General features: G+C 64.2%; 53 protein-coding genes and 1 other RNA gene (1 of these 54 only partly in view). 31 read left to right on the plus strand and 23 right to left on the minus strand.

Going from position 1 to position 55353, the window contains the following annotated elements; translation table 11 throughout:
• From ACWGS9_RS13825 to ACWGS9_RS13870, 10 genes are all read left to right on the plus strand, one after another.
• Positions 1 to 266: hypothetical protein (locus ACWGS9_RS13825; RefSeq protein ID WP_454505780.1), on the plus strand; the 266-nt coding region annotated here is incomplete at its 5' end.
• A 301-nt stretch (positions 267 to 567) separates the two neighbouring features.
• A complete protein-coding gene (locus ACWGS9_RS13830; RefSeq protein ID WP_454505781.1) occupies positions 568 to 1494 on the plus strand; it encodes a D-alanine--D-alanine ligase in 927 nt (308 codons plus the stop codon).
• Positions 1482 to 2426 carry a cell division protein FtsQ/DivIB gene (locus tag ACWGS9_RS13835; protein WP_454505782.1) on the plus strand — a complete coding sequence of 315 codons (945 nt, stop codon included), beginning with the start codon at positions 1482 to 1484 and terminating at the stop codon, positions 2424 to 2426. The genes ACWGS9_RS13830 and ACWGS9_RS13835 overlap by 13 nt, the downstream gene beginning before the upstream one ends.
• On the plus strand, positions 2423 to 3730 hold the full coding sequence (gene ftsA, locus ACWGS9_RS13840; protein ID WP_454505783.1) for a cell division protein FtsA: 1308 nt from the start codon (positions 2423 to 2425) through the stop codon (positions 3728 to 3730). Before ACWGS9_RS13835 ends, ftsA begins: the two co-directional genes overlap by 4 nt.
• Before the next feature lie 67 nt (positions 3731 to 3797).
• Positions 3798 to 5456: a cell division protein FtsZ gene (gene ftsZ / locus ACWGS9_RS13845; protein WP_454505784.1), complete on the plus strand. Its 1659-nt coding sequence runs from the start codon at positions 3798 to 3800 to the stop codon at positions 5454 to 5456.
• 355 nt (positions 5457 to 5811) lie between these two features.
• Positions 5812 to 6759, plus strand: a complete 948-nt coding sequence (gene lpxC / locus ACWGS9_RS13850) for a UDP-3-O-acyl-N-acetylglucosamine deacetylase (protein WP_454505785.1) — start codon at positions 5812 to 5814, stop codon at positions 6757 to 6759.
• Positions 6760 to 6961: 202 nt separating this feature from the next.
• Positions 6962 to 7831 carry an outer membrane protein assembly factor BamD gene (locus ACWGS9_RS13855; RefSeq protein WP_454505786.1) on the plus strand — a complete coding sequence of 290 codons (870 nt, stop codon included), beginning with the start codon at positions 6962 to 6964 and terminating at the stop codon, positions 7829 to 7831.
• 8 nt (positions 7832 to 7839) lie between these two features.
• The gene (recN, locus tag ACWGS9_RS13860) at positions 7840 to 9513 is read left to right on the plus strand and encodes a DNA repair protein RecN (protein ID WP_454505787.1); all 1674 of its coding nucleotides are present in this window, start codon (positions 7840 to 7842) and stop codon (positions 9511 to 9513) included.
• A gap of 239 nt (positions 9514 to 9752) precedes the next feature.
• Positions 9753 to 11960 carry an NAD-dependent DNA ligase LigA gene (ligA, locus tag ACWGS9_RS13865; RefSeq protein WP_454505788.1) on the plus strand — a complete coding sequence of 736 codons (2208 nt, stop codon included), beginning with the start codon at positions 9753 to 9755 and terminating at the stop codon, positions 11958 to 11960.
• Complete coding sequence (locus ACWGS9_RS13870; protein ID WP_454505789.1) at positions 11960 to 12652, plus strand: DUF2461 domain-containing protein; 693 nt, start codon at positions 11960 to 11962, stop codon at positions 12650 to 12652. The genes ligA and ACWGS9_RS13870 overlap by 1 nt, the downstream gene beginning before the upstream one ends.
• Before the next feature lie 29 nt (positions 12653 to 12681).
• On the opposite strand, the gene ACWGS9_RS13875 is transcribed toward ACWGS9_RS13870, so the two are convergent.
• Complete coding sequence (locus ACWGS9_RS13875) at positions 12682 to 13440, minus strand: SDR family NAD(P)-dependent oxidoreductase (RefSeq protein ID WP_454505790.1); 759 nt, start codon at positions 13438 to 13440, stop codon at positions 12682 to 12684.
• Positions 13441 to 13636: 196 nt separating this feature from the next.
• Between ACWGS9_RS13875 and ACWGS9_RS13880 the strand changes: the two genes are divergently transcribed.
• Positions 13637 to 14365, plus strand: coding sequence for an AzlC family ABC transporter permease (locus ACWGS9_RS13880; RefSeq protein WP_454505791.1), 729 nt, complete (start codon positions 13637 to 13639; stop codon positions 14363 to 14365).
• The gene (locus ACWGS9_RS13885) at positions 14362 to 14658 is read left to right on the plus strand and encodes an AzlD family protein (protein WP_454505792.1); all 297 of its coding nucleotides are present in this window, start codon (positions 14362 to 14364) and stop codon (positions 14656 to 14658) included. The genes ACWGS9_RS13880 and ACWGS9_RS13885 overlap by 4 nt, the downstream gene beginning before the upstream one ends.
• Before the next feature lie 138 nt (positions 14659 to 14796).
• Here ACWGS9_RS13885 and ACWGS9_RS13890 read toward each other — a convergent pair whose 3' ends face one another.
• From ACWGS9_RS13890 to ACWGS9_RS13900, 3 genes are all read right to left on the minus strand, one after another.
• The gene (locus ACWGS9_RS13890; protein ID WP_454505793.1) at positions 14797 to 16641 is read right to left on the minus strand and encodes an aminopeptidase P family protein; all 1845 of its coding nucleotides are present in this window, start codon (positions 16639 to 16641) and stop codon (positions 14797 to 14799) included.
• Between the two features lie 100 nt (positions 16642 to 16741).
• Positions 16742 to 17614, minus strand: coding sequence for a 50S ribosomal protein L11 methyltransferase (locus ACWGS9_RS13895; protein WP_454505794.1), 873 nt, complete (start codon positions 17612 to 17614; stop codon positions 16742 to 16744).
• Positions 17614 to 18198, minus strand: coding sequence for an SCO family protein (locus ACWGS9_RS13900; RefSeq protein ID WP_454505795.1), 585 nt, complete (start codon positions 18196 to 18198; stop codon positions 17614 to 17616). Before ACWGS9_RS13900 ends, ACWGS9_RS13895 begins: the two co-directional genes overlap by 1 nt.
• 237 nt (positions 18199 to 18435) lie before the next feature.
• Between ACWGS9_RS13900 and ACWGS9_RS13905 the strand changes: the two genes are divergently transcribed.
• The 3 genes from ACWGS9_RS13905 to ACWGS9_RS13915 all read left to right on the plus strand — a co-directional run bounded on the left by ACWGS9_RS13905 (position 18436) and on the right by ACWGS9_RS13915 (position 20372).
• Positions 18436 to 18864, plus strand: a complete 429-nt coding sequence (locus ACWGS9_RS13905) for a CreA family protein (RefSeq protein WP_454505951.1) — start codon at positions 18436 to 18438, stop codon at positions 18862 to 18864.
• Between the two features lie 163 nt (positions 18865 to 19027).
• Positions 19028 to 19669 carry a DapH/DapD/GlmU-related protein gene (locus tag ACWGS9_RS13910; RefSeq protein ID WP_454505796.1) on the plus strand — a complete coding sequence of 214 codons (642 nt, stop codon included), beginning with the start codon at positions 19028 to 19030 and terminating at the stop codon, positions 19667 to 19669.
• 271 nt (positions 19670 to 19940) lie between these two features.
• A complete protein-coding gene (locus ACWGS9_RS13915) occupies positions 19941 to 20372 on the plus strand; it encodes a low affinity iron permease family protein (protein WP_454505797.1) in 432 nt (143 codons plus the stop codon).
• A gap of 80 nt (positions 20373 to 20452) precedes the next feature.
• Here the strand turns inward: ACWGS9_RS13915 and ACWGS9_RS13920 are convergent, their stop codons facing one another.
• A complete protein-coding gene (locus ACWGS9_RS13920; protein WP_454505798.1) occupies positions 20453 to 21319 on the minus strand; it encodes an SDR family NAD(P)-dependent oxidoreductase in 867 nt (288 codons plus the stop codon).
• 176 nt (positions 21320 to 21495) lie between these two features.
• Here ACWGS9_RS13920 and ACWGS9_RS13925 point away from each other — a divergent pair, with 176 nt between their 5' ends.
• On the plus strand, positions 21496 to 21777 hold the full coding sequence (locus ACWGS9_RS13925) for a hypothetical protein (protein WP_320309463.1): 282 nt from the start codon (positions 21496 to 21498) through the stop codon (positions 21775 to 21777).
• Between the two features lie 90 nt (positions 21778 to 21867).
• Here the strand turns inward: ACWGS9_RS13925 and ACWGS9_RS13930 are convergent, their stop codons facing one another.
• Complete coding sequence (locus ACWGS9_RS13930; protein WP_454505799.1) at positions 21868 to 22443, minus strand: TMEM175 family protein; 576 nt, start codon at positions 22441 to 22443, stop codon at positions 21868 to 21870.
• A gap of 84 nt (positions 22444 to 22527) precedes the next feature.
• Between ACWGS9_RS13930 and ACWGS9_RS13935 the strand changes: the two genes are divergently transcribed.
• Positions 22528 to 22869, plus strand: a complete 342-nt coding sequence (locus ACWGS9_RS13935; RefSeq protein ID WP_454505800.1) for a hypothetical protein — start codon at positions 22528 to 22530, stop codon at positions 22867 to 22869.
• A 19-nt stretch (positions 22870 to 22888) separates the two neighbouring features.
• Here ACWGS9_RS13935 and ACWGS9_RS13940 read toward each other — a convergent pair whose 3' ends face one another.
• The 3 genes from ACWGS9_RS13940 to ACWGS9_RS13950 all read right to left on the minus strand — a co-directional run bounded on the left by ACWGS9_RS13940 (position 22889) and on the right by ACWGS9_RS13950 (position 27278).
• Positions 22889 to 24361, minus strand: coding sequence for an MATE family efflux transporter (locus ACWGS9_RS13940; protein WP_454505801.1), 1473 nt, complete (start codon positions 24359 to 24361; stop codon positions 22889 to 22891).
• Between the two features lie 120 nt (positions 24362 to 24481).
• A complete protein-coding gene (locus ACWGS9_RS13945; RefSeq protein ID WP_454505952.1) occupies positions 24482 to 25900 on the minus strand; it encodes an esterase-like activity of phytase family protein in 1419 nt (472 codons plus the stop codon).
• A 352-nt stretch (positions 25901 to 26252) separates the two neighbouring features.
• Complete coding sequence (locus tag ACWGS9_RS13950; RefSeq protein ID WP_454505802.1) at positions 26253 to 27278, minus strand: LacI family DNA-binding transcriptional regulator; 1026 nt, start codon at positions 27276 to 27278, stop codon at positions 26253 to 26255.
• A 195-nt stretch (positions 27279 to 27473) separates the two neighbouring features.
• Between ACWGS9_RS13950 and ACWGS9_RS13955 the strand changes: the two genes are divergently transcribed.
• From ACWGS9_RS13955 to ACWGS9_RS13975, 5 genes are all read left to right on the plus strand, one after another.
• A complete protein-coding gene (locus tag ACWGS9_RS13955; RefSeq protein ID WP_454505803.1) occupies positions 27474 to 28505 on the plus strand; it encodes a Gfo/Idh/MocA family protein in 1032 nt (343 codons plus the stop codon).
• On the plus strand, positions 28502 to 29410 hold the full coding sequence (locus tag ACWGS9_RS13960; RefSeq protein ID WP_454505804.1) for a sugar phosphate isomerase/epimerase family protein: 909 nt from the start codon (positions 28502 to 28504) through the stop codon (positions 29408 to 29410). Before ACWGS9_RS13955 ends, ACWGS9_RS13960 begins: the two co-directional genes overlap by 4 nt.
• Positions 29411 to 29508: 98 nt before the next feature.
• The gene (locus ACWGS9_RS13965; RefSeq protein WP_454505805.1) at positions 29509 to 30522 is read left to right on the plus strand and encodes a substrate-binding domain-containing protein; all 1014 of its coding nucleotides are present in this window, start codon (positions 29509 to 29511) and stop codon (positions 30520 to 30522) included.
• 76 nt (positions 30523 to 30598) lie between these two features.
• Positions 30599 to 31387, plus strand: coding sequence for an ATP-binding cassette domain-containing protein (locus ACWGS9_RS13970; protein WP_454505806.1), 789 nt, complete (start codon positions 30599 to 30601; stop codon positions 31385 to 31387).
• On the plus strand, positions 31387 to 32433 hold the full coding sequence (locus tag ACWGS9_RS13975) for an ABC transporter permease (protein ID WP_454505807.1): 1047 nt from the start codon (positions 31387 to 31389) through the stop codon (positions 32431 to 32433). Before ACWGS9_RS13970 ends, ACWGS9_RS13975 begins: the two co-directional genes overlap by 1 nt.
• A gap of 28 nt (positions 32434 to 32461) precedes the next feature.
• On the opposite strand, the gene ACWGS9_RS13980 is transcribed toward ACWGS9_RS13975, so the two are convergent.
• Positions 32462 to 35128, minus strand: a complete 2667-nt coding sequence (locus tag ACWGS9_RS13980; RefSeq protein ID WP_454505808.1) for an ATP-dependent helicase — start codon at positions 35126 to 35128, stop codon at positions 32462 to 32464.
• A 240-nt stretch (positions 35129 to 35368) separates the two neighbouring features.
• On the opposite strand from ACWGS9_RS13980, the gene ACWGS9_RS13985 reads away from it, so the two are divergent.
• Positions 35369 to 37684: a glucose/quinate/shikimate family membrane-bound PQQ-dependent dehydrogenase gene (locus ACWGS9_RS13985; RefSeq protein WP_454505809.1), complete on the plus strand. Its 2316-nt coding sequence runs from the start codon at positions 35369 to 35371 to the stop codon at positions 37682 to 37684.
• Positions 37685 to 37697: 13 nt separating this feature from the next.
• On the opposite strand, the gene ACWGS9_RS13990 is transcribed toward ACWGS9_RS13985, so the two are convergent.
• A complete protein-coding gene (locus ACWGS9_RS13990; protein ID WP_454505810.1) occupies positions 37698 to 38135 on the minus strand; it encodes a hypothetical protein in 438 nt (145 codons plus the stop codon).
• 198 nt (positions 38136 to 38333) lie between these two features.
• On the opposite strand from ACWGS9_RS13990, the gene ACWGS9_RS13995 reads away from it, so the two are divergent.
• Positions 38334 to 39251, plus strand: a complete 918-nt coding sequence (locus ACWGS9_RS13995; RefSeq protein ID WP_454505811.1) for a dienelactone hydrolase family protein — start codon at positions 38334 to 38336, stop codon at positions 39249 to 39251.
• A gap of 59 nt (positions 39252 to 39310) precedes the next feature.
• On the opposite strand, the gene ACWGS9_RS14000 is transcribed toward ACWGS9_RS13995, so the two are convergent.
• The gene (locus ACWGS9_RS14000; protein ID WP_454505812.1) at positions 39311 to 40231 is read right to left on the minus strand and encodes an EamA family transporter; all 921 of its coding nucleotides are present in this window, start codon (positions 40229 to 40231) and stop codon (positions 39311 to 39313) included.
• Between the two features lie 89 nt (positions 40232 to 40320).
• On the opposite strand from ACWGS9_RS14000, the gene ACWGS9_RS14005 reads away from it, so the two are divergent.
• Positions 40321 to 40797, plus strand: a complete 477-nt coding sequence (locus ACWGS9_RS14005) for an Lrp/AsnC family transcriptional regulator (protein WP_454505813.1) — start codon at positions 40321 to 40323, stop codon at positions 40795 to 40797.
• A 97-nt stretch (positions 40798 to 40894) separates the two neighbouring features.
• Here the strand turns inward: ACWGS9_RS14005 and ACWGS9_RS14010 are convergent, their stop codons facing one another.
• From ACWGS9_RS14010 to ACWGS9_RS14020, 3 genes are all read right to left on the minus strand, one after another.
• Positions 40895 to 41092, minus strand: a complete 198-nt coding sequence (locus ACWGS9_RS14010) for a hypothetical protein (RefSeq protein WP_027168755.1) — start codon at positions 41090 to 41092, stop codon at positions 40895 to 40897.
• A 145-nt stretch (positions 41093 to 41237) separates the two neighbouring features.
• Positions 41238 to 41723 (minus strand): thioesterase family protein, encoded by a 486-nt coding sequence (locus tag ACWGS9_RS14015; protein ID WP_454505814.1) that lies wholly within the window; start codon positions 41721 to 41723, stop codon positions 41238 to 41240.
• A gap of 24 nt (positions 41724 to 41747) precedes the next feature.
• Positions 41748 to 42533 (minus strand): hypothetical protein, encoded by a 786-nt coding sequence (locus ACWGS9_RS14020; protein WP_454505815.1) that lies wholly within the window; start codon positions 42531 to 42533, stop codon positions 41748 to 41750.
• Between the two features lie 125 nt (positions 42534 to 42658).
• On the opposite strand from ACWGS9_RS14020, the gene ACWGS9_RS14025 reads away from it, so the two are divergent.
• Together ACWGS9_RS14025 and ACWGS9_RS14030 are read left to right on the plus strand one after the other, a co-directional pair.
• The gene (locus ACWGS9_RS14025; protein WP_454505816.1) at positions 42659 to 44071 is read left to right on the plus strand and encodes an FAD-binding oxidoreductase; all 1413 of its coding nucleotides are present in this window, start codon (positions 42659 to 42661) and stop codon (positions 44069 to 44071) included.
• Between the two features lie 68 nt (positions 44072 to 44139).
• Positions 44140 to 44658 (plus strand): hypothetical protein, encoded by a 519-nt coding sequence (locus ACWGS9_RS14030; protein ID WP_454505817.1) that lies wholly within the window; start codon positions 44140 to 44142, stop codon positions 44656 to 44658.
• A gap of 25 nt (positions 44659 to 44683) precedes the next feature.
• On the opposite strand, the gene ACWGS9_RS14035 is transcribed toward ACWGS9_RS14030, so the two are convergent.
• Complete coding sequence (locus ACWGS9_RS14035; RefSeq protein ID WP_454505818.1) at positions 44684 to 45652, minus strand: Dyp-type peroxidase; 969 nt, start codon at positions 45650 to 45652, stop codon at positions 44684 to 44686.
• 202 nt (positions 45653 to 45854) lie between these two features.
• Here ACWGS9_RS14035 and ACWGS9_RS14040 point away from each other — a divergent pair, with 202 nt between their 5' ends.
• Positions 45855 to 49799 carry an AsmA family protein gene (locus tag ACWGS9_RS14040; RefSeq protein WP_454505819.1) on the plus strand — a complete coding sequence of 1315 codons (3945 nt, stop codon included), beginning with the start codon at positions 45855 to 45857 and terminating at the stop codon, positions 49797 to 49799.
• Positions 49800 to 50165: 366 nt separating this feature from the next.
• Here the strand turns inward: ACWGS9_RS14040 and ACWGS9_RS14045 are convergent, their stop codons facing one another.
• Positions 50166 to 50594, minus strand: a complete 429-nt coding sequence (locus ACWGS9_RS14045; protein WP_320309488.1) for a MarR family winged helix-turn-helix transcriptional regulator — start codon at positions 50592 to 50594, stop codon at positions 50166 to 50168.
• 194 nt (positions 50595 to 50788) lie between these two features.
• On the opposite strand from ACWGS9_RS14045, the gene ACWGS9_RS14050 reads away from it, so the two are divergent.
• Positions 50789 to 51142, plus strand: coding sequence for a CBS domain-containing protein (locus tag ACWGS9_RS14050; protein WP_454505820.1), 354 nt, complete (start codon positions 50789 to 50791; stop codon positions 51140 to 51142).
• Positions 51143 to 51258: 116 nt separating this feature from the next.
• On the opposite strand, the gene ACWGS9_RS14055 is transcribed toward ACWGS9_RS14050, so the two are convergent.
• The 4 genes from ACWGS9_RS14055 to ACWGS9_RS14070 all read right to left on the minus strand — a co-directional run bounded on the left by ACWGS9_RS14055 (position 51259) and on the right by ACWGS9_RS14070 (position 53032).
• Positions 51259 to 51486: a ribbon-helix-helix domain-containing protein gene (locus ACWGS9_RS14055; RefSeq protein WP_454505821.1), complete on the minus strand. Its 228-nt coding sequence runs from the start codon at positions 51484 to 51486 to the stop codon at positions 51259 to 51261.
• An 8-nt stretch (positions 51487 to 51494) separates the two neighbouring features.
• A complete protein-coding gene (locus ACWGS9_RS14060; protein WP_320213266.1) occupies positions 51495 to 51692 on the minus strand; it encodes a DUF4169 family protein in 198 nt (65 codons plus the stop codon).
• Between the two features lie 9 nt (positions 51693 to 51701).
• On the minus strand, positions 51702 to 52232 hold the full coding sequence (locus ACWGS9_RS14065) for an SspB family protein (protein WP_454505822.1): 531 nt from the start codon (positions 52230 to 52232) through the stop codon (positions 51702 to 51704).
• A gap of 116 nt (positions 52233 to 52348) precedes the next feature.
• Positions 52349 to 53032, minus strand: a complete 684-nt coding sequence (locus ACWGS9_RS14070) for a TetR/AcrR family transcriptional regulator (RefSeq protein ID WP_454505823.1) — start codon at positions 53030 to 53032, stop codon at positions 52349 to 52351.
• Positions 53033 to 53220: 188 nt separating this feature from the next.
• On the opposite strand from ACWGS9_RS14070, the gene ACWGS9_RS14075 reads away from it, so the two are divergent.
• A complete protein-coding gene (locus tag ACWGS9_RS14075) occupies positions 53221 to 54426 on the plus strand; it encodes a multidrug effflux MFS transporter (protein WP_454505824.1) in 1206 nt (401 codons plus the stop codon).
• A gap of 42 nt (positions 54427 to 54468) precedes the next feature.
• Here the strand turns inward: ACWGS9_RS14075 and ACWGS9_RS14080 are convergent, their stop codons facing one another.
• Both ACWGS9_RS14080 and ssrA read right to left on the minus strand, forming a co-directional pair.
• Complete coding sequence (locus ACWGS9_RS14080; RefSeq protein ID WP_454505825.1) at positions 54469 to 54615, minus strand: hypothetical protein; 147 nt, start codon at positions 54613 to 54615, stop codon at positions 54469 to 54471.
• 54 nt (positions 54616 to 54669) lie between these two features.
• Positions 54670 to 55030: a transfer-messenger RNA gene (gene ssrA, locus ACWGS9_RS14085) on the minus strand.
• A 168-nt stretch (positions 55031 to 55198) separates the two neighbouring features.
• Here ssrA and ACWGS9_RS14090 point away from each other — a divergent pair.
• A protein-coding gene (locus ACWGS9_RS14090) for a DUF2853 family protein (protein ID WP_454505826.1) crosses the window boundary here: on the plus strand, positions 55199 to 55353 show its 5' end (the start). It continues 157 nt past the right edge of the window; the window shows 155 of its 312 coding nt (coding positions 1–155); its start codon is at positions 55199 to 55201; the stop codon falls past the right edge of the window.

Genomic DNA, 55353 nt, shown 5'->3' on the forward strand with positions numbered 1-55353 from the left:
TGTTCGCTTTTCGATTCTCGTTTGGACTCCAATTCCGACTTGCTTGGCAGTCGGTGCACGACTTTTTCAGCAACCTGGTAAAGCGCGTCGCGCTGAAACGGATTCAGGCGACGCGCTTTAAGTCCTTGGTTTTATGCATGTCGTTGTCCCAGAACCGCGTACACTTCTGGGCGACATGCATTAGCCGTGTCGATGTTCAGGTGATGCCGGCCTGCGAACGGAGGCTCGGCCTGACCTCAATCTCAACACATCTCTGCGTCTCGTGAAGTTCAAGTAACGCTTGAACTTCGGTGCTTCGCAACGGTGTCAACCGTTGCTGCAAAGACTCAACGACACACTTTTCTCGTCCGTTTTCGCGGAAAGTGAATCTCTCGGAATCATAGGCACTTGCCAGCGAATCAACTCTCTGATTCTCTGACCTAAAGCGTTTCCTGATTTGAGTCGTTCGACGCGTTCAGTCGCGTTTTCCGTCTGGGGGGGCAACCTGCCGGAAGACTCGGACTCAATGCTCGGGGATGCGGTGCGGGAATATCGGTTGCAGGCCCGGCGTGAGAGGGATGGCGGGAAATGAAGAAGAAGCATGTGGCTGTTCTCCTGGGTGGATTCTCCTCGGAGCGGCCCGTGTCTCTGTCCTCGGGGAAGGCGTGTGCGGATGCGCTCGAGAATGAAGGCTATCAGGTCACCCGCGTCGATGTTTCGCGTGACGTCGGGTCTGTGCTTGCCGAGCTCAAGCCCGACGTCGCCTTCAACGCGCTGCACGGCCCGTTCGGTGAGGACGGCACCATCCAGGGAATTCTCGAATATCTCGGAATTCCCTACACCCATTCGGGCGTGCTCGCTTCGGCGCTGGCCATGAACAAGGAGCAGGCCAAGAAAGTCGCCAAGGCGGCCGGCATTCCGGTCGCGGAATCCAAGGTGATCAACCGCTTCGCCGTCCAGAACAAGCATCCGATGAAGCCGCCCTATGTGGTCAAGCCGGTCAATGAAGGATCGAGCTTCGGCGTCGTCATCGTGCATGAGGGGCAATCGCATCCGCCGCAGGTGATCGGCTCGACGGAGTGGCAATATGGCGAGATCGTCATGGTCGAGCGCTACGTCCATGGCCGGGAATTGACCTGCGCGGTGATGGGCGATGTGGCGCTCGGCGTCTGCGAGATCATCCCGACCGGGCATTCCTTCTACGACTACGATTCAAAATACGTTCCCGGCGGATCAAAACACGAAATCCCTGCTAAAATTTCACCGAATATTTACCAAAAAATACAGACACTGGCCCTCAAGGCTCATCTTGCCATCGGTTGCCGGGGCGTCTCCCGGTCGGACTTCCGTTACGACGACCGCCACTCCGAAAACGGCGAGGTTGTCTGGCTTGAGGTCAACACCCAGCCGGGCATGACGCCGACGTCTCTGGTGCCTGAAATCGCCGCGCAAGCGGGACACTCGTTCGGCGATTTGTTGAGTTGGATGGTGGAGGACGCTTCGTGTCTGCGTTGAGGTGGGGACAGGGTAATGGCGGCGGCGCGGCTGGTTTCGCGCTGTTCGGCATGTCGCTGTCATTCGACCGTTTCGTGTTGCCGCGTCAGCTTCGCCGGCCGGTTCGGGTGCTGGGGCGCCTGTGCGGCGGCGAGTATGAAGCGCCGCGCTTTTCGGCGGCGATCCTTTCCGTCGCGCTCATCGCGTCCAGCAGCGCCTATGGCGCCTATCTCGGCGGCTACACCGACAGCATCGTGCAGGGCATCACGGCGCGCACCGGCTTTGCCGTCGATCAGATCAAGGTGGTCGGCAACCGCCAGACGTCCGAAATCGACGTGCTCGACCGGCTCGGCCTCGACGGCTGGACCTCGCTGATCGGCTTCGACGCCGAGGCCGCGCGGCAACGTATTGCCACGCTGCCCTGGGTCGAGGGCGCGGCGGTGCGCAAGGTCTACCCGCATACACTGGAAGTACGCATCGAGGAGCGCGAACCCTTCGCGCTCTGGCAGCAGGGCGCCTCGGTGTCGGTCATCGAGCGGTCGGGCGAGGCGATCGTGCCGTTCTCGGGCGGCAAGCAGGCGCTGCTCCCGCTGATCATCGGTACGGGCGCGCCGGCCATGGCGCCGGCCTTTCTCGACAAGATCAAGCGCTATCCCGAGTTCGCGGCGCGGGTCAAAGGTTATATCCGTGTCGGCGAACGCCGCTGGGACCTGAGGCTTGAAAACGGCATCACGGTCAAGCTGCCGGAAGACGGCGAGGACCAGGCGATCGCGGAGCTCGTCAAGCTCGACCACGACAACGGTCTGCTGACGCGCGACATCGCCGCCGTCGACATGCGGCTCTCCGACCGGCTGGTGGTGGAGCTCTCGCCTGAAGCGGCAACGCAGCGCGAGGCCGCGCTCAGCGAAAAGCCAAAGAGCCTGACGAAGCGCAAGCCGGAGAGGAAGATATGAGCTGGCTTGGCGGTAGCGGTGATGCTTCTTCGCGCCGGTCGGGCACGCTCACGGTGCTCGATGTCGGCTCGAGCAAGGTTTGCTGCGTGGTGGCAAAGCTGAAGCCGAACGACGACGGCAAGCTCCTGCGCGGGCGCTCGCACCGTATCCAGGTGATCGGTATCGGCCACCAGAAGTCGCAAGGCGTGAAGTCCGGTGTGGTGGTCGACCTCGATCGCGCCGAGCATGCCATTCGGCTTGCCGTCGATGCAGCCGAGCGCATGGCCGGGCTCACCGTCGATTCCCTCATCGTCAACATGACCGCGGGCCGGCTGAAGAGCGAAGCCTTCTCGGCGACCATCAATCTCGGCGGCCATCAGGTCGAGGAAGTCGACATCAAGCGCGTGCTCGCCGCCGGCGCCAAGCAGGCGCTGAGAGCCGAGCGCGAGGTGATCCATTCGCTGCCCGTCGGTTTCTCGCTCGATGGCGAGCGCGGCATGCGCGACCCGCGCGGCATGGTGGGCGATGCGCTTGGCGTAGGCATGCATGTGCTGACGGGCGATGCGGCGCCGATGCGCAATCTTGAGCTTTGCATCAACCGCTCGCATCTGTCGGTCGAACGCATGGTAGCGACGCCCTACGCCAGCGGGCTTGCCTCGCTGGTCGACGACGAGCTCGAAATGGGCGCGGCCTGCATCGACATGGGCGGCGGCACGACGACCATTTCAGTCTTCTCGGAGGGCAAGTTCGTCCATGGCGACGCCATCGCCATCGGCGGCAACCATGTGACGCTCGACATGGCCAAGGGCCTGTCGACTTCGCTCGATGCCGCGGAGCGGCTGAAGGTGATGCACGGCTCGGCGCTGCCTGGAAGCGCCGACGACCGCGACCTCGTCTCGATCCAGCCGATCGGCGAGGAAGGCGATGTGCCGTTGCAGATCCCGCGCTCTGTGATGACGCGCATCATCCGCGCGCGCATCGACGAGACGCTGGAGCTTTTGCGCGACCGGCTGAACAAGTCCGGCTACGGCAATGCCGTCGGCAAGCGCGTCGTGCTGACCGGCGGCGCCAGCCAGCTCGCGGGCCTTCCGGAAGCTGCACGCCGCATTCTCGGACGCAATGTGCGCATCGGCCGTCCGCTCGGCGTGGCAGGCCTGCCGGAAGCGGCCAAGGGACCGGCGTTCTCGACCCCGGTCGGACTGATGATCTACCCGCAGATGGCAAGCTTCGAGAGCCATTCGGCGAAAGGACTTTCCGGTTTCAGGATGACCGGAACGGGCGGAAAACTGCATCGCATGAGTCAGTGGTTGAGAGACAGTTTTTAATTTGACGGGGACAGCCCCATAGGCGGCCGCAGCGGCGAAGCGGCGGGAAAGGCAAAGGACGGAGACAATGACCATCAATCTGCAAAAGCCGGACATCACCGAGCTTAAGCCACGCATCACCGTCTTCGGTGTAGGCGGCGGCGGCGGCAATGCGGTCAACAACATGATCACAGCCGGGCTGCGCGGCGTCGAGTTCGTGGTGGCCAACACTGACGCCCAGGCGCTGACGATGTCGAAGGCCGAGCGGCTGATCCAGCTTGGCGCGCATGTCACCGAAGGCCTCGGCGCCGGCTCTCAGCCGGAAGTCGGCCGCGCGGCGGCGGAAGAGTGCATCGACGAGATCATCGATCATCTGTCCAACACCCATATGTGCTTTGTCACTGCCGGCATGGGCGGCGGCACCGGCACGGGCGCTGCTCCGGTCGTTGCCCGCGCGGCACGCGAGAAGGGCATCCTCACGGTCGGCGTCGTCACCAAGCCGTTCCATTTCGAGGGCCAGCGCCGCATGAAGACGGCCGACATGGGCATCGAGGAACTGCAGAAATGCGTCGACACCCTGATCGTCATCCCCAACCAGAACCTGTTCCGGCTGGCCAATGACAAGACCACCTTCGCCGATGCCTTCGCCATGGCCGACCAGGTGCTCTACTCCGGCGTTGCCTGCATCACCGACCTGATGGTCAAGGAAGGCCTGATCAATCTCGACTTCGCCGACGTGCGCTCGGTGATGCGCGAGATGGGCAAGGCGATGATGGGCACCGGCGAAGCTTCGGGCGAGGGCCGCGCGATGGCCGCCGCCGAAGCCGCGATCGCCAACCCGCTGCTCGACGAAACCTCGATGAAGGGCGCCAAGGGCCTGCTGATCTCGATCACCGGCGGCCGCGACCTCACCCTGTTCGAGGTGGACGAGGCCGCGACCCGCATCCGCGAGGAGGTCGACCAGGACGCAAACATCATCCTGGGCGCTACCTTCGACGAGGAGCTGGAAGGGGTGATCCGCGTGTCGGTCGTCGCCACCGGCATCGACAAGTCGGCAGCCGAAATAGCGGCCGCGCCGATCTCGATCCGCGCGCCGCAGAAGCCGGCCGCCCGCCCAGCGGCTCCTGCTCAGGAAATCCGCCCCGCCCCGGTTCAGCAGCAGGCCTATGAGCCGCGCGCGGTTGACCCGGTCGCCGAGGCGATCCAGCTTGCCGAGGCAAACGCCGCCGCCATGGCGCAGCCGCGCGCCGTGCCGGTCGACGACTTCCGGCCGCAGAGCAAGATCTTCCAGGCTCCGCCAGCCCAGCCGCAGCCGCAGCCGGTGGTGCCGCAGCAGGTCATGCAGCAGCCCGCGCCACAGCGCGAGATGCCGCAGCCGATGGCCGCGGCCCCGCAGCGCATGCCGCGCGTGGAGGATTTCCCGCCGGTGGTAAGGGCTGAAGTCGAAGCCAAGACCCGCCCGGCGGACCATGAAAACAGCGGCCCGATGGGGCTGATCAAGCGGCTGACCAATGGCCTTACCCGCCGTGAGGAAGAGCCGGCCCGGCTCCAGCCGGCGCAGCCGCGCGAGCCGAAGCTGCGCCAAGCCGCGCCGGAGATGCGCCGCCTCGCCAGCCAGGATCCTGCGCTCTACGCGCCGCGCCGCGGCCAGCTCGACGACCAGGGCCGGCTGACGCCGCAGGCCCGCACGGTCCAGGAAGACGACCAGCTGGAAATCCCGGCCTTCCTGCGCCGCCAGGCCAATTGATCGATACAGCAGACCGCTGATCGTTAACGATATATAACGGTTGTTAACAGGCAGACGAGAAATCGTCTGCCTGTTGCTTTTTAAAATGTATTCAGAACAATGCGTTATGGAAACTTTCTCATATTTTCCCGTGGTTACACAGGGTAAGAAACCGTGATTTGGAGTCTCCAGGGCGGGCCATTATCTTCGCCACGGACTAAAGTCGGTTTGCCGGGATTCGGGGAGTAGCCCTGCCTGCCGATCATACCAGAGCCGCATGCTCTTGCTTATTTTGCCGCGTTTGTGCGAGCGCCAGACCATCCAACTGGCTGCAAGATACCCAGGGCCGATCAAGCGGACGCAGGCATTAGGGCGTATGGGGTTACTCTTGCACGACTATCAGACGACAGTGAAATCGCGCGCGACGCTGGCTGGCGTCGGCGTCCATAGCGGCAAAACCGTCACCGTTCATTTCCTGCCGGCCGACGCCGATACGGGTATTGTCTTCCATCTTTCGAACGGCGGCGAAAGCCGCGAGTTCCATGCTCTGGTCGCGGAAGTCGGCGCTACCGACCTTTGCACCATGCTCGGCGATCCGGCCGGCGAGCATATCGGCACTGTCGAGCACCTGATGGCCACCGTGTTCGGTCTCGGCATCGACAACCTCATCATCGAGATCGACGGTCCGGAAGTCCCCATTCTCGACGGCAGCGCCATGGCCTTCGTCGAAGCCTTCGACCAGGCCGGCATCGAGACGCTGGCGGTGAAGCGCCGCTATATCCGTGTCGTCAAGCCGGTGCGCGTGGAAGCCGGCGCATCCTGGGCGGAGTTCCGCCCCTATGACGGCACGCGGTTCGAGGTCGAGATCGATTTTGAAAGCCCGGCGATCGGCCGTCAGCAATTCGCCTCCGACATCAATCCCGATATCTTCCGCCGCGACATCGGGCGAGCCCGCACCTTCGGCTTCATGAAGGATGTCGAACGGCTGTGGGCCGCCGGCTACGCGCTCGGTTCGTCGCTGGAGAACTCGCTGGTCATCGGCGACGACAACCGTGTCATCAATGTCGGCGGTCTGCGCTATCCCAATGAATTCGCCCGCCACAAGACGCTCGATGCCATGGGCGATCTGGCGCTGGCCGGCGCGCGCTTCATCGGCTGCTTCCGTTCCTATCGTGGCGGCCATCGGATGAACGCCTCGGCATTGCGCCGGCTGCTTTCCGACCGGACGGCCTTCGAGATCGTCGAGACGCGACGGCGCGAACGCGGCCGCGTCGCCGAGATGATCGCCGTCAGCGGGCCGGTCTACGCGCCCTGGGTGATCTGATTTTTAACCGTTTTCTGGTTTTGTGGTGTGGGCTTGTGTTGCATAGCTGCATCACAAGGCTGCCAAATTGCGCAGCCTTGGCCACGGCGCCGGCCTGCCACAAAAATGTGCGATTGGCCGGACATAGCGTTGCCGGGCAAGGGGATAATGGTTTATGGCTTCGGCCCGGACCGAAACGACGCCGAAGGGGCGGAATCCAAACATGTTCTTTTCGCGAGTTGGTCAATCGGTAACGCCGCGTCGGCGTGTTTTGCTGGCGCTGTCGGTGGTTGCTCCCGCGCTCGTGCTGTCGGCCTGCATGTCGTCCGAGAAGGACGTCAACCTTGCGACCTATGTCGACCAGACCGAACCGGCCGACGTTCTCTACAATCAGGGCCTGGCCAATATGAATGCCGGCCGCCTCGACGAAGCGAGCAAGAAGTTCGACGCCGTCGACCGCCAGCACCCCTATTCGGAATTTGCCCGCAAATCGATGGTGATGGGGGCTTTCGCCGACTATCGCGCCGGCAATTATGACGAAGCGATCGGCACCGCGAAGCGCTATCTGACGCTTTACCCTTCGACCGACGACGCCGCCTATGCGCAGTACATCATCGGCTTGAGCTACTACCGGCAGATCAAGGACGTCACCCAGGACCAGAAGGAAGCGCGCCAGACCATCCAGACCATGCAGGAACTGGTGACGCGCTGGCCGAACTCCGAATATGTCGGCGACGCCAAGGACAAGATCCGCTTCGCCAACGACCAACTCGCCGGCAAGGAGATGCAGGTAGGCCGCTACTATCTCGAGCGCCGCGAATACATCGCCGCCGTGAAGCGCTTCCGCACCGTGGTCGAAAGCTATTCCAACACCCGCCATGTCGAGGAGGCGCTCGCGCGCTTGACCGAGTCCTACTATGCCATGGGCCTGACCTCGGAAGCGCAGACGGCCGCGGCGGTGCTCGGCCACAACTATCCGGACAGCTCGTGGTACAAGGATTCCTACAAGCTCCTGCAGAGCAACGGGCTTGAACCGCGCGAAAATGCCGGGTCGTGGATATCCAAGGCCGGGAAGCTGATTACCGGCGCCTGAAGCTTGCGATGCTGTCCAGACTGTCGATCCGCGATATCGTCCTGATCGAGAAGCTGGACATCGACTTCCTGCCTGGGCTTTCGGTGCTTACCGGCGAAACCGGCGCTGGAAAATCCATCCTGCTCGATGCCTTGTCGCTGGCGCTCGGCGCGCGCGGCGATGCTTCGCTCGTCCGCCATGGCGCGGCGCAAGGCCAAGTCATCGCGGTGTTCGACGTGCCGCGCAACCATCCGGCACGCGCGATGCTTGCCGAAAACGACATTGAGGACGATGGCGATATCATCCTGCGCCGCGTGCAGACGGCCGACGGCCGTACGCGCGTCTTCGTCAACGACCAGCCCTCCAGCGTCACCCTGATGCGCGATGTCGGCCGCGCGCTGGTCGAGATTCATGGCCAGCATGACGAGCGCGCGCTGGTCGATTCCGGCGCGCATCGTGAATTGCTGGACAGTTTCGGCGGGCATCTGGGCGCCGTGCGCGGCGCGGGCGAAGCCTGGCGCTATTGGCGAAACTGCGAGCAGGAGCTTTCCCGGCATCGCGCCAAGGTCGAGGCGGCGGCGCGCGAGGCCGATTATCTGCGCGCTTCCGTCGCCGAGCTTGCGAAGCTCGACCCGCAGCCGGGCGAGGAAACTGAGCTTGCGGACCTGCGCGCGCAGATGATGCGCGTCGAAAAGATCGCCGCCGAAATCCATGATGCGCAGGATGTGCTGTCGGGGCCGTCCTCGCCCTTGCCGCAGCTCGCCAGCCTGTTGCGCCGGCTGCAGCGCAAGTCGAGCGAGGCGCCGGGCCTGCTCGACGATGTTGTGAAATCGCTCGACGAGGCGATGATATCGCTCGACGCCGCGCAATCCGGCGTCGAAGCAGCGCTTCGCGCTACCGAATATGATCCGCAGCGTCTGGAGAAGGCGGAGGAGCGGCTGTTTGCGCTGCGCGCTGCCTCTCGCAAGCACAATGTCGCGGTCGACGATCTGGCGCAGTTGCGCGACACGATGGTGGCCGATCTTGCCGATCTCGATGCCGGCGAGGAGCGGCTGCATGCGCTGGAAAAGCAGGCCGCCGCCGGGGGCGAGGCCTACGATGTTTCCGCGGCGCTGCTTTCGTCGCTGCGCCATGCGGCGGCGGCGGGCCTGACCAAGGCGGTGATGGCGGAACTGCCGGCGCTGAAGCTCGAACGGGCCGAATTCGTCGTCGAGATGACAAGCGATGCCGAAAGCCGCATGGAACAAGGCATCGATGAGGTCGAATTCTGGGTGCGGACCAATCCGGGCACCAGGCCTGGACCGATGATGAAGGTCGCCTCCGGCGGCGAACTCTCGCGCTTTCTCCTGGCGCTGAAGGTGGCGCTCGCCGATCGCGGCTCGGCGCCGACCTTGGTCTTCGACGAAATCGATACCGGCGTCGGCGGCGCGGTGGCCGATGCCATCGGCCAGCGGCTGGCGCGGCTGTCGAAGCGGGTACAGGTGCTTTCGGTCACCCATGCGCCGCAGGTCGCGGCACGCGCGGCCACGCATTTCCTGATCTCGAAATCCGGCGGCAAGGACCGTGTCGCCACCGGCATTGCCGAAATGGACCGCGCGGCGCGCCAGGAAGAAATCGCGCGCATGCTGGCCGGCGCCACCATCACCGACGAGGCCCGCGCCGCGGCGGACCGGTTGCTGCGCGAGAATACGGCCGCCGCCTAAAGCGCGTCGCGCTGAATCGGATTCAGGCGACGCGCTTTAGGTCTTTGTTTTGATGCATGTCGTTGTCCCAGAACCGCTGCACACTTTCTGGGCGACATGCATTAGGCTCCCTTTGTTCTCGGAAGCAGAGTCAGCAGGTGGCTGTATCCTGCTGTCGAGCAATGATTTTTCCACCAACTACCTCCCTGCCGGTGAATCCTGATTTATAGTGGCCCGCCATAAATCGAGGACTGCGCTGCATGTCGGAAAAACCCGTCGATTCGTTGAGCGAAAGCGAAGCCGCGGATGAGCTGAAGCAACTGGCGGCGGAGATTGCCGAGCACGACCGGCGCTATCACGCCGAGGACGCGCCGACGATCACCGACGCGGAGTATGATGCGCTACGCCGGCGCAACCTTGCCATCGAAGAGCAATTCCCTGATCTCGTGCGCGACGATTCGCCGTCGCGCCGGGTCGGCGCGCCGCCTGCGGAAGGCTTTGCCAAGGTTCGCCATGCGGTGCCGATGCTCAGCCTCGCCAAGGCCTATACCGACCAGGACGTCACCGATTTCATCGAGCGCGGACGGCGTTTCTTCGACCGCGACAAGGACCTCGACATCGCCTTCACCGCCGAGCCGAAGATCGACGGGCTGTCGGCTTCGTTGCGTTATGAGAACGGGGTGTTCGTGCAGGGTGCGACGCGCGGCGACGGCGCTGTCGGCGAGGACATCACCGCCAATCTGAAGACCATTGCCGATATCCCGAAGACGCTACAGGGCTCGGGCTGGCCGCAGACAATCGAAATCCGCGGCGAGGTCTACATGACCTATGCCGAGTTCGACGCGCTGAAGCAGCGTTCGGCGGCTGTCGGGGGCCAGGATTACGTCAATCCGCGCAACACCGCGGCAGGGTCGCTCCGCCAGAAGGACCCGTCGGTCACCGCCAGCCGCAACCTCAAATTCTTCGCCTATGCCTGGGGCTACACGACAGCGGATCCCGCGCCGACGCAGTTCGAAGCTGTGCAGAAATTCGGCGAATGGGGATTCAAGGTCAGTCCGCTGATGGTGCGGGCGAAATCGGTCGAGGACCTGATCGAGCAGTACCACCGGATCGAGGAGCAACGTTCCGCGCTCGGCTACGATATCGACGGTGTCGTCTACAAGGTCGACCAGCTCGAGCTCCAGCGCCGCTGGGGTTTTGTCACCGGCGAGCCGCGCTGGGCGGTCGCCCATAAGTTCCCGGCCGAGCAGGCGATGACGACGGTCGAAAAGATCGACATCCAGGTCGGCCGCACCGGCACGCTGGCGCCGGTGGCGCGGCTGGCGCCGGTCACGGTCGGCGGCGTGGTGGTCGAGAATGTCACGCTGCACAACGAGGACTATATCAAAGGCTTCGACAGCAACGGCCTGCCGATCCGCGATGGCATCGACGTTCGCATCGGCGACACCGTGGTCATCCAGCGGGCAGGGGATGTCATCCCGCAGATCGTCAGCGTCGTCATCGACAAGCGGCCGGCCGGCGCGGTTCCCTACGAATTCCCGCATACCTGCCCGGTCTGCGGTTCGCCGGCGACGCGCGAGATTAACGAGAAGACGGGCAAGGAGGATTCCCGGCGCCGCTGCACCGGGGAGCTGATCTGCGCTGCCCAGGCCGTCGAAAGGCTGCGCCACTTCGTGTCGCGCGGCGCGCTCGATATCGAAGGACTGGGCGCGGAAAACATCGACCTCTTCTTCAATTCGGGGCTGGTGAAGACCGCCGCCGATATCTTCACGCTGAAGGATCGCCGCCCGGCCGTCACCAAGGCGCTGGCCGAGCGGCGCGAGGAACAGGCGAGGCTGCGCGAGGAAGCCTCGGGCAAGACGCGCAAGAATGTGCGCAGCGTCGAGGAGCGCAACTATGAAGGCCTCGACAAGCTGTTTTCGGCCATCGACGCGCGGCGTGAGCCTGAACTCGACCGTTTCATCTTCGCGCTCGGCATCCGCCATATCGGCGAGACGACGGCCGCAGTGCTTGCCCGCCAGTTCTCGACCATCGAGGAACTGATTCGCGTCGGCAAGGAGACGGCGAAGGCGGAAGATCCGCATACCGTCTTCCCGTCGATCAACGGCATCGGCGACACGGTGATCGGCGCGCTGCGCGACTTCTTCGGCAATGAGCGCAATGACGACGTGCTCGACGCGCTGCTGGCGCAGGTCCATCCGAAGCCCTATGTCGTCGAAATCTCGGCCGGCAGCGAAGTCTCCGGCAAGACGGTGGTTTTCACAGGCTCGCTGGAAAAGATGACGCGCTCGGAAGCCAAGGCGATGGCGGAGCGGCTCGGCGCCAAGGTGGCGGGCTCGGTTTCGGCCAAGACCGACCTGGTGGTGGCGGGTCCGGGTGCTGGCTCCAAGCTCAAGACCGCCAGCGATCTCGGCATCGAGGTGATCGACGAGGACACCTGGCTGCAGCGCATCGGCAGGGGCGGCTGATGGCGGGCGCGTTCAAGGGCTTTGGGCAGAAGGCCATCCCGTTCCTCAAGGCGCTCGACTTCCACCAGAGCCGCGAGTGGTTCCAGGAAAACCGCGACCTGTTCGACAGCGAGCTGCACGAGCCGTTCTGCGATCTGGTCGAGACGCTGACCGAGCGTTTCGAGGCGGCCAAGCTCGGCTTGCGCGGCGACCGCAAGAAATCGCTGTTCCGTATCAATCGTGACGTGCGCTTCTCAAAGGATAAGCGGCCCTACAACCGGCACCTGTCGGCCATCCTCTCGCCGGACGGCAGCAAGATGTCGCAAGGCGTTTTCTACGTGCATATCGGGCTCGAGCGCTGCTTCGCCGGCGTCGCCTGGTGGCAGCCGGCGCCGGAACTGCTGCAGGCGATGCGCAAGGCGATCGTGACCAAGCCTGCCGCGTTCCGTGGCATGGTCTCGTCGCTGAAGAAGGCAGGTCTGGATCTCGATCCGGAAGATTGCCTGAAGCGCGCGCCGCGCGGCTTCGAGGACGTCGGCGAAGACGATCTTGCACAGGCGGTGCGCAACCGGCATTTCGTGGTCCGGCACGACATCGATCCGGCGACGATCCATTCGCCGCCGCTGGTCGACGATCTCGTCGGCTTCACGCTTGGCGCCAAGCCGCTGCTCGACTGGGGCAGGGCAATCCAGGGCACGGCCGTGGCGGCCTGACGCCGTCGTCGCGGGTCAGGCCGGCAGCCTCACATCCGCATCAGCAGGCCGCCATCGACGGCGAGTTCGATGCCGGTGATGTAGCTCGCGGCGTCCGAGAGCAGGAACAGCGCCGCATTGGCCATGTCCTGCGGCGTGCCGATGCGGCCGAGCGGTGTGTAACCCGCCACCGCGGCACGCTTCTCCTCGGTGTCCCAGCGGGCCTGCAGCGGCGTCAGCGCCATGCCGGGGCAAATGGCATTCGAGCGGATGCGCTCGCCGGCAAGCTGCATGGCCAGCGACTTGGACAGCGCGCAAACGCCGGCCTTCGACGCCTGGTAGGCGTCCTGCGGTTTCGGGTCGCCGCGATACCACTGGATGGTCGAGAAATGCACCATAGCGCCTCCGCGGCCGCCGGCGCGCATTTGGGGGACGACCGCGCGTGCAGTATGCACGAAGGATTTCAAATTGATGTTGAATACCTGGTCCCAGACGTCGAGATCCATCTCCAGAGCCGACTTGTCGCGGCCGAACCAGAGCACGCCGGCGACATTGGCGAGGTAGTCGATGCCGCCGCGTTCGCGGCCGGCGGCGCCGATGGTTTGCTCGACGAAAGCGGCGTTAGTCAAATCACCCTGCGCGAAGGTCAGCCTGTCGTCATAGGCGGCAAGCGAGGCCGGGCGGGGCTTCACGTCGATGGCGGTGACCGAGGCGCCGGCATCGAGCAGCGCCAGCGTGATCGCTTCGCCCATGCCGCCGCCGGCTCCGGTGACGACCGCATGCCTACCGGTAAAATCAAAGACGACCATTTATCCCTCTCTTGTTGGCGCCAGAGTCGCGTTTTGCGCCAAGGCGCCATGGCGCGACAATAGGGGTGGATAAAAAAGATCGATGGCAAGCGGTGTTTGGCAAGCCGTCCATCAGTTCCGCTGATCGTTGGGTCAAGCGAATTGGTGTGACAAGCGAGGCGACGCTCCCTAAATCAAGCTGCTCAAGGAGCGGCTGATGGCGGCGGAAGCAATCTCTGAGGGCAGAACCGGTGGCGATTTCTGGGACGGCGTGCGGCTGTCGATGCCGGTCGTCGTCGCCTCGGCGCCGTTCGCGGTGCTGTTCGGCGCGATCGCGGTCGACAACGGGTTGTCCGTCCTCGAGGCCTTCCTGATGAGCGCCATGATCTATGGCGGCGCCAGCCAGATGGTCGGCATCGAACTGTTCGGCCAGCATGTCGCGCCATGGCTGATCGTGCTGTCGATCTTCGCGGTGAATTTTCGACACGTGCTCTATTCGGCCGGCATCGGCAGGCGCATCGCGCATTGGCCGTTGCTACAGCAGGCGCTCGGCTATTTCATCCTGACCGACCCGCAATATGCCATCGCCGAGGCAAGGGCGGCGTCCGGCCGTCCGGTCGGCTTCGTCTGGTATCTGGGGCTCGGCCTGCCGGTCTATGTGTTCTGGGTGATCGAAAGCGGCTTGGGTGCTGTGTTCGGCAAGATGATCCCGGACACGCATGCTCTCGGCATCGATTTCCTACTGCCGATCTATTTCCTCGGCCTGGTGCTTGGCTTCCGCAAGCGGCCGCTTTGGGCGCCCGTCGTCGCTGCCAGCGCCGTCGCCTCGATCATTGCCTACAGAACCGTCGGCTCGCCCTGGCATGTTTCGATCGGCGCGGTCGCCGGCGTTCTCCTGGCGGTGATCCTGCCGCCGCATCACAGCGGCGTGGGCAAGCGGCCATGAGCACGACCTTCTGGATCATCCTTGCAGGCGCTGTCGCGACCTATCTGACGCGCGTCGGCGGCCACCTCGTCATCTCGCGCTTCGAGACAATCCACCCGCGCGTCGAGGCAGGGCTGAACGCCGTGCCGGCCGCGGTGCTGACGACGCTTGTGGCGCCGGAGCTGCTGCATGCCGGACCGGCGGAATGGACAGCGCTGATCGTCACTGTGCTGGTATCGCTGCGCGGCGGCCTGATGGCGATGTTTCTGGCAGGCGCCGCCGTGCTGATCTTGGCGCGCCAGTTCGTCGGATAGGAACTCCGCCGGCGCGATCGTTTCGGATTGTCGGCGCTGCCCCTCATTGCCCTGCCCGTCCTCCGCAGCAGCTGCGCTGCAGCTGCGGAGGGTGGACCGGGCATTTCTCCCCGTAGAACCGGGAGAAAGAAGCTAGGCTTAAATCTTCGCGTCGTGGGGCAGCAGGGCGGTGGCTTTCTCCAGCCAGGCCAGCGTCTCGCCGTCGACCATCGGGCCGATCTCGGCCAGCACCCGGGCGTGATAGCGGTCGAGCCATTGCAATTCGTCCCGATGCAGCAGGTCGGTGCGGATGAGCCGCTTGTCGATCGGCGCCAGCGTCAGCGTCTCGAAGCCATGCATGGCGATGTCGCCGCCTTCGATCGGCTCCGCCTGCGTGACCAGGATCAGGTTCTCGATGCGAATGCCATAGGCGCCTTCCTTGTAGTAGCCGGGCTCGTTGGACAGCATCATGCCGGCAAGCAGCTTTTCCGTGCCGGTGCGGGCAATGCGCTGCGGTCCTTCATGCACGGCGAGATAGGAGCCGACGCCGTGGCCGGTGCCATGGGCGAAGTCGCAGCCATGCGTCCACAGGGCCGTGCGGGCAACGGCGTCGATTTCCGAGCCGCGCGTGCCGGCGGGGAAACGCAGCGTCGAGATGCCGATCATGCCCTTCAGCACCAAAGTGAAGCGTTCGCGCATTTCCTGCGTCGGCTCACCGATCGGCACGGTGCGGGTGATGTCGGTGGTGCCGTCCTGGTACTGGCCGCCGGAATCGAGCAGGAACAGCTCGCCGCTCTCAAGCTTGCGGCTGGTGGCGCGCGAGACGCGATAGTGCATGATCGCGCCGTTCGGGCCGGCGCCGGAAATCGTGTCGAAGGAGACGTCGCGCAGCGGCATCTGCGTTTCCTCGCCGGTCTGGCGGCGCACTTCCTCGAGCTTGGTGACGACGGCGATTTCGTCCAGCGAGCCTGGCTTCTGGCGGTCGAGCCAGCAAAGCAGCCTGGCGACCGCGGCGCCGTCGCGGCGATGCGCGGCGCGGCTGCCGGCGATCTCGGCCTGGTTCTTGGTGGCGCGCGGGATGCGGGCCGGGTCGGCGGCCAAGACGACGGTGCCGCCATTGTCCTCGGCCAGCATGCGGAGCTTTTCCGCCGCCAGCACCGGATCGAGCGCGATCTTGGCGCCGTTCCTGGCCAGCTCGACGATGGCGGCTTCAAACTCGTCCGGATCATGCAGATCGGCAAGCTGGGTGAGATAGGCTGCGACCTGGCGCGGGAATTTGCGCTGGTCCATGAACAACTGATGCTTGCCGTCGGCGGCGAGAATGGCGAAGCCGAGCGCCAGCGGCGTGTGCGGCACGTCGCCGCCGCGGATGTTGAAGGCCCACGCTATCGAGGAAGGATCGGTCAGCACCGCATGGGTGGCGCCGTCCTTTTCGATCGCGCCCGCCAGCCGCGCCAGCTTGTCCTTGGCAAGCTCGCCGGCAAGATTGAGCGGATGGATCTCGACAGGCGCGCGCGGCGGTTCCGGCTGGTCCTTCCAGATGACGTCGATGGGATTCCTGTCGAGCGGCACCAAAGTCGCGCCGGACTGCTCGGCCGATGCCTTCAGCGCCTTGATCTCGCCGATCGTATGCAGCCAGGGGTCGAAGCCGAGCCTTGCGCCCTTGCCGAGATTGTCCTTGATCCAGCTGGCCGGCGGATTGTCGACGAGGCTTTCGACGGTGAAGATCGACAGGTCGACCTCGCCCCGCACCTGCAGCGTGTAGCGGCCGTCGACGAAGATGAAGGCGCGGTCGCGCAGGATGATGGCGACGCCGGCCGAACCGGAAAAGCCGGTCAGCCATTTCAGCCGCGCCGAGCGATCGGCGACATATTCGCCCTGATGCTCGTCCGCGCGGGGGACAAAGAAGCCATCCAAGCCGTTCTCCGCCAGCCATTGCCGCAACATCGCCACGCGCGGCTTGCCAACGGCCGGATCACCAGCGGAATCAAAGGTCTGGAACATTTTTTGGCTCCCTCGAAAATGGCTTGCCGCGACCGTAGCGTATCCCTTTGGAAACCGGAATCGATTTCGGCAGGGCCAGATCGACCGGATTTTGCCGGTCTCAGCGCTTGAGATGGATGGTCACCCAGCCTTCGCGGTGCAGCGTGCGGACGTGGCGGAAGCTCTGGCCGACATAGGCCGAGATCACCGCGTCGCGCTGCCGGTCGAGGATGCCGGAAAGCACCAGCGAACCGCCGAGCCTGATGTACCTGGCCATCTCCGGCGCGAGCCGCATCAGCGGCCGGGCCAGGATGTTGGCGACGATGAGGTCGAAGGGCGCGCGCCTGGCGAAGATCGGATGATGGAAACCGGGCGCCGTTACCGTCTCGACCAGCGCCTTGACATGGTTGAGACGGGCATTGGCGGCGGCGACGCGGACGGCGACCGGATCGATGTCGGTCGCCAGCACCGGGACATGCGCGAGCTTGGCAAGCGCGATCGCGAGCACGGCGCTGCCGGTGCCGAGATCGAGCGCATTGCGCGGCCGCTCGCGCAGCACCACCTGCTCCAGCATTTCGAGGCAGCCGGCAGTGGTGCCGTGATGGCCGGTGCCGAAGGCTAAGCCCGCCTCGATCTCGATGGCGAGGTCACCGCTGTGGCGCTTGGCCCGGTCGTGCGACCCGTGAACAAGGAAGCGACCCGCGCGTACCGGCTTCAAGCCTTCCAGCGAGCGCGACACCCAGTCGATGTCGGGGATGGTCTCGCGCTCGACAGGCTTCCGCAGGCCGAGATGCGCGAGGATGGACTTGACCCGCGCTTCAACGGGGTCGACGTCGTCGTCGGCATAGAGCGACACTTCGTGGATATCGTTGTCCTCATCAAGCTCCAGCACGGCCAGCGGCAGACCGTCTTCCTCGAAGGCGGCGTCGAGCGCCGCGAAGATGCGGTCGGCCTCGACCTTGTTGGCGGTGAAATGGAGCCTGGTCTGCGACATCAGGTCTGGCCACCGGCAGCCAACCGCTTCAGCTTGGCGACGGCGGTGTCGGCGCTCTCGCCATAGGCGATGGTACCGGCGAAATCGCCCTTGGCATTGAGCAGCAGCACCGAAGCAGTATGGTCCATCGTGTAGTCGCCGTCGCCGGTGTCGACTTTCTTCCAGTAGATGCCGAAGGCCTTGGCCATGGCGTGCACCTTGTCCGGATCGCCGGTGATGCCGGTGATGCGGTCGGAGAAATTGCTGACATAGGTGTTCATCGTCTCCGGCGTGTCGCGTTCCGGATCGACGGTGACGAAATAGGCATTGAGGTTCTTGCCGCTGTCGCCCATCGTCTTCAGCCAGCCGGCAAGCTCGAACAGGGTCGTCGGGCAGACTTCCGGGCAATGGGTGAAGCCGAAGAACACGACGCTCGGGTGCCCCCTGAGCGCGGCTTCGGTGATCGGCGCGCCTTTCTGGTCGACCAGCGTGAACGCCGCGCCGAAGGGCTCGCCGCCATAGTGGCCCCGATACCAGTCGAATGTCAGCCAGCCGATGCCCGCCGCCATCAGGACGAGAATGCCGACCAAGATTGAACGCATCATCAGTGAATGTCCGTCGCGATTGCCTTGGCTAAAAGCCAAGTTTGGCGACAGTCTTAGCGGGTCGGAGGCGGGCGCGCAAAGATGTCGCGTTGCCGCAATCGGCTGGACAGGCCGGGCGGCTTGCAAAAGCCACGGTGCTGTCCCACCTGACATCGGCAAACGCGAACCGAGGAGGCTTCCTTGCGAAAACTGATCGGCTTATTGGCCGCATGTCTTGCCCTCAGCGCCGGCGCGGCCATGGCCGACGAGGTGGGTAAAGTGGGTGTCGACTGGGTCGGCAACGACATCATGATCGACGCGATCAAGGACCCGAAGGTCGACGGCGTCACCTGCCATGTCGCCTATTTCGACCGCAGCATCATCGACCGGCTGCATAAGGGCAACTGGTTCGAGGATCCCTCCGATTCCTCGATTTCGTGCCGCCAGACGGGTCCGATCACCATCGGCGACATCGATATGGGCGAAGGCGGCGAGGAAGTGTTCAAGCAGGGCCTCAGCCTGATCTGGAAGAAGCAGGTGGTGAACCGCATCTACGACAAGAAGAACGAGACGCTGATCTATCTGTCGCATTCGCGCCAGGTGCAGAACGGCTCGGCGAAGATGTCGGTCACGACGGTGCCGCTCTACGGCCAGAACGTGGTGTGGGCGAAGGGCAAGCCGCAATAGGCCCAAGAGCGCGTCGCTATTTTTCAGGTTCGCTCCATGCGCTTTGGGTTTTGATTTTGCGCATGTCTTTGTCCCGAAACCGGTTCCCACTTTCGGGAGACATGCTTTGAGCAGACGACCGGTCCCGCTTGCGGGACCGGTCGCCCGGGCGTAAAGCCGCGCCATGGACCGCCCTGAAAACCTCGTTCTCAAGGACCCCGAACCGCGCATCCATCCGACCGCGGAGCTGAAGGCCTGCAAGCTCGGCCGCTACGTCTCGATCGGCGAGCGGGTGATCCTGCGCGAGGTGACCGTCGGCGACTTCTCCTATTTCGAGCGCCATTCGGAGGCGATCTACACGACGATCGGCAAATTCTGCTCGATCGCCGCCAACAGCCGCATCAACGCTCTCGAACACCCGATCGAGCGGCTGACGCAGCACAAGGTCAGCTACCGGCCGAACGAGTATTTCCGCTGGCTGGGCGTCGACACGGCATTCCGCGCGAAGCGGCAGGCAAAATCGGTCAGTGTCGGCCACGATGTCTGGATCGGCCATGGCGCGGTCATCATGCCGGGTGTTGCGATCGGCAACGGTGCCGTCATCGGCGCAAATGCCGTGGTGACGCATGACGTCGCGCCCTACACGATCGTCGCCGGCGTTCCGGCAAAGCCTTTGCGCCAGCGGTTCGAACCCGAAATCGCCGCGCGCATCGAAAACCTCGGCTGGTGGGGCTGGCCGACAGAGAAACTGGCCAGGGCTGTTCCCGACATGCAGGCCATGCCGATCGAGGCCTTCCTCGACCGCTGGGAAGACAGCACTCACTGACAATTGCTCCAGTGCCCCTTCCGCCATGCGGGGGTGGCGCAGCGGAAGGGGATGGAGGTAAACCGCCGTGAAGCGGAAGGAACAGGCCTTTTTGCCTGCACCGGCACTATCGCAAACAAACCGATAAGGTGCTTTTTCACACAGCTGCGCTTCTTGCGTGTGTTTGATTGCAGCCGCGCGCAAGCGCGAAAATTCAAATCCTTGGAACCCGAGGCGGCGGCAGGTTGTTTCTTCGCAAATGCCCGCGCGTCCACGGTTTTCGAGGATTTGCATGATCGAGAAAGTTTTTACCAGGATAGCCAACTGGGTGGCGCATCTGGCGGGCCTGCCGCCGACCTTCGCGGTATGCGTTCTTATCGTCGTGGTCTGGGCGTTGAGCGGCCCGATCTTCGGGTTCTCGGACACCTGGCAACTGGTCATCAACACCGGCACCACCATCATCACCTTCCTGATGGTGTTCCTGATCCAGAACACGCAGAACCGCGACGGCGCGGCGATCCAGGCCAAGTTGGACGAATTGATCAGGGTCAGCCGCGCCCACAATCATTTCATCGGTATCGAGCACCTGACGGAATCCGAGGTCGAGGGGATCCGTGACAAATGCGAACGAGCAGCCAAGCGGCATGACCGGCAGATTGCCGAAATGGCCGCCAAGAAAGCAGTGGCCAGGAAAGCCGGCCCCAAGAAGAAGGCGGCTGCTTGAGCAACTCCACCAGGGCGCAATTCCCGACGGAGGCTACGGCGAAGGCGCCGAGCGCGCTCACATTCTTCCTGGACTTGGCTTTAGCGACCCATGAAGGCCGCGAACGCGTCCTTGTGATCGGGATGCCAGCGCGACAGAGCAGGGCGATTCTCGATGATGTCGCCGATCGCCCAGGCCATGCGCTTTTCATCCGTCGGCCGCGCGACCTCGTTGTCGGGGCACAGAATGTAGAAATCGTCGTCCATCAGCGATGTCAGCATGAAGTCGATCACCTGCTCGCCGGTCCAGGCGCCGGCGGGTTTTTCCGTCGCGCCTTCAGTCAGTCCGGTATAGGTGAAGCCGGGGATCAGCAAATGCGCCGAGACCTTTGCTCCAGGCTCGTTGCGCAGCGCATGCGCCAGCCCTTCGGTAAACGTCTTCACACCGGCCTTGGAGACGTTGTAGGCGAGATTGCCGGGCGGCGTGGTGATGCCCTGCTTGGATCCGGTGTTGACGATCAGGCCCGGTTTTCCGGTGGCAAGCATGCGCGGCGCAAAGGCCTCGACGCCATGCACGACACCCCAGAAATTGATGTCCAGCAGCCGCTTCCAGGCGTCGCGGTTCTCCCACGGCTTGCCAGGATTGTTGCCGATGCCGGCATTGTTCATCAGCACCGAGACCGCGCCGAATGCACCGTAGGCAAGATCCGCCAGCCGGTCGACTTCGTCCGACTTGGAGACGTCGGTCGGGATCGGGAGGACGGCATCCTCGCCAGCGATCGCCGCGACCGCCTGCTTGGCCTGGTCGAGGCGCATACCGCCGATATCGGCAAGCACCGTCTTCATGCCCATCGCCGCGAACCGTTTTGCGGCGGCGAGGCCGATACCGCTGGCGCCGCCGGTGATGACGGCGACATTGCCGGTGGCGAAAGCGGGCAGGGCGGTCTGGATTTGGGCGTTGCTGGTCATGATTTCCATCCTTGTTCGGGTGGGGCCGACCTTAACGCCGGGCGCCGCCGGGGCAAGGCCGGTTCGTCCCAACGGGTCGACCGCAAGAGCGGCAACGGGTTGACCGCAAGAGCGGCAACGGGTTGACCGCTGCTGCGCCCGCCGCGCATGTTGTCCTGAAAAAAGGAGTTCGAGATTTGACCGACTGGATCGGAATCCTGAAGGAGCAAACCGCCAACGGCGACCAGATGGGCCGCGAGGTGCCGAAGATGCTCGCCAATCCCGACATCGACGAAGCACAGGTCAAGACGCTGTTTTCGGCGCTGGAACAGCAGGCCGACTTTGCCGAAAAGCTGCGTCTCGCGCTGGAAAAATTCGGCCACGACTTTCCGGTCATCAAGGCGGCCGAGCGGCTGGAGGAGCGCTATGCCGAGCTTGCCGCCTCGGCGGCGGAGAAGCTGAAAGCCATGCGAAAATAAGGCGGTTCTATTTTTTCGCAATTTCCGGACGGAAGGCTGTGGCGAAGTCGCCGAGCCCGACTGCTACGCACTTTCCAGGATTTGCTCCGGCTATTTTTCGATCAGACGTTCGAAACGTTTGTCAGGCGCGAACCAGATGGCCGCCACCAGCACATAGATGGCCACGCCGATCCATTGGCTGACGAAGGTCAGCGCTATCGCGGACAGATAGAGGGCCAGGGAAATCTTGCCCTTGCGATCCTGACCCAAGGCCCTGGCAAAGGTCGTCTCGGCGCCGTGCAGATGACGTAGTTTGATGACGAGGATGTTGTAGGCAACGGCGCAAAGCGCCAGATCGACGCCATAGACGGCGACTGGCACCGGGGCGAAATGGTTTTCGCCCATGAAGGCCGTGGTCACCGGCATCAGCGACAGCCAGAACAGCAGGTTCAGGTTTGCCCACAGGACGCGGCCGTCGACGCGCTGCACGGTATGGAACATGTTGTGCAGATTGTTCCAGTAGATCCCGACATTGATGAAAGACAGCACATAGCAGAAGAAGATCGGCCACAGCGGCGCCAGCGCCGAGAAATCCTCGCCGTGCGGCACTTTCAATTCCAGCACCATGATGGTGATGATGATGGCGACGACGCCATCGGTGAATGCCTCGACCCGTCCCTTGCCCATGATTCTCCCTCGCTCTCGATAGACGTTACGGGAGGACGAAGCGGCTGACCATGCTGCCGGAATTGTCAGGAGGAGGTTAGGCGGTTGGAACAGCGCCATTATATGGGCGTTGGGCTTGCTACCGCCGCGCAGGCCTATGCCTCGATGACACTCATGATCGCTGCCACGGCGGTCCGCGGCGCGGCGGCAGCGCTCGGCTATCGTGGCGGCCTGCAGGTGGTGAACCAGATCGCGCCCGCGAAGCGCCGCGCCGAAGCGGTGTCGGCCTTCTTCATCTGCTGCTTCTGCGGCAACGCGCTGCCGGTGATCGGCATCGGCATCCAGTCGAGCCTGGCGAACGCAACCATGGCGAGCCTGGCCTTTGCCTGCATAATCATCGTCTTCTCGCTGGTGGCGCTCGGCTTCGGCGCAAAATACGCGCACTGATGCAACTTCCTGACCTGTTTCAGCCGTTCGGCGTCTCCGGCAGGAGTTGCGCGCGCTGGCGCGGCACGCCGAGGCCGGTGTCCGGCGGCTCGCCCGCGGCCGGACGGTCCTCGATCATGTGCATCGTGCGCCAATGGCCGAAGCAGTAGTAGGCCGCGGCCAGCGCCAGCGAGGTGATCGAACCCGCCGGAAAGCTCCACCACAGCGCCTCCTGGCCGATCACGCTCCGGAAATAATAGGCAAAGCCGGTGCGCACGATCAGCACGGAGATGACCAGGATGATGAGCGGCGGCATGACGGCGCCGGTGGCGCGCACCGTGGCGAACAGCACAATCGTGATGCCGAACAGGATGAACGACCAGGACGCCACCTTGTTGATGTGGGCGGCGATGTCGATCGCCGTGCCGTCGCCGATGAGGAAGAGGCTCAGCACCGCGCGATCGAAGACGAACAGCAGCGCCACCAGCGCGCCGGTCAGCACCAGGTTGAAGCCGACACCTGAGGCTGCGACCTTGCCGATGCGGTCCCAGCGGCCGGCGCCGACATTCTGCGCCGCCATCGAAGAGACGGCTGCGCCGATGGCGAGAGCCGGCATCTGGATATAGGTCCAGAGCTGCGCGGCGATGCCGTAAGCGGCCGCGACCTGCGAGCCGTAGGAATTGACGATACCCATCACGGTGAGCGCGGCGGCCGAGATGACGATCATCTGCAGGCCCATCGGAATGCCCTTGAAGACGACGATGCGAAGCAGCGCCGGGTCGGGCCTCAGCAAGGCGAGGTCGGCGCCTGCCAGCCTCAGCGGGTGCCTGCGCACGTAGAGCACGATCAGGATGGCGATCACGCTCACCGTCTGGCCTACAAGCGTCGAGGTGGCCGAGCCGGCAATGCCGAGCTCGGGGAAGGGGCCGAGGCCGCGGATCAGCAGCGGATTGAGCACGACGTCAAGGACGACCGCCAGCGCCATGAAGACAAACGGGGTTCGTGAGTCGCCGGCGCCGCGCAGCACGGTCATGACGAAGGACAAGAGGTTCATCATCGGCACGGCGACGAAGATGATGCGCAGGTAGGCCCGCGCCAGCGGCAAGGCATCCGCCGGCGTGCCGAGCCCGGTCAGGATGGCATCGACCCAGATCCAGCCGCAGACGGCGAACACCACCGAGACGAGGAAGAAGAAGGTGGCGCTGGTGCCGACGATCCGCTTCGCCTCGGGCAGATCGCGGGCGCCGACCGATTGCGCCACCAGAATGGTCGCCGCCATGCCGATGCCGAAGACGGTGCCGAGGATGAGGAACAGCACGAGATTGGCGTTGGAGGTGGCGGTCAGCGCCGCCTCGCCGAGGAAGCGGCCGACCCAGACCGCATTGATCGAGCCGTTGAGCGACTGCAGCACGTTGGAGCCCAGCACCGGCAGCGCGAACAACAGCAGCGTGCGCGGGATCGGGCCGCTGGTCAGGTCGCCGACGCGCTGGCGTGTGGGCTTTTTGTCTTCCATGCTGTTATCCATTGTGGGTAGGCACCGAAAATGAATCAGGCCCGCGATGCTATCGCAGGCCTGATGCGCATGCATCCCATTACAGTTGGGGCGGCTGCCGCAGCAGCCGTCCGCATTCCATTACTGGGTGGTGTTTCCCGACAGGCCGGGCAGGGTGACCTGATAGACCAGGAAGGTGGTGTCGACATCGGCGCCGCCCTCGGCCTTGTACGAAGCGCCGACCTGGAAGCCGTCCTGAGTGAGAAAATCATTGTCGTTGGCGACGAACAGGAAATAGTCGTCGGGCAGCTTCGGATCGAGCACCGGAGCCAGCGACATCGCCTCCCACTTCTCCGAAAGGTTGTTCTTGTCGTTCGGCGCGCCATTGTGCAGGCCGAAGCGGCCGAGCTCGCCCTTGTCGTTGATGTCGATGAACGGTGTCAGCTTGGCAGCGGTCACCGACGGATCGAGCACGCCCTTCGGCGCTACGGGCTTGTCGGCGGCGTCGAACGGGCCGTTGGCGATATCGGTGGCGGCGGAGAGGTCGACGATCTCGATCTTGCGGTAGAGCGACCCGTCGCCCTTCACGCCCTGGCCGTTGCCTGAGTCGCGCGCCAGCATCAGGAAGCTCTTGTCGGTGAGCGCCACGATCTCGCTCTGCGCGGCCACCTTGGTCTTGCCCTTGGCGTCCTTGAACACCGGCAGCGGCACGACGTATTCGTGCGCCAGCTTGAGGCGGGCGAGGTCGGAGGCGTCATAGACCAGCGCGCGGGTGTTCTGACGGGTCGAGCCGGAATCGCCGCCGTCCTGGCGGGTCGCCGATTGCAGCACGGCGATCAGGAACTTGCCGTCCGGGGTCATCGACATGCCTTCGAGGCCCTGGTTGTTCTGGCGCCCGGTCTCGGGATCCTTCGGATCGGGCTCGGCCGCACCCGGACCAGGATTGTCGGAAGCGAAGTTCGGCTTGCCATGGCGCATCGGCACAAGCGCGGCCGGCGGCTGCGTCGCCGACATCAGGCGGCCGTCGGCCGTGAAGCGGTAGATGTTGGGGCCATACTCGTCGGAGATGAACATGGTGCCGTCGGACAGCCGCACGATCGCTTCGTCGTCCAGCGCCAGCTTGCCGTTGTCGGCCTGCGGCAGGATCGGCATGTCGCCGGCGGCCTCACGTACGCCGTTCAATGGATCGAGGCCGGTGGTATCGGCGCCTTTTTCGTCGGTCAGAAGGGTCGTGTCGGCAAGCGTCGCCTTGACGCCCGTCTGCTCCTGACCGGCGGCGGGTGCGGCGCCCGGCGCGGTCGGCGTCAGCTCGATCGCGATCGTGTTGAGGCGGGCGCGATAATCGGTGGTGCCGACGACATTGTAGCCGCGATCCGGCAGCAGCCAGAGCGAGCCTTTGTAGCTTGCGCCGTCGCGCGTCCAGCCCTTGGTGTCGATCGCCATGCCGGAACCCGAACCGAAGGTCTCGCCGAACTTGTCCTTCTGGCTGGCCGGAATGCGGCCGACGCCGACGAGGCCCTTGTTGACATAGACGACGCCGTCGGCAAGCGCCGGCGTCATGGCGGTGAACAGGGCAAGTGCCGCGCCGAGCACGACGGTTCGGTTGAGATGTTTCATCGGTATCCCCTTCTTGACGAGCAGAGCGGCCAATGGCTCAAAAGGGCGCGGCATCGACGTTGCGGCCAGCCCTTGCCGTCGAGCGGTCTAGGACTTGAACGTGATGGTTGCGTGACAGGCTGGGTGCGCTTCTCCTTCTCCCCCTTGTGGGAGAAGGTGGCCGAGCGAAGCTCGGTCGGATGAGGGGTGTTCCAGGGAACGTCAACGTCTCACTCCGCTGGAACACCCCTCATCCGTCTCGGTGCTGCGCGCCGATCCACCTTCTCCCACAAGGGGGAGAAGGGAAAAGGTATGCTCAATCGCTCTCCCTTGCGATCAGTTCCAGCGGCCAGACCTCGCGTATGATCCTCGTGCCTTCGGGGCCGGCGAAGGCGGGAAGGGAGGCGAGCAGCATCTCGGCCAGACGCCTTCCCATCGGCTCCAGCGACGGACGGAAGGCGGTCAGCGCCGGGGAGAAGTAGCGGCAAAGCGGCGTGTCGACGATGACGATCACCGCGACGTCGTGGCCGGGCCTGATGCCCATCTCGGCCAGTGCCTTGCAACCGCCGAGGGCCATGGCGTCATTGTTGAAGATGATTGCCGTCGGCCTGTCCCTGGAGACCATCACGCGCGGCGTCACCTGGTAGCCGCCGGCCTCGTTGATGAAGCCGTCGGCGATCAGGCCGGGGTCGACTTCGATGCCGTGCCGCTTCAGCGCCTTGCGGTAGCCGTCGAGGAACAGGTAGCCGAAGTTGAGATCAAGCGAAGGGCGGATGGCGGCAATGCGGCGGTGGCCGCGCGCGACCAGCCGGTCGACGGCTTCATCACCCGCCCTCTCGAAATCGATATCGAGCGAAGGATAGGTGTCGCCGCCGGACTGACTTCGGCCAAGTGTGGCGAAGGGAAAGCCGGCCTTGCTGAGATAGTCGATCCGATCGTCTTTCCGCCGTGTGTTGGCCAACACGACCGCGTCGGCCCGGCGCGTCTCAACCACGCGGCGCAGCCTCTCCGGCTGATATTGGCCGGGCTCACCCATGACGACCATCAGATCCAGGCCATGCTCGGCGAGCCGCGCCTGCAGCCCGGTCAGGAACGGGATGAAGAATGGCTCGCCATATTGCTGGTCGCCCGGATGCGGCTGCAGCATGAAGGCGATGGAGCGGGTGGCGCCCTGCCTGAGGCTGCGGCCGGACTGGTTGGGCGAATAGTTCAGCTCCCTCGCCGCTTCCAGCACACGCTGGCGCGTGTCGGCGTTGACGTCGGCCCGGCCGTTCAGCGCGCGCGACACGGTGCCGATCGAAATATTCAGATGACGCGCAAGATCGTGGATGCTGGACGCCAAGAACTGTTCTCCCCCGCCTTGGCTACCACTGGCTGCCGCCCGGGCCAAGGCTTTGCGATGATTTTCGAGAAGCAGCCGTTGACATTCTACGCCATCGGGTGTGTTCTCGTAAACGTTTACGGAAAAACGTTTACGGTGATGCCGTGGATGCCGTGACACTTGGCCTGGAGGGGCCGAGCGGAGGAGGAGCGCTGGATGATGAAGGTCGTCCTGGTCGGGTGCGGAGCCATGAGCAAGCAATGGCTCGATGCCGCAAGGCGGATCGACAGGCTTGCCATTGTCGGCCTTGTCGATCTCGATGCCGAGCGGGCGCAGGCGAGGGCGCGCGAATACGGACTCGCCAGCGCCGTCATCGGCACCAGTCTCGATACCGTTCTCGATCAAACGAAGCCCGACGCCGTGTTCGACGTCGTGGTGCCGGCTGCCCGCCGTGACGTCGCGCTTTCAGCCTTTGCCCATCACTGCCACCTGCTCACCGAAAAGCCTCTGGCCGACAGCCCGGAGAACGCACGCGCCATTATCGAGGCGGCGCGTCGCGCCGGACGCGTTCACGCCGTCGTCCAGAACCGACGCTATGTCGCCGATGTCAGGCGGATCAGGCGGTTCCTCGATTCCGGCGCCATCGGCAAGCCGACCAGCATCCATGCCGACTTCTTCGTCGCGCCGCATTTCGGCGGCTTTCGCGAGGAGATGGCGCATGTGCTGCTGCTCGATATGGCGATCCACACTTTCGATGCCGCCCGCTACATGGTCGCCGGCGAGCCGGCCAGCGTCTACTGCCAGGAATGGGAGCCGGCCAGTTCCTGGTACCGGCAGGGATCGTCGGCCAGCGCCGTCTTCGATCTCGGAGAGGGGAAGGTCTTCACCTATGCCGGCTCCTGGTGCGCCGACGGTTTGCGCACCAGTTGGGAGGGCAACTGGCGCATCGTCGCCGAGCGCGGCAGCCTCATATGGGACGGCCATGACGGGCTGAAAGCTGAGGTGGTGGTGCCGGGCCGCGACGGCCTGTTCGACAAGACCCGGCCGATCGAGGTGCCGGCGCTCGATCCCGCCGACCGGGTCGACGGCCATCTCGGCATCATCCAGGATTTCATGCAGGCGGTCGAGACCGGCACCGAGCCGGAGACGCGCGGCACTGACAACACCAACAGCCTGGCCATGGTCTTCGGCGCGATCGAGAGCGCCGAGACCGGACGCCGGGTCATGATCGCCAAGGAAGCACAATGATCCCAAACCCGCTTCTCGACATCAGGATCGGCACCATGGTGCGGGCCAATCTCGACGACCCGGCCGCCTACATCAAGCAGATCCTGCCGCTCGGCTTCGAGAGCATCCAGCCCTTCTTCTGGCAGACGCTCGGCGGCAAGGACCTGCCGCGGCTGGCCGGTCAGATAAGCGAGGCGATCGGCGACGCCGACGTGACGGTGTCGTCGATCGGCGTGTTCGGCAATCCGCTGGAAGGCGGCGAGGTCGATCGCGGCGTGCTCGCGGCCTGGGAAACCGTCATCGACAATGCGCATCTGTTCGGCGCTTCCACGGTCAGCGGTTTCACCGGCCGCATCCGCGGCAAGAAGCTGACCGACAGCCTGCCGCGTTTCCGTGAGGTGTGGGGGCCGCTGGCCAAGCGGGCCGCCGACAAGGGCGTGCGGATCGCCTTCGAGAACTGCGCCATGGACGGCAACTGGGCGAGCGGCGACTGGAACATCGCCCACAATCCCGACGCCTGGGAGCTGATGTTCAACGAATTGCCGGACGACAATCTCGGCCTCGAATGGGAGCCTTGTCATCAGCTCGTCTACCTGATCGACCCGATTCCGCAGATCCGCAAATGGGCGCCGCGCATCTTCCACGTGCACGGCAAGGACGCGACGGTGCGCTGGGACGTGATCCGCGAGCATGGCGTGTTCGGGCGCCTGCCCTTCGTGCAGATGCGCACGCCGGGTTTCGGCGACAGCGACTGGACGCGGGTGATCGGCGAATTGAGGCTGGCCGGTTACAAGGGGGCCATCGACATCGAAGGCTGGCACGATCCGGTCTACCGCGGCGACCTCGAGATCACCGGCCAGGCGCGGGCGCTCGACTATCTGAAACAATGCAGGGGAGGGGCAAGCTACCTGCCCAATCCGACTTGAGTACCGGCCGGCGGGAGGAGCCGGCCAGGAACTGCGGCGCTACGCCGATCCATGTCGCAAACCCTCCGTTTGGAGGGATCAAAAAGGGAGGAACGTGCATGAGCATGACGACCAGAAGGACTGTTCTGCGCTCGACCGTCGTGGCGGCCGCCACGGCGTTCTGCGCCTCGATCTCGACCTTGCCGGCGCAGGCGCTCGACGCCCAATGGTGCAAGGACGTCCACATCCGCTTTTTCGTTGGCGGCGCTGAGGGCGACGCCTTCGGTACCATTGTCTACAATGGCGCCAAGCAGGCGGCCGCCGATCTCGGGCCAAAGGTCGACTACATCTTCTCCCAGTGGGACGTCGAGAAGATGGTGCAGCAATTGCGCGAAGCGGTCGCGGTCAAGCCCCAGGGCATCGCCATGATGGGCCATCCGGGCGACGCCGCGATCATGCCGCTGGCCGAACAGGCACACAAGGACGGCATCAAGATGATGTACCAGAACGTGCCGGTGCCGAAGGTGACGGCGGCGTTCGGCGGCGGCTATGTCGGCGCGCAGCAGGAGCAGCAGGGCCGCGCGCTCGGCGCCGAGGCGTTCAAGCTCGGCAAGCTCAGGGCCGGCGACAAGGCTATCATGATCGGTCCATTCGAGAACGAGAACCGCGGCGCGCGCGAACGCGGCACGGTGGCGGCGCTGAAGGAGGCGGGCGTCGAGGTCATCCAGCTGTCCTCGCCACCGAGCGGCGAATGGGCGTCCGATCCCAACCTCGCCATTCCGGTGATCACCGCGGCGCTTCTCAACCACCCGGACGTCAAGGCGGTCGGCTATCCCGGCGGGCAGATGCTCGGCAATGTGGCCACCTACATGCGGGCGGCGGGACGCAAGCCCGGCGATATCTTCAACTTCGGCTTCGACACCAGCCCGCAGATCGTCGAAGGTTTCAAGGGCGGCTGGGTGCAGCTGACCGCCGACCAGCAGCCCTTCCTGCAAGGCTATCTGCCGATCCTCAGCCTTTGCCAGCAGGTGGTGCTCGGGCTGGCGCCGATGAATGTCGACACCGGCGCCGGTTTCGTCACGCCTCAGAACTACGAGATCGTCGCCGAGCTCGCCAAGCAGGCGCTGCGTTGACCTCCCAGGCTGCCGGCCGGGATTGTTGCCCGGCCGGCGAGACGACCGGCAGACAGACAATTCAAGCGAGGATCGCATGAGCGAACACATCATCGAACTGCGCGACATCAAGAAATCCTATGGCCAGGTCTATGCGCTGGGCGGGGTCAACCTCAGCGTCGATCGCGGCGAGGTGGTCGGCCTGGTCGGCGACAACGGCGCCGGCAAGTCGACGCTGATCAAGATCCTGTCCGGCGTGGTGAAGCCGACCAGCGGCGATATTCTCGTGCGCGGCAAGCCGGTCAGTGGATGGAGCGCGGCACGCTCGCGCGACGCCGGCATCGAGACGGTGTTCCAGGACCGGGCCCTGGCCGTGCAGCAGACGATCGTGCGCAACATCTTCATGGGCCGCGAGCTGACCAGCTTCATGGGCTGGCTGAAGGTCAGCAAGGAAATCGAGGAGGCGAGCCGGCTGATGCGCGAGATCGGCTTCACCTCGAAAGTGTTCACGCCACACTCGATCGTCGGCCAGCTCTCGGGCGGCGAGCGCCAGGGCGTGGCGATCGCGCGCGCCATCTACAAGCAGGCGGAGCTGATCATCCTCGACGAGCCGACGACGGCACTGTCGCTGACCGAGACCGCCAAGGTCTTCCATTTCGTGCGCCAGGTGCGGGCGAGCGGCCGATCGATCCTGTTCATCGGCCACAATATCCACCACGTCTTCGACATCGCCGACCGTTTCGTGGTGCTCGATCGCGGCAAGGTGGCGCTGACGGCCGACCGCAGCGAGGTGAAGTCGGCCGAGGACCTGATCAACTTCATGGAAGACGTGGCGCATCCCAGCGGCTTGCCGGGGCTGCACGAGGGCGCGGAGCAGAGAGCGTGATGAGCAAGGCCATGGAACCCGATCTGCAGTCTCCCCTGGGAAGAGCAAGCGGCCAGGCAGGCAAGGAATGGAGCCATCCGTCGAACCACTGGCTGCGCGGCTTCGTCCTCGACAACCGCGCGGCCCTCGGCACGCTAGCCGTGTTCATAGTCATGATGGCGGTGTTCATGATCGCCAACCCGACGGTCTTCACCACCTGGTATCTCTACAGTTCGGTGCTGACGACGCTTCCGGTGGCGCTGTTCGTGGTGGTGCCGCTGGTCTTCGTCGTCACCTGCGGCGAGATCGACCTGTCGTTCCCGGCGACGATGGGCTTCGCCTCCTGGGTCTTCGCGCTGGTGGTGCAGGCCGGCTACGATCCGTTCCTCGGCATTGCGGCGGCGCTCGTCACCGGCACGCTGCTCGGTTTCCTCGTCGGGTCGCTGGTGGTCTATGGCGGGCTGTCGTCGCTGATCGCCACGCTCGGCATGAATTTTTTGCTGCGCGGCCTGATCCAGATCATCAACGAGGGCAAGTCGACGGCGCTGACCAGCCTTGCCGACAGCTGGGCTTACGCGATCTTCTCCAGCCAACTCTGGGGCATCCCGGTGCAGATCTTCTGGGCGATCGCTTTCGTCGTCTTTGCGGCGCTGCTCTACAACCGCCACCGCTTCGGCGCGCAGGTCAAAGTGGTCGGCGACAATCCCGACAGCGCCAAGCAGATGGGCATCGACGTCAAGCTCGTGCGGGTGAAAGTGTTTGTCTTCACCGGCATAGGGGCGGCGATCGCCGGCACCTTCTCGGTGATGATCAACTTCACCTGGTGGCCGACGGCTGGAGACGGCTATCTGTTGCCGGTGCTGGCGTCTGTGTTTGTCGGCGGCACACCGACCTGGGGCGGCATCGGCACCGTCGTCGGCGGCGCGATCGGCGCCGTCACGGTGTCGTTCATCCAGACCGGTGTCGTAGCGGCGGGCCTGAGCGGCTTCTACGTCCAGTTCTTCAACGGGCTAATCATCATCCTGTCGCTGCTCGGCCACAAGTGGAACCAGGCACGGTATCGGTGAGGGGCTATGATTTGCGGGCGGCGGCCGCTCAAACCCCGACAACAAACCCGTCGAGCACGCGTTTCTGGCCGGCCTTGTCGAAGTCGATGGTGAGCTTGTTGCCGTCGATCGCGGCAATGTTGCCGTTGCCGAATTTCTGGTGGAAGACGCGGTCGCCGACGCTGAAGGCGGACGGCGTATCGGCGACCGATTTGGCGACCAGCTCGCCTTCGATGGTGCGGCCTTTCACGCTGGTGCGGCCGGCGCCGTAGCCGGAGTCGGTCTCGCCATAGCCGATGCGCTCGACCTGGTGGCCGGAGCGGGTGCCCCAGTTGCGGTCGGTGGCCTCGGTGCGGTTTGCCTGCGCGCGCTGCCAGCCGGGCGTCGCATAGGTGTTGGAGAAGCTGCCCTGATCCTTGGCGCCGACATTGTCGAAGCGCGAGGCGCCATAGGGGTTCTGCCGGCCGCCACCGCCGCGGCCGGAGGCGAATGAGCCGCCACCATAGGGATTGCCGTAGCCGCCGTAGCTACTGCCGCCATCGGCGACATCGACATGCGTTTCCGGCAACTCGTTGACGAAGCGCGACGGGATCGTCGATTGCCACAACCCATGAATCTGGCGGTTGGAGACGAACCAGATGTGCAGGTTCTTCTTGGCGCGCGTCAGGCCGACATAGGCGAGGCGACGTTCCTCCTCGAGACCCGAGCGCCCACCTTCATCCAGCGCGCGCTGATGCGGAAACAGGCCTTCCTCCCAGCCGGGGAGAAAAACCGTCTCGAATTCGAGACCCTTGGCCGAATGCAGCGTCATGATGCTCACAGCATCTTGCGACTCGCCCTGCTCAGCCTCCATGACCAGCGCGACATGCTCGAGGAAGGCGCGCAGCGACTCGTACTCCTCCATGGAGCGGATCAGCTCTTTCAGGTTTTCCAACCGCCCGGGCGCTTCCGCCGAGCGGTCGTTCTTCCACATGTCGGTGTAGCCGCTTTCCTCCAGGATGGTCTCGGCGAGCTCGGTGTGAGGCGTGGCTTCCAGCGCCTTCTGCCACCGCTCGAAATTGGCCGCGACCTCGCGCAGCGCGGCGCGCGGCTTCGGCTTCAGCTCGTCGCTTTCGGCGAGCGAGGCTGCGGCCTCCAGCATCGGGACGCGCAGCGCGCGCGCCGTGTCGTGAATCTGGCGGATGGTGGCTTCGCCTAGGCCGCGCTTCGGTACGTTGACGATGCGCTCGAAGGCGAGGTCGTCGCCGCCGTTGGCAACGACGCGGAAGAAGGCCAATGCATCGCGGATTTCCAGGCGCTCGTAGAAGCGCGGGCCGCCGATGACGCGGTAATTCAAGCCCAGCGTGATGAAGCGGTCTTCGAAGGCGCGCATCTGGAAGGACGCGCGCACCAGGATCGCCATGTCGTTGAGCTTGTGCCGATTGCCTTGTCTATCGGGGCGCTGATAGGCCTCGATGGCGTCGCCGATGGCTCTGGCCTCTTCCTCCGAGTCCCAGGCGGCATGGACATGCACCTTGTCGTCCTCGGGGTCGTTGCGGTCTGTGAACAGCGTCTTGCCGAAGCGGCCCTCATTGTGGGCGATGAGATGCGAGGCCGCGCCCAGTATGTGCGCGGTGGAGCGATAGTTGCGCTCCAGCCGAATGATGGTGGCGCCCGGGAAATCCTTGTCGAAGCGCAGGATGTTGTCGACCTCGGCGCCGCGCCAGCCATAGATCGACTGGTCGTCATCGCCGACGCAGCAAATATTCACGCTCACGGGCTGTTCCGCGCCTGCCGGCGCGGGCCCTCCGCGGGGGCCTCGCAACGGCTCGGACGCCCGGTCGGGCTTGCGGCCTTCGGCCGAATGCGAATCCGCCTGCGTTGAGGATCGACCAGCGCTCGGCCGCTGGGCCAGCAGGCGCAGCCACATGTATTGGGCGGTGTTGGTGTCCTGGTACTCGTCGACCAGTATGTATTTGAACTTGCGGTGATATTCCTTCAGCACGTCCGGATAGGCGCGGAAGATGCGAATCGGATGGTAGAGCAGGTCGCCGAAATCGCAGGAGTTCAGCGTCTGCAGCCGTTCCTGATAGGCCTTGTAGAGCTGGCGACCCTTGCCGTTGCCGAAACTGCGCGCATCGCCTTCGGCAATCTCGTCTGGGCCGAGGCCCTTGTTCTTCCAGTTGTCGAGCATCTGGGCGAAGGTCTTGGCCGGCCAGCGCTTGTCGTCCAGCCCTTCGGCCTGGATCAATTGCTTGATCAGCCGCACCACGTCGTCGGTGTCGAGGATGGTGAAGCCCGATTTCAGCCCGGCAAGCTCGGCGTGGCGACGCAAGAGCTTGACGCCGATCGAGTGGAAAGTGCCGAGCCAGGGCATGCCCTCGACATTTTCCTCGCCGATCAGGAGGCCGATGCGCTGCTTCATCTCGCGCGCGGCCTTGTTGGTGAAGGTGACGGCAAGAATTTCTGAGGGCCAGGCCTTTCTGGTGTTGAGGATGTGGGCGATGCGCGTGGTCAGCACCCGCGTCTTGCCGGTGCCGGCGCCGGCCAGCACCAGAACCGGGCCTTCGGTCGTTTCGACGGCGAGCCGCTGTTCCGGGTTCAGGCCCTTCAGATAATCGGGCGCGCCGTTCTGGCCGCTGCGCGCCGCCATGGCGCGCGCGGCTATGCCGGACGGGGCCGCGGGCCGCGCATTCGGTTCATCGAAAAAAGGCATGTCCTCGGAAAAGCCCGACATCGCCCCCGAATGTAGTGATTCGGGGGCGAAAGACCAGAACTGTCTACGTTTTGTTCTAGTTTCGCGTGTCCCGGACCAACTTGACAGCCGGAGCGGGCAAGGGAAAGCTGGCGGCAGGGCAGGGACGGCGTGCCGTCGCCTGGGCGGCTTTATCTTTATTTGACGCAATTCCGGACGGAAAACCGCTTCACACGTTTCCTGGAATTGCTTGATGCGCGCAACAGTCGAAGGAGCACCGTCTTGGCTGTCACCATCACCTCCCTCGTCCTCTTCCTCGTCGGTCTCATTCTGGGCGGCGGCGGCGTCTGGCTCGCCGTGCTGGGCGGCAGCTGGTACTACCTGATCGCCGGCCTGGTTTTCCTGATCACCGCCTGGCTGCTGTTCAGGCGCAGGTCGACATCGCTTTGGCTCTACGCGCTGTTCGTGCTCGCCACGCTGTGCTGGGCGGTTTGGGAAATCGGCTTCGACTGGTGGCAGCTCGGTCCGCGCGGCGGCATCATCGTGCTGATCGCCTTATGGCTGCTGACGCCATGGGCAAGGCGCGGCTTGACCGGTCCTGACGGGCGCGCGCCGCTGATCCTTGCCGTGCTCGCCTCGCTGGCCGTGGCCGGCTACTCGATGACCGCCGATCCCAAGGATATCGGCGGCACGCTGGGCACCGAGAAGGTGGCCACGGCGGCCAATCTCGGCGGCGACATGCCGGCCGGCGAGTGGCACTTCTACGGTCGCACGCCCTTCGGCCAGCGCTATTCGCCGCTCGACCAGATCACGCCGGACAATGTCGCCAAATTGCAGCCTGCGTGGACCTATCGCACCGGCGACGTGAAAGGTCCCGACGATATCGGCGAGACAACCTATCAGGTGACGCCACTCAAGATCGGCGACGCGCTGTTCATCTGCACGCCGCATAATTTCGCCATCGCCATCGATGCCGCGAGCGGCAAGGAGAAATGGCGCTACGATCCGAAGATCAAGCTGGATCCCAACCGCCAGCACCAGACGTGCCGCGGCGTGTCCTACTACGCCGACGCCAAGATCGCCGCCGGCCAACCCTGCGCCGCGCGCGTCTATCTGCCGACCTCCGACGCGAGGCTGATCGCGCTCGACGCCGCGAACGGGCAGGTATGTCCGTCCTTCGCCGAGGGCGGCACGCTGAACCTGATGGCCAACATGCCCTATCCGAAGCCTGGCTACTACTATTCGACGTCGGCGCCGCTGATCATTGGCGGCAAGATCATCGTCGGCGGCGCGGTCAACGACAATTATTCGACCGAAGAGCCGTCGGGTGTCATCCGCGCCTATGACGCCGGCACGGGCGCGCTGTTGTGGAATTGGGATTCGGGCAATCCGGATGTGACGACGCCGCTGCCCGCCGGGCGAACCTACACGCACAACTCGCCCAACATGTGGTCGACGGCGAGCGCCGACGAAAAGCTCGGGCTGCTCTACGTGCCGCTCGGCAACCAGACGCCGGACCAGCTCGGCATGGGCCGCAGCGCCGATGTCGAGAAATTCTCCTCCTCGATCACCGCGCTCGACCTAAACACCGGGCAACTGCGCTGGGTGCGGCAGACCGTGCATCACGATCTGTGGGACATGGACGTGCCGGCGCAGCCGACGCTGGTCGACATCACCACGGCAAGCGGCGTGGTGCCGGCGCTGGTCGGGCCGACCAAGCAGGGCGATCTCTACGTACTCGACCGGCGAACCGGCGAGCCGATCATTCCGGTCAAGGAAGTGCCGGCGCCCGGCGGCGCGATCGAGGGCGACCACGCCTCGCCGACACAGCCGGCCTCCGACCTGTCCTTCAATCCCAAACCGCTGACCGGCGCCGACATGTGGGGCATCACCATGTTCGACCAACTGGCGTGCCGGATCGAGCTGACGAAGCTGCGCTATGAGGGGCGCTACACGCCGCCCTCGCTGCAGGGCTCGCTGATCTATCCCGGCAATTTCGGCGTCTTCAACTGGGGTGGCGTCGCGGTCGATCCGGTGCGGCAGGTGATGTTCGGCATGCCGACCTACCTCGCCTTCACCTCGAAGCTCATCCCGCGTGCCGACGTGCCGCCGCCGGGCGACAATACCAAGGGCAGCGAGCAGGGGCTGAACCGCAACGAGGGCGCGCCTTACGCGGTGGTGATGGGACCGTTCCTGTCGCCGCTCGGCATTCCCTGCCAGGCGCCGCCCTGGGGCTATGTCGCCGGCGTCGATCTCAAGACCGGAAACATCGCCTACAAGCACCGCAACGGCACCGTCTATGACATGACGCCGCTGCCGCTACCGCTCAAGGTCGGCGTGCCCGGTATCGGCGGGCCGATGATCACGGGCGGCGGCGTCGCTTTCCTGGCCGCCGCTGTCGACGATTATCTGCGCGCCTATGACCTCACCACCGGCAGGCAGCTCTGGCAGGCGAGGCTGCCGGCGGGCGGACAGTCGACACCGATGACCTACACGGTGGCCGACGGCCGCCAGTTCGTCGTCATCGTCGCCGGCGGCCACGGCTCGGTTGGCACCAAGCCGGGCGATTACGTGATGGCCTACACGCTGCCTAAGTAAGGAAGCGCAAGCTTCAAAGCCCGAGATGGCCTCTCAGGCTGGGCACCTGATCCAGCACCTGGTTGGTCAGGTCAGGGCCGGCGGCGGCTTCGGCCTGCTTGATCAGGGTCTCGCCGGCCTGCCGGATCTGCGCCATGTCGAGACCGGACGCCTTGAGGGCGGCGACGCCGTTGATCAGCGCGCCGGCCTTTTCGCCGAGCACGCCGCCAAGCGCGCCCTGCAGCGACGACAAAAGGCCGCCGCCCGAATTGGCTGCCGCGCCGGCGGCCATCACATCATATTTCTGCGCCAGCGCGTCAGCGCCGGGGATCTGGGCGAAGAAAGACGAAACGCTGGCGCCTTCGGCCTCGTGCTCGAGCACGGAAAAAATGGTGCCGACAACCTTCTCGGTGGTGGGCTCATCAAGTCCTGCTTTTTGCGAGACGGTGTTGACGATGTCCTGGACATTCATGGCATTCCCCTTTTCGTCGATCAGACAAAGCTGCACTGACAGCTTTGCTTCCTAATGTGACAGCACCATCAAGGCTTCGGAAATGACCAAAATGTGATGGGCGAGCCCCGGCTCGCCGGATCGTCATCCGGGCGTGACTGGACCGTATAAATCTCGACCCTATCTTGCGGATCGACCCGCCAATCGTCGAGGAGAGCCATGACCGAACCCGTTGCCAAGCCCGTCGTCACGCGGCCCATCATCACTCAGCCCTTGATTACCCAGGCGATGATCGACGCCTATGACGGGTATACGCATCTGACGCTCGATAGGCGCCGCTTCATGGAGCAACTGACGAGGCTGGCGGGCTCGGGCGCGGCGGCGGCCGCGATCGCGCCGATGCTGGCAGCAAATTCCGCCGAGGCGGCGATCGTCGCCGAGGACGACAGCCGGGTGAAGGGCGAGGACATCACATATCCCGGCAGCGGCGGCGAGATGAAAGGCTACCTAGTCAGGCCGGCCGATCAGTCCGGCAAGCGCGGCGCCGTCATCGTCATCCACGAGAACAGGGGCCTCAACCCGCATATCCGCGATGTCGCCCGGCGCGTGGCGCTGGAGGGGTTCGTCGCCTTGGCGCCGGACTTCCTGTCGCCCCTTGGCGGCACGCCGTCCGACGAGGACAAGGCGCGCGACATGTTCACCAAGCTCGATGCCGCCCAAGTCGCGGCCGACGGCGTGGCGACGGTCGCCTACCTCAAGAGCCTCAAGGACGGCAACGGCAAGGTCGGGGCGGTCGGCTTCTGTTGGGGCGGCGGCGCCGTGAACCAGCTTGCTGTCCATGCGCCCGACCTCAGCGCCGGCGTCGCCTATTACGGCATGCAACCCAAGGCCGAGGACGTTCAAAAGATCAAGGCGGCGCTGCTCTTGCACTATGCCGGGCTGGACGAGCGGACCAATGCCGGTATCGATGCCTACAAGAAGGCGCTCGACGCCGCGCATGTCGAATACACGGTCTATGTCTATGACGGCGCCAACCACGCCTTCAACAACGATACCTCGGCCGCGCGCTATGACAAGAAGGCCGCCGATCTCGCCTGGGGTCGGACGGTCGCTTTCCTGAAGGAGAAGCTGGCCTGAGGCGTGCCGATATTCAGGTGACCTGAAGTTCAACACACCTCAACGGCAATTTCGGCGGATCACTCCAGCGCCGGTTTATGAAAGGCGACGCCGGCTATCACCATTGCGATACCCAGGCAGTCTGGGATGCTCGGCACCTGGCGCAGCACGATGACGCCGATGAGCGTTGCCGTGAGTGGCAGGAGGGACAGCATCAGCGCAAAGCTCGCGCGCGGCAGTCTCGCCATGGCGAACTGGTCGCAGATGTAAGGGATGACCGAAGAGCAGACGCCGACGCCGATCGCGGCGATGAGCAGTTGCGGCGCTGAGAAGGCCGGCAGCGCTTCGCTGAAGCCGACGGGCAACACGATGAGGAACGCAATCGCCATGGCGGTGCCGAGGCCGGCAATGCCGATGCCGGCCTGGGCGACGCGGTGGCCGATCACGATGTAGCCGACGAACAGGGCGCCATTCAAGAACGCCCAGGACAGGCCGACCGGATCGCTGGACCACTTCACGTCGATGAGCAGCAAGGTGCCGATAACCGCAACAGCCAGCGCAGCAAAGTTGCGCCGGCTGCGCAGGCCAACCAGCGCCACTGCGATCGTGCCGACGAATTCGATCGCCGCCACCAGCGACATCGGCAGGCGGTCGAGCGCCAGATAGAACGAGCAGTTCATCACCGCCAGGCAGGCGCCGAAGGCCAGCAGCAGCAGTCGCTGAGCGCGATCGGCGCGGGCGAAAACGCGCCAGGGCCTGGTCAAGGGGGCGAAGATGAGGGCGGCGGTGGCGATGCGCAGCCAAGCCATGCCGAGCACGCCGACCTGGTCGAAAAGCAGCACCGCGAAGGCCGGCCCGAGGTAGTGGAACACGGCGCTGACGCAGAACCAGACATGCGGCGGCAACGCGTTGGCAAACCCAGCAGAGGTAGGGCCGGCGAGGGCAGGGCGCGCATCGGCGCCGGCCTGGCTTGCAGCCGGAATTTGCGTTTGAGCTTTCATGGGAGCATTATCGCAGGTGAAACCCGCGATCTATATGTAGGATGAACGGTCTGAAAGGCCACTTCGCTTTCTGAAGGAAGAGATTCAGCTTGAAAAACCTTCGGAATGAAATTTCGGGTCCGGATGCCGTGGACCTGAAGATCCTGCGGCTCCTGGAAAAGGATGCGCGCGTCAGCACGGCGGAACTGGCTCGCGCGGTCGGGCTGTCGGCGCCGAGCGTGGCGGAGCGCATCCGCAAGCTGCAGGAGAACGGCGTGATCGAGGCCTATACGGTCAGGATCAATCCTGCCGCGCTCGGGCTGAAACTGTCGGCATGGCTGAGGATCAGGCCGGTGCCGGGACAGCTTTCCGTGGTAGCGGACATCATTCGAGAACTGCCGGAAATCGCGCAATGCGACCGGGTGACGGGTGAGGACTGCTTCATCGCGCTCGCTCATGTCGGCTCGGTGAGCGAGCTCGAGCGCGTGATCGACCGGATCATTCCCTATGCGATGACCAACACCGCGATCATCCAGTCATCGCCCGTCGAGCCGCGTTCCCCGCTCCGCGGTTTCAAGCAGAAGTGACTGGGCTGAGATAGAGCAATTCCAGGAAAAGGCCTCGCGGTCAGGCTCGGCGACTTCGCCGTAGCCTTTCGCCCGGAATTTCGTAAGAAAAAACAGATCAAGCGTGGCCGCGCTTCATGCGCGCCTGCTTGAGAATCGCGCGCCAGCGGATCATGTCGAACGGAATAGGTTCGTTGTTGTTGGCGATATGGAAGATCTCGTTGTTGACGTTCTTCAGCGATCGCCAGAAATCATAGTCGGTGATGCGTGGGTCGGCCGCCAGCCGCTCCACTTCGACCTTGATGTCGGTTTTCATGCACTGTCCTCGCACCGCATTCCGCCAGCCGCCCGCGTGCAAACCCGGTACGACGGTTTTCGAACGCGCCTCTGAGTCGTTCAACGGCGCAAATGGCTTGTTCACGTTAAAACCTTGGTAAGGTTAACGCGGGCGGTGGGGGGCTTCAAGCGCTCTTGCGTTTGATGCCGATCGAACGGCCGGCACGCTCCGGCATCGGCAGCGCCGCATGGGCGGCGCGCATGGCTTCAATGTTGGCAAGCACATCGGCGGGGAAGGGAGCGACCTTGGGGCCGTCCATGTCGACATGCAGCGACAGCGTTTCGGACGTTGCTGCCAGCCAGCCGTCGACATGACGGATTTCCTGGTAGGCGCGCAGGCGCTTCTCATCATGGTCGATCAGCTGGAACGAGACGTTCACCTTGTGCTCGAGGTGCAGCTCCTGCACGTAGCAGACATGAACCTCGGCCGTGTAGATGGTGAGGCGCCGCTCCTTGACGTAGTTCGGCCCCATGCCCATCAGATCGAACGCCTGGTCCGAGCAGCGGTCGAACAGCACGTTGTAGTAGGCCATGTTGAGATGGCCGTTATAGTCGATCCATTCCTTCTCGATCGCCATTGGGCCGGAAGTGATCGGTACGGGGATCATCATCTTGGTTTTCCTTGATTTGAATGGCTATGATTCTCTGGGCAGAAGCCTTGCAGAATCGACGAGTACCGCGGCCCCAAACGGGAAGCCGAACACTGCAAAGACTTTCAACATAGCAGCCGCGATGATTGTCAGATCATCGCCTCTTGCGTAGCAACTCGCCTGCAGCGCGCACCACCATTTCGCCTTCGCAGCCTCAAACTCGAAAAAACCAGCGAAGGCAGCAAACGACACGTAAACCGCAAAAGCCGAACAGAAGCACAGAAACGCCGCAGAATGCCGCGTGACCTGTCTCGATGCATAAATTGCAATGCGCTCGGCCCTTGGCATTCGAACCAGATAGACCGCATAGCAAGCAAAACTCAAAGTTCCTGCAAGCAGGAATGCGGTGACAATTGACTGGACTTTAAACAGTGCTTCGGAGGAAAGCGGCGGATCCATCGCGGTCTCGTATTTTGCAACAACCGGAACTAAGCTTGCTGCCTTTTTCGACAACATAAGTCCCAGTTCCCCGATGAAGCCGACGCCTGGTTGCGCATAGGTAGTCGCGATAGCGAGGCCTCCGGCAATTAAAAAGCTTGCCGCGAAGACGGTGCTCAAGTAACGGAAATTTCGTTGCACATATGGCCCCAAAACCACGCGCGATCTTGGGTTTCGTGCCTTGGCTGCCGCTATTGCCAAGCTTACGAACGCCATGAGTAGCACAAATCCTGCCCAACCGATCCGGCTTTGCTGAGAAGCAGACTTTACAGCCCAAGCCGGCAATAGGATGACAAGCAGCGTAATCACGCCTATCCATGCGGCCTGCTTCAAGTCAGACTCTCCCCGGCATCAATTTGCTTCTGGACCCTGGTCCGTCGATAGACAATGGAAACTGGTGCAGCAAGTAGCATAGAGCCGCTCCGGCATGTAAGGCTGGTCCATTCGCGGAGGAATTCATGGCTTTGAGCGACCTCAACCCCGTCGAACGCAACGAGGAAGGCATCGCCGCGGTGCTCGGCATCCTCAAGCAGCAGTTCGGCGAACGTTTTCAGACCGGCGAATCGATCCGCAGCCAGCACGCGCACACCACCACCTATATCCCGACCCAGGCGCCCGACGGCGTCGCGTTCGTCGAGACGACGGCGGAGGTGCAGGAGATCGTGCGCGCCTGCGCCGCCCACCGTGTTCCGGTGATCGCCTTCGGCGTCGGCTCCTCGCTTGAGGGCCACACCAATGCGCCGGGCGGCGGCATTTCGATCGATACGTCGCGCATGAACCGCATCCTTTCGGTCAATCCGCAGGACCTCGACTGCACGGTCGAGCCCGGGGTGACGCGCGAGGACCTCAACCGGCACCTGCGCGACACCGGCCTGTTCTTTCCGATCGATCCGGGCGCCAATGCCTCGCTCGGCGGCATGGCGGCAACCAGGGCCTCCGGCACCAACGCCGTTCGCTATGGCACCATGCGCGAGAACGTGCTGTCGCTGACCGCCGTCATGGCCGACGGCGAGACGGTGACGACCGGCAAGCGGGCGAAGAAAAGCTCCGCCGGCTACGACCTGACGCGGCTTCTGGTCGGTTCCGAAGGCACGCTCGGCATCATCACCTCGCTGACGCTGAGGTTGCAGGGCATTCCGCAGGCGATCTCCGGCGGCGTCTGCCCGTTCCCCAGCCTGGAGGCCGCCTGCAACACGGTGATCGCGACCATCCAGATGGGCATACCGGTGGCGCGCATCGAGCTGGTCAACGCGCTGCAGATGCGGGCGATGAAGAATTATTCCAAGCTCGACTACCCGGAGAGCCCGTGCCTGTTCGTCGAATTCCACGGCAGCGACGCCGGCGTCGCCGAGCAGGCCGAGACGTTCGGCATGATCGCCGAGGAGCAGGGCGGCGGGCCGTTCCTGTGGACCAGCGTCGCGGAAGAGCGGACCAAGCTCTGGAAGGCGCGGCACGACGCCTACTGGTCGTCGCTGACACTGCGCCCTGGCGCCAAGGGGCTATCGACCGACGTCTGCGTGCCGATCTCGCGGCTCGCCGAATGCGTTACCGAAACCGAGGCTGACATCGCCGAGATGGGGCTGATCGCGCCGATCGTCGGTCACGCCGGCGACGGCAATTTCCATGTGCTCGTGCTGATGGATGTCGACAGCCCGGATGAGATCGCGCTCGCCGAGACATTCGTCGCCAGGCTCAACATGCGCGCCATCGCCATGGACGGCACCTGCTCCGGCGAGCACGGCATCGGACAGGGCAAGGTCGGCTTCCTGCGCCACGAACTCGGCCACGGCGTCGATGTCATGCGCACGATCAAGCAGGCGCTCGATCCGCTCAACATCATGAACCCTGGCAAGATCCTGCCGTCGACATAGATAATCCTCGCGCTTGATCGCAGACTCGGTCGGCGAAGACGCAGGCTCCACAAAGGAGGAACAACGCCATGGCGATTTCACGCAAGGAAGAAGCTCGCGCGCTTAGCGCGGACGAACAGGATCTGGTTGCGAAGTCGCACCATCCCGTGGTGCAGGAGCTCGCGGACGCCGAACTTACCAATCTGGTCAAGCTGTTGCGGGAACGGCGCGACAAGGCGCAGACCGAGGCGCATCGGCGGCGCCGCGAAATGCGCGGCAAGGGCGCGCCGAAAGGTGCCGTGGCGTCGAAAGCCGACGGCGGCTCGCAACTGAAGCTGGAAGTCCTCGCAATGGCCATGCGGCGGCTAAACGGTGAGGCCGAGCGACGCCGCCAGCTTGCCGCGCGCCTTTCATTGGTCGAGAACGCCCGCAAGGCACTGGCCAGCAAACAGGCCGCCGCCAATGGGCCGGATTTCAACGCGCGGACGGCGCACAGGGGGATGCGGGCGATAGCAAACGAGAAGGCACAGAACCTTGTTCGGCCGGCGGAGCGTGGCCGCCAGCGAAAGGCGGCGGCGGTGGCTCAGGCCAAGCGCGACGCGCGGTAGGAATTCCTCTACGGCTGGGTGCAGACTATTCCTGCACCCGCTCGACAAGCTTCTGCAGCATCGGCCGGGTCGGCGCAAAGAAGGTCGTGCCGGTATGTGGGGTGGAGAAGTCGAGCAGCCGGTCGTAGGCGCCGGGCGGCTCGCCGACATACATGCGCTGCAGCATCTTCTCGATCACCCAAAGATAGCGCGTGTAGCCGATGAAATAGGTGCCGAACTCGTTCTGCCCCGGGCGGCCGAACGGCATGTTGTCGCGCAGGATGTCGTATTCGTTGCCGGCATCGTCCTCGATCGTGGCCAGCGACTTGTGCGACTTGCGCGGCTTGTCGTCGTCATCGATCTCGATGTTGTCGATCTTGGTGCGGCCGATGATTTCTTCCTGGACGTGCGTCGGCGTTTTGCCCCAGGCAGCCATGTCGTGCAGGTATTTCTGCACCACGACGTAGCTGCCGCCGGCAAAGTCGGCGTCCTCATCGCCGACCAAAGCGGAGGCAGGCAGGTCGAGGCCGGTCGGATTGGCGGTGCCGTCGACGAAGCCCAGCAGATCGCGTGCGTCGAAATAGCGAAAGCCCGAGACTTCATCGACGACAGTCACGCCGTCGCCCAGGCCGTTCAGCAGGATGCGCTCGAACTCGAAGCACATATCGGGCCGCTCGGCGCGGATGTGGAAGAGCAGATCGCCCGGCGTCGAGGGCGCCGAATGCGCCGAGCCATCGATCGCCGCGAAGGGCTTCAACTCGTGCGGCCGCCGGTTGGGCGACAGACGGCTCCAGAGCTCGGCGCCGATGCCGGCGATGCAGGACAGCCGGCCCGACAGGTCGCGGAAGCCGACATTCTTGACCAGGTCGTCAAGTTCGCCGAGTACCGATGCGACCTTCGAAAGCGCCGCCTTGTCGCTACCGACGGTGACGACGAGGAAAATCGCGGCCATCGAAAGCGGAGCGTCGACGCTCTGCGCGTCGATGGGCACTCTGTCCCAGTTCTTGCCTGACATTCGGAATGCTCCATGCTGGGGTGAGATGCGGCAGCCAAGGACATGACCGCGGGGAGGGATGGTCGGGAAAAAGATATCGCGACCGCGAGCAGTCGCGCAACAGCGGACATTGCCCGCACTGCTGGCCGTTGCTAATGGAATTGCCTCTTTATCGACACGCGGATGCGGGTAGAGTGCGGCTGACTTTCAACCCGGGAAACAGATGCTCGCCCGCCTGTTCGTGATCTTCGGTGGCCTGTTCGTGCTGGTGCTGTGCGCGGCGCTGGTGGTGCCGTATTTCATCGACTGGACGGGCTACCGGGCCGACTTCGAGCGCGAGGCAAGCGCCATCCTCGGCCGCAAGGTGACGGTCAAGGGCGATGCGACGGCGCGGCTGTTGCCGTTTCCGTCGGTGACCTTCTCCAATGTCGAGGTCTCGGGCGGGCCGGTAGGCCGGCCGGCAATGACGGTCGAGACCTTCTCCATGGATGCGGAGCTGGCGCCTTTCCTGCGCGGCGAGGTGCTGATCTTCGACATGCGGCTGGTGCACCCCAAGGCCATCATCGATGTCGCCGGTGACGGTACGGTGGACTGGGCGATCCGGCCCTCGACGCGGCTCGACCCCGGACAGATCGCGATCGAGAAACTGACCATAACGGAGGGGCAGATCGAACTGCGCCACGCCGCCGGCGGGCGCAGCCACCTGGTTTCCGAGATCAACTCGACGATTTCCGCCAAAGCGCTCATCGGCCCCTGGCGGATGGACGGAACACTGCGCTTCGATGGCATGCGCACTGACATCTCGGCCTCGACCGGCAAGGTGGAGCCCGACGGCCAGATGCGGCTCAGGCTGAAAGCCGATCCCGATGCCTATCCGCTGATCATCGAAGCCGACGGCAATGCCGGCATCGTCAAGGGCGCCGCGGTCTATTCCGGCCAGTTCAAAATTTCGGCCGCTGACAAGAATGGGGCTGACAGGAATTCGGCCGAGCTGCGCGGCAACGATGGCGAGCCGGTCAAGATCAGCACCGGCAAGCCCGACCCGGGCTTCCGGTTGAACGGCAAGTTCGCGCTCGACCACCAGAAGCTCGATGTCGACGCGTTCCGCTTCGAGACCGGGCCACTCGACAATCCCTACACCGCCGACGGCAAGGCCTCGGTCGATCTCGCCCTAAAGCCGCATTTCTCGGTCGAGGCCAGCGGCGCGCAAGTCCAGTTCGACGAGGCTGTCGGCGGGGCCGCCGGAGCCGGCTTTACGCTCGACCAGCGCATCGCGGCATTCGAGCAGACGCTGCAGCATATGCCGAAGCCGACCATACCAGGCACGCTCGAGGTCAGGCTGCCGGCGGTGGTGGCGGGCGATACGACGGTGCGTGACGTGCGGTTGTCGGCCGAGCCTGTCGAAGGCGGCTGGTCCGTCAAATCGTTGGCCGCGACGCTGCCGGGCCGCACGACGCTCGAAGCCGACGGTATGCTGAGCGTGGAAGACCATTTCGGCTTCACCGGTTCGTTGCTGTTGGCCGTCGGACAGCCTTCCGGCTTTGCGGCCTGGCTGTCGAAGGATGTCGACGAGGCCATCCGCCGGCTACCCGCGGCAGGCTTCAAGGCCAAGGTCGATCTCAGCGAGAACCGGCAGTCCTTCAGCGATCTCGAACTCATTCTGGGCAAGGCGAAATTTTCGGGCAGCATCGATTCCAGCCAGCCGGATGGCGCCAGGCCTTCCGTGCTGATGCGGCTGACGGGCGGCGAGATGGACCTCGATGGGCTGGCCGCTTTCGCCTCCATCTTCATCAGCGACAAGGGCGCCAACCGCTTTTCCGATCGCGATCTCGATTTCCAGATCAAGGCAGGCCCGGTCAGCGCCGTCGGGCTCAGCGCCGACACCGTCGACACGGCGCTGCGGCTGCGTGAGGGCCTGCTCGATATCGATCGGCTGTCGATCGGCGGCCTCGCCGGCGCATCGATCAGCGCCACGGGCCGGGTCAAGGATTTCCCGCAGAGCCCGACCGGCAAGCTCAACGCTTCCGTCGTGGCGGTGGATCTCAAGCCGCTGATCGACGTCGCGGCCCAGCACTATCCCGACAATGCCGTGCTCAAGGGCCTGGCCAGCCGGGCGGCGGCCTATCCCGAACTGTTCCAGGATGCGCGCATCGATCTATTGACCAGCGCCGCCGACAACGGAGACGGCAGCACCGGGCTCGCGCTCTCAGCCCAGGGCAAGGCCGGCGGTTCGGCCTTCTCGGCTTCGCTTTCCGGCAAGGGAACCGCGGATAAGCTCTCCGAGGCGCCTGTATCGATCACCTTCAACGCCCGCAACGACAATGCCACCACGCTGCTCGCGCTTTACGGCCTGCCGGCGCTGCCGCTCGGCATACTCGGTCACGCCAACACCGACATCTCGGCGAAAGGCTCGGTTGCCGGCGGTCTCGCGACCAGCTTCAACCTGACGGCAGATGACTTCAAGGCGGCCTTCGACGGAACCGTCGCCGAGACGGCGCAAGGCGCCACCGCCAAAGGCAAGATCAATCTCGACGCCACCGATATAGAGCCGTGGTTGATGACGACCGGCGTAGGCCTGCCCGGCATGGGAACCGGGACTTCGACGTCGCTGGCGGCCGATGCCGATTTCGGCAACGGGCTTCTGGTGCTGAGTGGTCTTACCGGTTCGATCAACAAGGCCGCGGTTTCCGGCGACGTCAATATCGATGCCAAGGATGGGCTGCCGCATCTCGCCGGAGCGCTGGCGCTCGACGAACTCGACCTCGATCCGCTGGCGGTCTCGCTGTTCGGCGACCAGTCCTTCGCTCCCGCCAAGGGCGGATGGCCGACGACGCCGTTCAGCCAGAAGTCGACGCTGCCGTTCAACGCCGACCTCGATCTCAACACATCGGCGCTCGCCGTCGGGCCATTCGCCACCGCGCATGACGCGGCCTTCTCGCTGAAGCTCGATCGCGAAGGCATCCATGTCTCCGACCTCAAGGCGAAGCTTTACGGCGGTGATTTGACCGGTCTGCTCGACCTGAAGAACACGGAGGGTACCGGCCTGTTCTCCGGCCAGATGAGGCTTGCCGGCAGCGACCTTTCCGTTGTCCTGCCGGGTGCCGGTATCGGCGGCGGCGGCGATCTTTCGGTGGCGCTGTCGACCAGTGGCAAATCGGTCGATGCCATGATTGCAGCCCTGTCCGGATCAGGCACCGCGGCGCTGAAGGGATTGAAAGTCGACGGCGTCAATCCGGACGGCTTTGCCGCCATCATCGCCAAGGCCGACGCGATCGGACGCGATATCGACACGGTCAAGACAGCGGGCTTCGCGCCGCAGATTGCCGGGCAGGGCAGCTTCGCCGCCGGTGATTCGGATGTGGCTTTCACCGTCGCCAACGGCACGCTGCGGGCGCCGCCGATCAGTCTCGACAATCCGGGTGCGACATTGTCCGCCGACGTCACAGCCGATCTCAACACAAGCACCGTCACGGCAAAGGGTACGCTGACCTACCGTCCCGGCGACGAGGCGCTGGTCGGCTCCGAGCCGGCCGTCAATTTCAGCCTGGCCGGTCCGCTTGGGGCGACCGCGCCCCAGTTCGACAGCGGCCCGCTGGCGCAGTTCCTGACGCAGCGCGCGCTGGAGAAGGAACAGCAGCGGGTCGAGGCGATGCAGGCGGCGCTCCTGGAGAAGCAGCGGCTGCGGCGCGAGGTGCGCTACTACGCGTCGCTGCAGACGGAGCGCGACAACGCGGCCGAAGAGTTGCGCCGGCAAGAGGAAGAGGCGCGGCTGAAGGCCGAGGCCGAAGCCAAGGCGAAAGCCGAAGCGGAAGCTCAGGCAAAGGCTGAAGCCGACGCGAAAGCGAAGGCGGACGAAGAGGCCAGGGCCAAGGCGGAAGCCGACGCCGTTGCTCAGGCCGAGGCGGACGCCAAGGCCAAGGCGGATGCACAGGCTAAGGCCGAGGCTGAGCAGCGGGCCGCCGACGAGGCGGCCAAAGCGCAGGCCGAGGCCGATCGCAAGAAGGCGGAGAAGGCGAAGCTGGAAGCAGAGCGCAAGGCGGCCGAGCAGACGCCGAAAGTCGACCGGTCGCTTCCCGGCGTCAACGACGGTTCGAATTCAGCGCCGGCGAATCCGAAGGCCAATCCGTTCACAATCGACAATCTGTTGAAGTCGCTCGACGGCGGTTAAGCTTCACGCTGCACGCGTGGCGGACCTAGTTCCCCAGCACCGGTATTTTGACCGGTCGGCCCTGTTTGCGTTGGCAGGTGGCATGCCTTGGAGATTGGCCGAAACGCCCACCCCGTGGCCTTGATCGAAGGCGCTGCGGAGCAGAATTCTGCACGCAGCAACGCTTCGAAGTCACGGAATGGATTCTATGGTCTGCGCGCGTCGCTTCGCTCCTTGCTCCGCCATAGAATGACGACGTTGCGGCGGCTTCAACCAATCTCCGGCGTTTGCGCTGATTTCACGGAAATGAACGGAAAATCTTGCACCAAGACAAACGGCAACCTTCCAAAATCCCTGTGTCGGGGAACTAGTTGAATATTTTGGCGCCTAGGACTCTTCCTGGCGCGAGAGGAGACGCCGCAGCATCGGCTCTATCCGCGAAAGCTCGTCGAGATGCGCGGCCGACAAGTCGGCCAGGTGATCGTCGGCCAAAGGGGTGAGCTGCAGCAGCACGCGCCGGTGATCGCCCTTGTCCTGATCGCGTATGACCAGGCCTGCCTCGGCAAGCCGGTTCACCAGTTCCACCGCGCTGTGATGGCGGATGCGCAGCCGCTCGGCGAGCTCGCCCACCGCCACTGGTCCGCCGCCGGGAAATCCCTTGATCGCCAGCAGCGCCTGATGCTGGCGCGGCGTGAGGCCGGCCTCATTGGCCTGGACCTGGCTGAATTCGAGAAAGCGGCGGATCAGATAACGGAACTCGGATAGCCGCTGGTAGTCGGCCTGGCTGATGGCGGGGCGTGGTTTCGGCGGCGTCATTCCCCGACTTATGGTCCTTTCCCGCGAAAGCTCAACTGGCTGTCGCGATCCCTGTCCCAAAATGACGCGGAGCAGCGATTGAAAACGGCCTCGAAGATTTATATCGCATTACGATATGAGGCCACCTGAAACCGGACGGTCTTTGCGCTGCAACGTTCCTGACCGCTCCGGACACGCAGCACCCGAGCTTCCCGGTGATCGACGAAGCGGGACATGTGCTCGGCCTCATCGATCCGCCCGCGATCCTGCGCTGGCGGCGGGCCGGCATGCACCGCAAGGCGACGCTCGGCGAATTGCTCGCCGGCAGCAAGGTCATGCTGGCTTATCCCGACGAATATCTGGAAGGGCTTTCGGACAAGCTCCTCACCGCCAATGTCTCGCATCTGCCGGTCGTCTCGCGCGAGGATGCGCGGCTGGTCGGCTATGTCGGCTGGAAGGACCTGATGCGGGCGCGCTCGAAGACGCTGGCGCAGGAGCGCGACCGTTCGGCGCTGCTCTGTTTCGGCGCCAGGCGCAAGGCAGGGCAAGGCGTCGGCGATCCGGCTTAAAGCGCGTCGCGCTGAAACGGATTCAGGCGACGCGCTTAAGTCCTTGTTTTTACGCATGTCGTTTTCCCAGAACCGCGTACACTTCTGGGCGACATGCATTAGTTTAGGCATCATCCTCAGGGCGGGGCGCCGCCGCGCTTCGCCCAGGCCAGCACGTGGAGCCTCAGCGCGGATGACAGGTTCGCATCCCGGGTACGCGTTTCGTCGATCTCCGCGACCAAAGCCGCGAGCGACAGCGAGCGCTCCGCGGCGATGGTGACGAGATCGTCATAGAAGGGCTGTTCCAGCGAGAAGCTGGTGCGGTGACCGCGGATCGTTACCGAACGTTTTTCGACCGCGGCCATTGCCGGACTCAGCGCTCGCCAGGGTCGTCAGGCTTTTCACGACGATGGCCGGCCACGAATTTTTCCGCCTTTTCGGATGTCAGCCGATCACGCTCCCGCTCTGTCTTCGACCGGCCATGCAGCGCCCGGTTCTCGCCGGCCTGGCGTTCCTTCTCGGTGCGCGCTTTCTGCTTGCGGGCCTGGCGGAGATTGACGACCTCGCCCATGGTGCCGGGCTATTTCTTGCGGAAGGCGTCGAGCGAAACCACGTCGGCGCCCTTGCCTCCGGTCTCGGCGACGGCTGGCTTCTTTTCCGCATCGGCGGCCTTTTTCTTGGCTTCCGGCTTCTTTTCCGGAACGACAGCGATAGGTTCCGGTGCCGGGGCGGCCGCCTCGTCCTCCGCGCTCTCCGTCTTGACGTCGAACTCGAGTTCGAAATTCACCGACGGATCGTAGAAGCCGCGCACGGCGGAGAAGGGGATTTCGAGCTTTTCCGGAACGTCGGAGAAGGAAAGTCCGACCTCGAAGCCGGCATCCGTCACCTTCAGGTCCCAATACTGGAACTGGATGACGATGGTCATCTGCTCCGGATAGCGCTCGCGCAGCCGGGACGAAATGCGCACGCCCGGCGCGCCGGTCAGGAAGGTGATGAAGAAATGATGATTGCCCGGAAGGCCGGTGCGCGCGACCTCGGCCAGGACCTTGCGCATGACGCCGCGCAGGGCCTCCTGGGCCAGAATGTCGTAGCGGATGTGGTCGTCGGCCATGTGATGGTCGGGTTCCGTTGAATCGTCCGCATAGCTGTAATCAAGCTTGGGCGCGGCGTAAACCGCATATAGGCGCAAAGCGCAGAGGCCAAGAGGGGTGCCGGCGATTTGATCGCTCAGGCGTGGACGAGCATAACCTGTTTGCCGGCTGGCGATTTCTTTTTGGCGAAGGCGCTGAGAAAGGTGCGCACGCCGTTGGTGGCGGAACGCAGCACCTCTTCCTCGGTCGGCGCGCCGCCCAGCATGAAGGTGATCTGAAGCTCGGCATTGACGAGGGCAAGGAACTGACGCGCCGCGACGTCGGGGTCGCCGATCGAGAGATGTCCGGCGAAGGCAAGCCGGGCGAAGCGGGCGGCAAGCGCCGACCATGTGCGGCCCGGGCCTTGTTCGCGCCATTCGGCAAAGAGTTCCGGATAACGCTCGCCTTCGGCCTGAATCAGCTTGCGCAGGAAACGGCCATCGCGGTTGCAGATGCAATTGCGGTTCATGCGTACGGCGAAGGCGACCAAGTCGTCTTTCAGGTCCGTAGGCTGGTCGGGGAACGTGGCGATGGTGGCGAAGATACCGGCATTGCAGCGCTCCGTCAGATCACGCACGACGGCGACGAAGAGCTTTTCCTTGTCGCCGTGATGGTTGTAGACGGTCTGCCGAGAAACGCCGGCCTCGGCCGCGATCAGGTCGATATTGGCGCCGGCATAGCCTTCCCGACAGAACACGCTAGCGGCGGCATCGACCACCGACACGCGCTTGGCCTCATGGCTGCGTGGCGGGAAAGTGTCAGGAGAAACACCGGGCTTCATGAAAATCTATATAGCGGTGATTGACGAATTGGACAAGACTGTCTAAATTTGTGGACACAACAAAGGGAAATTCGCGCTGATTCGGCGATCAACGTCGCTCTCGGATGTCGGATTTTCGCGGGATGGAACGTCCTGGGTTCAGACGCCGGTATTTCGCGGCGGCAACCAGATCCGAAAAGAGCCTTATCATGAGTCCCAAATTCTTCCGCATCGCGGTCGTGCTCGGCTTGTTGTCCGCAATCGGCCCGTTCGCCATCGATATGTATCTTCCCGCGCTGCCTTCGATCGGGCAGGACCTGCATGCCGGCACCGCCGCCGTGCAGATGAGCCTTTTGATCTTCTTCCTGTCGATGGGCTTCGGCCAGATCGTCGTCGGTCCGATCTCCGACATGGTCGGGCGCAAGGTGCCGCTTTACGCGGGCCTGGCGTTGTTCATGGTCGGCGGCGTCGGCTCGGCGATGGCGCCGACAATCGAGTGGCTGATCGCCTTCCGCTTCCTGCAAGGCCTTGGCGCCAGTGCCGGCATGGCCATACCGCGGGCGATCGTGCGCGACCTGCACACCGGCAACGAGGCCGCCAAGCTGATGTCGCTGCTGATGCTGGTGTTCTCGGTGTCGCCTATCCTCGCGCCGCTGACCGGCAGCCAGATCATCGAGAGCTTCGGCTGGCGTGCCGTGTTCTGGACCGTGACTGGCGCCGCCGCACTCGCCACCATCCTGCTCGCCACCTCGCTCAAGGAAACCCGGTCGGCGGAGGAGCGGGCCAACTCGTCCTTCGGCACGGCTTTGGCCGGCTATCGCTACCTGATGGGCGACCGCAACTTCCTCGGCCTGGTGGCGATCGCCGGCTTCGGTATTGCGAGCTTCTTCGTCTATTTGTCCAGCTCGTCCTTCATCCTGATCGACCATTACGGCCTGTCGCCGTCGGTCTACAGCGTGTTCTTCTCGATCAACGCGGTCGCCTTCATCGGCATGTCGCAGCTGACCGGGCTGCTGGCCGATCGTTTCGGGTTGAAGCGCGTCGTCTGGGTGGCGGTCACCGGCTATGCCACGGTGATGGTGGCGCTGTTCGCGATCATGGCCTCAGGCGTCGACCGGCTGGATGTGATGGCGGCGCTGCTGTTCGTCGGGTACGGCTTCCTTGGCCTGGTCATCCCGTCCACCTCGGTACTGGCGATGGAAGAGCATGGCGAGATCGCCGGCACGGCCTCGGCGCTGATGGGCACGCTGCACTTCGCCATCGGCGCGCTGGCGATGGGTGTCGCCGGCATCTTCTTCGACGGCACGCCGCTGCCGATGGTGGCCGGCATCACGCTTTGCGCGGTGATCTCGTTCACGCTGGCCAAGCTGACGCTCGGCCGCGCGCGCGAAGCGGTCGAAGCGCCGGCGGAGTAGGCCCCTCAAAACAACGAAAAGGCCGGGCTTGCCCGGCCTTTTTCATGTCCGTCGCGAGCCTGCCTGACCGATGACGAAGTCCAGCCGCTCTTCGACCGAAGCGAGAGGCAAGGGAACGAGTTCGTAGCCCAGCTCCGCATAGACGCCGGTCACCGAGCGGAATGTGCGCTCGGCCTCGTCGATGCGCATCAGGCGCCGGACGAGCCATGGCCGTTCGGTCGATTGGGAGAGAAGCAAGAGAAAGGTGGAGGTTTCTGTTGCCAGGTACCTCCGAACCCCGCCTAGAAGTGCGAACCGCTAGGGCTTGATTTGAAGCGTTCGCGCCGCATTAAGCAGCGAGACGAGCTTCCGCATAGTTGTCGTTGGCAACTATAAGTTTAGCCCGATGACGGTGGTACAATGCCGGGCAAAAGTACGATCTTTACACCTTCGTCGATCCTATTTCGCCCCCAGCAAAAGCCGCTCCGTCAGCCGGAGCGGTTTTTGGTGGAGGCGCCGGGTACCGCCCCCGGGTCCGAACGGCTTATTTCATCGCCTGTTTATCGCCATAGTCGGTCAAGCCGACGAAGCGAATATAGGGACCGATAACGGAAAAAGAAAGGCCAAACCGGCGCTTATCCGGTTATGCCAAACAGCGCAGCCAAGGGTTGACTTGCGCGCTGACACAATCAAATCTCGCTCACGGTGAGGAGACTCTGACCTAGCGCACAAGTTGCGCAACGCGCCGCAACCCTCATCGACCGGATCCGTGGCGCTGACGAGGGGAAGTTTGATGGCCGACTATCTTGCGGATGTGAAGAAATACGATGCCGGCGCCAGCGCCGACGTGGTCGATAAGATCGTCAAGCATCTGGGCATTGCGTTGCGGAACCGCGATTCCTCGCTGGTGTCCTGCACCGACCCAAAGGAACTCGATCGAGTGCGGGA

Source organism: Mesorhizobium sp. Arg314 (assembly GCF_053714275.1).

Excerpts from the sequence above, each read along its gene's own strand:
- ACWGS9_RS13830 (WP_454505781.1), top strand. The coding sequence starts at position 568 with ATGAAGAAGAAGCATGTGGCTGTTCTCCTGGGTGGATTCTCCTCGGAG.
- ftsA (WP_454505783.1), top strand. The coding sequence starts at position 2,423 with ATGAGCTGGCTTGGCGGTAGCGGTGATGCTTCTTCGCGCCGGTCGGGC.
- ftsZ (WP_454505784.1), top strand. The coding sequence starts at position 3,798 with ATGACCATCAATCTGCAAAAGCCGGACATCACCGAGCTTAAGCCACGC.
- lpxC (WP_454505785.1), top strand. The coding sequence starts at position 5,812 with ATGGGGTTACTCTTGCACGACTATCAGACGACAGTGAAATCGCGCGCG.
- ACWGS9_RS13855 (WP_454505786.1), top strand. The coding sequence starts at position 6,962 with ATGTTCTTTTCGCGAGTTGGTCAATCGGTAACGCCGCGTCGGCGTGTT.
- recN (WP_454505787.1), top strand. The coding sequence starts at position 7,840 with ATGCTGTCCAGACTGTCGATCCGCGATATCGTCCTGATCGAGAAGCTG.
- ligA (WP_454505788.1), top strand. The coding sequence starts at position 9,753 with ATGTCGGAAAAACCCGTCGATTCGTTGAGCGAAAGCGAAGCCGCGGAT.
- ACWGS9_RS13870 (WP_454505789.1), top strand. The coding sequence starts at position 11,960 with ATGGCGGGCGCGTTCAAGGGCTTTGGGCAGAAGGCCATCCCGTTCCTC.
- ACWGS9_RS13875 (WP_454505790.1), bottom strand. The coding sequence starts at position 13,440 with ATGGTCGTCTTTGATTTTACCGGTAGGCATGCGGTCGTCACCGGAGCC.
- ACWGS9_RS13880 (WP_454505791.1), top strand. The coding sequence starts at position 13,637 with ATGGCGGCGGAAGCAATCTCTGAGGGCAGAACCGGTGGCGATTTCTGG.
- ACWGS9_RS13885 (WP_454505792.1), top strand. The coding sequence starts at position 14,362 with ATGAGCACGACCTTCTGGATCATCCTTGCAGGCGCTGTCGCGACCTAT.
- ACWGS9_RS13890 (WP_454505793.1), bottom strand. The coding sequence starts at position 16,641 with ATGTTCCAGACCTTTGATTCCGCTGGTGATCCGGCCGTTGGCAAGCCG.
- ACWGS9_RS13895 (WP_454505794.1), bottom strand. The coding sequence starts at position 17,614 with ATGTCGCAGACCAGGCTCCATTTCACCGCCAACAAGGTCGAGGCCGAC.
- ACWGS9_RS13900 (WP_454505795.1), bottom strand. The coding sequence starts at position 18,198 with ATGATGCGTTCAATCTTGGTCGGCATTCTCGTCCTGATGGCGGCGGGC.
- ACWGS9_RS13905 (WP_454505951.1), top strand. The coding sequence starts at position 18,436 with ATGGCCGACGAGGTGGGTAAAGTGGGTGTCGACTGGGTCGGCAACGAC.
- ACWGS9_RS13910 (WP_454505796.1), top strand. The coding sequence starts at position 19,028 with ATGGACCGCCCTGAAAACCTCGTTCTCAAGGACCCCGAACCGCGCATC.
- ACWGS9_RS13915 (WP_454505797.1), top strand. The coding sequence starts at position 19,941 with ATGATCGAGAAAGTTTTTACCAGGATAGCCAACTGGGTGGCGCATCTG.
- ACWGS9_RS13920 (WP_454505798.1), bottom strand. The coding sequence starts at position 21,319 with ATGACCAGCAACGCCCAAATCCAGACCGCCCTGCCCGCTTTCGCCACC.
- ACWGS9_RS13930 (WP_454505799.1), bottom strand. The coding sequence starts at position 22,443 with ATGGGCAAGGGACGGGTCGAGGCATTCACCGATGGCGTCGTCGCCATC.
- ACWGS9_RS13940 (WP_454505801.1), bottom strand. The coding sequence starts at position 24,361 with ATGGAAGACAAAAAGCCCACACGCCAGCGCGTCGGCGACCTGACCAGC.
- ACWGS9_RS13945 (WP_454505952.1), bottom strand. The coding sequence starts at position 25,900 with ATGACGCCGGCGCTTGCCGACGGCGTCGTCTATGTCAACAAGGGCCTC.
- ACWGS9_RS13955 (WP_454505803.1), top strand. The coding sequence starts at position 27,474 with ATGATGAAGGTCGTCCTGGTCGGGTGCGGAGCCATGAGCAAGCAATGG.
- ACWGS9_RS13960 (WP_454505804.1), top strand. The coding sequence starts at position 28,502 with ATGATCCCAAACCCGCTTCTCGACATCAGGATCGGCACCATGGTGCGG.
- ACWGS9_RS13965 (WP_454505805.1), top strand. The coding sequence starts at position 29,509 with ATGAGCATGACGACCAGAAGGACTGTTCTGCGCTCGACCGTCGTGGCG.
- ACWGS9_RS13970 (WP_454505806.1), top strand. The coding sequence starts at position 30,599 with ATGAGCGAACACATCATCGAACTGCGCGACATCAAGAAATCCTATGGC.
- ACWGS9_RS13975 (WP_454505807.1), top strand. The coding sequence starts at position 31,387 with ATGAGCAAGGCCATGGAACCCGATCTGCAGTCTCCCCTGGGAAGAGCA.
- ACWGS9_RS13980 (WP_454505808.1), bottom strand. The coding sequence starts at position 35,128 with ATGTCGGGCTTTTCCGAGGACATGCCTTTTTTCGATGAACCGAATGCG.
- ACWGS9_RS13990 (WP_454505810.1), bottom strand. The coding sequence starts at position 38,135 with ATGAATGTCCAGGACATCGTCAACACCGTCTCGCAAAAAGCAGGACTT.
- ACWGS9_RS13995 (WP_454505811.1), top strand. The coding sequence starts at position 38,334 with ATGACCGAACCCGTTGCCAAGCCCGTCGTCACGCGGCCCATCATCACT.
- ACWGS9_RS14000 (WP_454505812.1), bottom strand. The coding sequence starts at position 40,231 with ATGAAAGCTCAAACGCAAATTCCGGCTGCAAGCCAGGCCGGCGCCGAT.
- ACWGS9_RS14010 (WP_027168755.1), bottom strand. The coding sequence starts at position 41,092 with ATGAAAACCGACATCAAGGTCGAAGTGGAGCGGCTGGCGGCCGACCCA.
- ACWGS9_RS14015 (WP_454505814.1), bottom strand. The coding sequence starts at position 41,723 with ATGATGATCCCCGTACCGATCACTTCCGGCCCAATGGCGATCGAGAAG.
- ACWGS9_RS14025 (WP_454505816.1), top strand. The coding sequence starts at position 42,659 with ATGGCTTTGAGCGACCTCAACCCCGTCGAACGCAACGAGGAAGGCATC.
- ACWGS9_RS14030 (WP_454505817.1), top strand. The coding sequence starts at position 44,140 with ATGGCGATTTCACGCAAGGAAGAAGCTCGCGCGCTTAGCGCGGACGAA.
- ACWGS9_RS14035 (WP_454505818.1), bottom strand. The coding sequence starts at position 45,652 with ATGTCAGGCAAGAACTGGGACAGAGTGCCCATCGACGCGCAGAGCGTC.
- ACWGS9_RS14040 (WP_454505819.1), top strand. The coding sequence starts at position 45,855 with ATGCTCGCCCGCCTGTTCGTGATCTTCGGTGGCCTGTTCGTGCTGGTG.
- ACWGS9_RS14045 (WP_320309488.1), bottom strand. The coding sequence starts at position 50,594 with ATGACGCCGCCGAAACCACGCCCCGCCATCAGCCAGGCCGACTACCAG.
- ACWGS9_RS14055 (WP_454505821.1), bottom strand. The coding sequence starts at position 51,486 with ATGGCCGCGGTCGAAAAACGTTCGGTAACGATCCGCGGTCACCGCACC.
- ACWGS9_RS14060 (WP_320213266.1), bottom strand. The coding sequence starts at position 51,692 with ATGGGCGAGGTCGTCAATCTCCGCCAGGCCCGCAAGCAGAAAGCGCGC.
- ACWGS9_RS14065 (WP_454505822.1), bottom strand. The coding sequence starts at position 52,232 with ATGGCCGACGACCACATCCGCTACGACATTCTGGCCCAGGAGGCCCTG.
- ACWGS9_RS14070 (WP_454505823.1), bottom strand. The coding sequence starts at position 53,032 with ATGAAGCCCGGTGTTTCTCCTGACACTTTCCCGCCACGCAGCCATGAG.
- ACWGS9_RS14075 (WP_454505824.1), top strand. The coding sequence starts at position 53,221 with ATGAGTCCCAAATTCTTCCGCATCGCGGTCGTGCTCGGCTTGTTGTCC.
- ACWGS9_RS14080 (WP_454505825.1), bottom strand. The coding sequence starts at position 54,615 with ATGCGCATCGACGAGGCCGAGCGCACATTCCGCTCGGTGACCGGCGTC.